We start from the raw sequence: 57671 nt of genomic DNA on the forward strand, positions 1-57671 counted from the left end.
CACTGGCAGAAAACTTTTTATTTTTTTCATTGTCTACTTGACGGGAAGCAGTTCAGTTTTCTTCTGACGGCCCGTTTTTTTGATGCCTTGTTTTTCAGTCATAATTTGTCCCCCCTCACATATATTGAGTTAAGAGGAGGGATGAAGGTGGAGAAAAAAGACGAGCTTATTAAAATATTTTCCAGGAACATAAGAGAGATACTTAACCAGGTGACTGTAGACTTTGACGAAGTTCAGGAGATCAGGCTCCGGGTAGCAGCCCCTCTTTTGATGATATACCGCAATGAGGAGTTTTACATGACGCCAAAGGGAACCTTGAGCAGGGAAGTAAAGGATGCGTATACAGTCTCTAAGAATGAACTGAAGGAGATGATGGAATACATGAGCAGCTATTCCCTGTATGCCTTTGAAGAGGAGATGAAGCAGGGGTTTCTCACATTGCAGGGGGGGCACAGGATCGGAATTGCAGGAAAGACTATTTTAGACGAATCGGGGATTAAAACTATGAAGTACATATCATTTATTAATGTGAGGCTGTCTCATCAGGTGAAGGGGTGTGCCACTTCGGTTCTTCCTTATCTTTATGAGAATGGAAATGAAGTCTGCCACACCTTGATCATTTCTCCGCCCAGGTGCGGGAAGACCACACTTTTGAGGGATATGATCCGCCAGGTTTCCAATGGAACGGAGGAGCATATGGGACAGACTGTGGGAGTGGTGGATGAAAGGTCTGAAATCGGAGCTTGTTACCAGGGAATTCCCCAGAACGAGCTGGGCATACGCACCGATATTTTAGACTGCTGTCCCAAGGCAAAGGGGATGATGATGCTCATACGGACCATGTCTCCCAGGGTCATTGCTGTAGATGAAATAGGAAGCCGTGAGGATTTGGAGGCAATGGAGTATGTAATGAACTGCGGATGCAAGCTGATTGCAACGGTTCATGGAAGCTCCATCGATGATTTGAAGCAGAAGCCGGTTTTGCGAAAGCTGGTGGAAGAGAGGATTTTTGAACGCTATATTATTTTAAATAACCTTGGGAAGATTGGAAATATTGACGAAATCTATGATTCCAGGGGAACCCAGCTTTATAAAGCCAAGGTTCACCAAATGGGCGTTCAGTGGGACAGGCAGGAGTATATTGCTTATGGATAACAGGTGGCTGAGAATTTTAGGGGCTGTTTTTGTCATTATTTCCTGTTCAGGGCTTGGATTTTTTATGGCAGGGCAGTGGAACGAGCATTTGAAGACAGTGGAAAAGCTGCGCAAAATGATATTTCTTTTAAAGGCTGAGATTGTTTACGGAAATTCTCCTCTGGCTGAGGCATTTGAGCGGACAGGAAAACGGGCGGGAGGGGAAATGGGAGCTTTGTTTGAACGGGTGGCGGAACGGCTTTTTAAGCAGCAGGGAGAGCTATTTTATGAGGTCTGGCAGGAAGAGATTGACCGGATGCCAAAGGAAGTCTGCCTGTCAAAAGAGGACAAACAGAATTTGAAGGGCCTGGGGGAACATCTGGGGTATCTGGATATGGACATGCAGGAACGGAATATTCTTTTGTATTTGGAGCAGCTTGATCTGACCATTGATTATTTGAGAGAACATAAGCAGGAAAAAAGCCGCCTTTATACCAGTCTGGGTATCATGGGCGGTTTGTTCCTAACCATAGTCATGTATTAAGGAGGATGGCATGGGGGTCAATTTGATATTTAAAATTGCAGCAGTTGGAATCCTGGTTTCCGTCATCTGCCAGGTATTAAAACACAGTGGGCGGGAAGAACAGGCATTTTTAACAAGCCTTGCGGGGCTGATCCTGGTGCTGTTCTGGATGGTGCCTTACATTTACCAGTTGTTTGAATCCATTAAAAATCTGTTTGCGTTGTAGGTGATAGTATGACGGTAATAACCATAGCGGCAGTAGGGATCGCGGCGGTGCTTCTGGCGGTTTCTCTAAAAGGAGTAAAAGGGGAATACGGGACGTATCTGATCATAGCGGCAGGATTTTTTATCTTTTTTTACGGTATGGGAAAGCTGACCGCTATTTTGGATACCATGAAGGAGATTCAGTCCTACATAAAGATTAACAGCGTTTATTTATCCACCTTGTTAAAGATGGTGGGAATTACTTATATTGCGGAATTTGCCTCAGGAATATGCAAGGACGCAGGATACGGAGCTGTGGGCACCCAGATCGAAATATTTGGAAAACTGTCTGTTTTGGCGGTCAGTATGCCCATTTTGCTGGCGCTTATTGAAACTCTGCAGAAATTTTCAGCGTGACAGGAGGCGGTACCATGAAGAATACCCTTCTTTTTCTCGTGTTCCTTCTGCCCATGCTTTTTTTTAGCCGGGATTGTTTTGGAGCAGAGGTGTCCTGGGGGCAGGAGGCGGTTGGAAGCCAAGGGGGCGAAAGCCAGGATGTTGATATGGCAATGGATCAGTATGATTTGACAGATATTCAGCAGTTTCTGGACAGCATGAAGGGGGAGAAGGTGACCAACCTCTCTTTTAAGCAGCTTATGACGGCTTTGATGGAAGGAAAACTAAATGAGGTTATGGGACAGGCTGGAGAGGCCATTAAGGATCTGCTCATAGGAGAGGTGAGAAGCAGCGGGCGGATGATGGGGCAGATTTTAGTCCTTGGAATCATTGGGGCGGTGTTTTCCAACTTTTCCAACATATTTACAGGGAGCCAGATTTCAGAGACAGGCTTTTTTGTCACCTACCTGCTTTTATTTACCCTGCTGGCTGCCAGCTTTTTTACCAGTGTCACCATTGCAGGGGAGGTGTCGGGGCAGATTCTGGATTTTATGAGGGCATTGATGCCGGCTTATTTTCTGGCGGCGGCATTTGCAGGAAGCAGCGCTTCGGCAGTGGCTTCTTATGAGTTTACCTTATTTGCCGTGTCCGCTGCCCAATGGCTTTTCGGTCAGGTGTTTTTGCCCCTTATCCGGTGCTATGCCCTTCTTGTGATGGCAGGTCACATTGCCAGGGAAGACATGCTGTCAAAGCTGAACGGACTTTTGGAGCAGGTGATTTCCTGGGGGCTTAAGACCCTGGTGGGAGTTGTGCTGGGGTTTCACATCATTCAGTCCATGGTGCTGCCTTATGTGGATTCCATGAAAACAGGGGCGGTCCAGAAGCTGATCGGGGCTATTCCAGGAATCGGACAAGGAGTCAGTTCCGTAGCCCAGATGGTGCTGGGGTCTGGGGTCGTGATAAAAAACACCATTGGTGCAGCTGGAATCATCGTACTTTTAGTCATTTCCCTCATTCCCCTGCTGAAGCTGGCGGTGCTTATGGTTTTGTACCAGTGTGTTGCAGCTCTTTTGCAGCCGGTATGTGATAAGAGGATTGTTTCCTGTATTTCTGATATGGCAAAAGGACACAAAATGCTGCTTTCAGTGGCAACCTCCGGAATCCTCCTGTTTATCATTACCATAGCGCTGGTATGTGCTTCTACTAATGTGACTTATTATACCGGGTGAGTGAAATGGAAAATTTATATGAATGGATACGGAATATCGCTTATTACCTGATTTTTATAACTGTAGCTTCCAACCTTCTTCCAAATAAAAAATATGAAAAGTATATCAGGTTCTTTGCCGGTATGGTTCTCATTCTTCTGGTATTAAAGCCTGTTACAGGAGGCTTAAGGCTTGAAAATACCATGGCCTATTATTTTGAATCCATCAGCATTAAGAAGGAAGCAGGGGAGCTGAAGGGGGAGATTTCCAAGATGGAGGATAAAAGGCTGAAAAGCCTGATTTCAGGCTATGAGGAAGCGGTGGAAACGGATTTGGCCGTCATGGCGGAGACGGCAGGCTTTGGTTGGAAGGAAATCAAGGCAGAAATAGACAGGGATCAGGAAAGCAGTACATTTTGCCACGTTTTAAGGGTCTCTATGGTCCTGACTGTGAAGGAGGAACAGGGGGAGACAGGGGGAGTGGTTCCTGTGGAGAAGATAGAAAATGTGGAAGAAGTAAAGATTACGGAAAAGGAAACAAAGAGGAGCGAAGAGAGAAGACAGGAAGAAAATTTACAGCTTTCTGGTCTTAGAAGGAGGATTGGGGAATATTATGATTTGGAGGAACAGGATATTGAAATTCAAGTGGAAGATGGGAAAGGATAAGTGGCTGATCCTGCTGGCGGTTGGAATGATAATCCTGATCCTTACATTTCCTGCAGGCCCGGTTATGATCGGAAAGCAGGAGACGGCAGCAGAAAACCACAATCCAACCATGGCCCATGGACTTGCAGGGGAACTGGAAGAGGGGGAAATGGCTGTGGCAGCGGCAGCAGGCCGGACTTATGAGGAGCAGTTGGAAGACAGGGTGAAAAAGATCTTAAAAACTGTGGAAGGGGTGGGTCAGGCAGAAGTGATGATCGTACTGAAATCCTCAGAGGAAAAGGTGCTTCGGGTTGATAGAAATAGTTCGGATTCTTCTACAGAAGAAAAAGACAGCTCGGGGGGGACCAGAAAGATCACCAGTTCAGAACAACAGGAAAGCACTATTTTGACCGGATCAGGAGAAAATACAGCTCCCATTGTGGAGAAGGAGATACGACCGGAAATAGAAGGAATCATCATCAGTGCCCAGGGCGGAGGCAGTCCTACGGTAAAAGCTGAAATTTCCAGTGCCATGGAAGCATTATTTAACCTGCCCCCACATAAAATAAAAGTATTAAAGAGGGTGGAATAAAAAGGAGTGTTGGTATGAGAAGTTGGAAAACAAGCAAGGAACCTAAAGTCCCAAAAATCCCAAAGAAGATGGATATGAAGAAACTGTTCCGAAGAAACCAGATTATCATCACTACGCTGGCCGTTATGATAGCTGCTGCCGGATATTTAAATTATGCCGGAAAGCAGGAACTGGCTTCCGCAACAGATGTTTATGAAGCAGGAATGACGGACATTTCTGAAGAAGATATTTTGGCGGAGAACCAGGCAATTACTGGAAGCGATGTGAGCCAGGATATTGCAAGTCTTGACCAGGATGCAGAGGATATTGACCAGCTTGCAGCAGCAGAATCTTCCGAAGCTCAGGAAGGAGAAGCAGGAGGCAATACACCTCAGGCAGGACTTGACAATCCGGGAGAGGCAGTTCTTACCAGTGGAATGAATGTATCGGATTACATATCCAGCGTCCAGTTGAGCCGGGAACAGGTAAGAGCCAGAAATAAGGAAGCCTTAATGAACATCATCAACAATCCTAACCTGGAGGAGGCTGCCAAGCAGCAGGCCATACAGGAAATGATTGACATGACGGCTGTTTCTGAAAAAGAGAATGCAGCAGAAACTCTTCTTCTCGCCAAAGGCTTTGCAGATCCAGTGGTCAGCATTTCAGGCGGAAAAGTGGATGTAGTCATCAATGCTACCAGCATTACTGATCCTCAAAGAGCCCAGATTGAGGACATCGTAAAGAGAAAAGCCGAAGTAGGGGCAGAAAATATCGTCATTACCCTGATGAAGCTGGAAGAGTAAAAATCCTTTGCAAACAACGGCTGATTTTGCTATAATGATTCCATGGTATACACAATATTAGTGCAGGAGGGAATCGCTGTGGCAGAAGTGGAAAGCAGAAATACTCACAAGGTATATGAAAAAGATAAAATCGGTGAAGTGCAGATTGCAGACGATGTGGTAGCTATTATCGCAGGTCTGGCTGCAACCGAAGTGGAAGGCGTAGATTCCATGGCAGGCAATATTACCAATGAGCTGGTTGCAAAGCTGGGTATGAAGAATTTATCCAAAGGTGTGAAAGTGGAATTGACAGAAGAGCATGTTTCTGTGGATTTATCCTTAAACATCAAATACGGTTACAGCATACCTACTGTCAGTGAAAAGGTACAGGAAAAGGTTCAGAATGCCATTGAGAACATGACAGGCTTAACGGTTCTGGATGTAAACATCAAGATTGCCGGAGTTGCCCTGGAAGAAAGCAGCAAGTAGATATGAAAATCCCGCAGCGGAGAGCAGACCTTAAAAGTCGCTCTCCGCTTTTCTTATGGGATTGCTCTTGTAATAAAATGGGACAGGACTTATAATGAAGGTTAAATGTTTAAAGAAGAAGGAGGCTGTCATGAGTAAGCTGAAACTGGGAATGATAGGAAACGGATATTTGGGAGAAATTGTTGTCAGGGCATGGAAGGAAGGCTTGCTGCCGGAATATGAACTGGTGGGAATTGTAGGAAGAAGCCGGGAGAAAACAGATGCATTGGAAGCCGGAGATGGCTGCAGAGCCTGTGAAAGCATTGAAGAACTGCTGGAATTAAAGCCGGATTATATTGCGGAGGCCGCATCTGTGGAAGCAGTGAAAACCATGGCAGAAAAGATCCTGTCAAATGGCTCCAATTTAATTGTGCTGTCCATCGGTGCATTTGCTGATGGAGCATTTTATGAAAAAGTAAAAGAAACAGCAGCAACCCATGGAACCAGGGTATATCTGGCTTCCGGAGCCATAGGCGGCTTTGACGTGCTCCGCACCGTCACCTTAATGGGCGCATCAACCAGATTCGATACCTGGAAAGGGCCTCAGGCTTTGAAATACACACCTCTTTTTGAAGAGCGCCTGATGACTGATAAGGAAACCACCACAGTGTTTGACGGAAACGCCAAAGGCGCCATTGAACTGCTTCCTACCAAGGTCAATGTGGCGGTAGCTGCCTCTTTGGCAACCAACGGCCCGGAGAATACAAAGGTTACGGTCAACAGCGTTCCCGGAATGATCGGCGATGACCACAGGATCACTGCGGAAATGGAAGGAATCAAAGCTGTTGTAGATATATACTCCAGCACCAGCGAAATCGCAGGCTGGAGCGTTGTGGCAGTATTACAGAATATTGTTTCTCCCATCGTATTTTAAGGAGGTTATGAAATGTTTAATAAATTAGTTGCAATTGAACCCGTTAGTCTGGTAAAAGAAGCAGAAAAAGAGCTGTTTCATTACGCCAGGGAAGTGGTGTTATATGAAGACATCCCTGCCGATGACGAAGAGATCATAAGAAGAATCGGAGATGCCGACGGAGTGCTTCTCAGCTACACCTCCAAAATCAGCAGCCATGTACTGGAGACATGCCCCAATATAAAATATGTAGGAATGTGCTGCAGTCTTTATTCAAAAGAAAGTGCCAATGTGGATATCGCCTATGCAGAAGAACATGGAATCACAGTATACGGAGTCAGGGACTACGGCGACGCAGGAGTTGTAGAATATGCAATCTGCGAACTGGTCCGCTTCCTCCATGGCTACGACAGACCCATGTGGAAAGATATCCCGGTGGAAATTACGGGTCTGAAAGTGGGAATCGTAGGAATGGGCGTTTCCGGAGGTATGATTGCAGATGCGTTAAAGTTCATGGGAGCCGATGTTTCATATTACAGCAGAAGCAGGAAAACGGAATATGAAGAAAAGGGGATGAAATACCGTCCTCTCCATGAGCTGCTGGAATATAACGAGGTAGTATTTACCTGTTTGAATAAAAATGTAATATTGCTTCATGAAGAAGAGTTTAAGAAGCTGGGGAATGGGAAGATTTTATTTAACACCTCTATCGGCCCGGCATTTGAGGCGGGAGAGCTGAAGAAGTGGCTGGATAGCGGGGATAACTGGTTTGCCTGTGATACAGAAGGTGCAATTGGAGATGCTACAGGAGAATTGGTAAAGCACTCAGGAGTGTTCTGTGTGAATGCGTCAGCGGGAAGGACAAAACAGGCATTTGAGATATTGAGTAAGAAGGTGATTGAGAATATAAGGAAGTTTTTAGGTGAATAAAATACACTTTCTATTGTATAAAGAAGGTGGGTAAGGTATAATATTCACGAAAGCGATGAGCAGTGCGAAACAGGACGTAAACAAATTTTCGTTGTGCTTGCACATAAGAAAATTTGTTTACGTCCTGTTTCATAGGGCGAACGCCCGTGAGCCATCGAATCCAACGGATTCGATGGCTTGCACTGCGGACTTAAAATCCGCACCATCAAACTTAATCTTTTAATCCCTTGCACCACCCGCCGCCAAAAAAAATGCGGCCTTACGATAAACCAGGAGGACATTACCAAATGACCAGAAGTAAACTACGCGAACACTGCTTCAAAATGCTTTTCTGCATAGATTTCCACCCAACAGAAGAAAAACCCGCCCAACTAACCCAATATTTCGAAGCCCCCGCCCAAGACGACACAACCCCAGAAGGCAAAGAAGAAATCATCCACGATGTGACCATGAGTGAAGAAAACATCACCTATTTAATAGAAAGAACCCAATCCATCAGCGAAAAGATCCCCGAACTCGACGCAAAAATCGACGAAGTAGCCGAAGGCTGGAAAACAAAGCGTATGGGAAAAGCCGAACTCACCATCATCCGCCTCGCCTTGTATGAGATATTATTCGACGAAACCGTCCCAGAAAAAGTAGCCATCAACGAAGCCGTAGAACTGGCAAAAAAATACGGCCGAGACGACGCTCCCGCATTCATCAACGGAGTTTTAGCAAAGCTGGTGTAACATGGCAGCCGGCGTATATTCCGTTTCCCAGGTCAATGCCTACATCAAAAACATGTTTGCCCAGGATTTTGCCCTGAACCGGATTTCCGTCAAAGGCGAGGTGTCCAACTGCAAATACCACACCTCCGGCCACATTTATTTCACCCTAAAAGACGGAACCTCTTCCATTGCGGCTGTCATGTTCGCCAGCCACCGAAAAGGTCTTTCATTCAAATTAGAAGAAGGCCAGCAAATCACCGCCAAAGGCAGCATAGAAGTCTACGAGCGGGACGGAAGATACCAGCTCTACGCTCAGGAAATCACACGGGAAGGCCTTGGAGACTTATTCGAGAAATTCCAAAAACTGCGAAACGAACTGGAAGAAATGGGTATGTTCTCCCCAGAATACAAAAAGCCCATCCCAAAGTACGCAAAAACCGTAGGAATCGTCACAGCCTCCACCGGAGCTGCGATCCGTGACATCATAAACATCTCAACCAGACGAAACCCTTACGTCCAGCTTTTCCTCTACCCAGCCTTAGTCCAAGGCGAACAGGCAAAGGAAAGCATCGTAAAAGGCATCGAAACCCTGGACCAGATGGGTCTTGATCTATTAATCATAGGCCGCGGCGGCGGTTCCATCGAAGACCTGTGGGCATTTAACGAAGAAACCGTAGCAAGAGCCATATTTCATTGTAATACCCCAGTCATATCTGCCGTAGGCCACGAAACAGACGTAACAATATCCGACTATGTAGCAGACATGCGGGCCCCCACGCCCTCTGCAGCCGCAGAGCTGGCAGTATTCGACTACAACCAATTCCAGGAACAGACAGCCCTCTGCCAAAACACCCTTTCAAAGATCATGGACAGAAAAATAGAGCGCTATCGTTTCCGCACAGAACAATACAACCTAAAACTAAAATTCTACAACCCAGGCCGCCAGCTCCGTGAAAAGCGCCAGCGCCTGGCCGATATAGAAGAAAAGCTTCGAAGTCTCATCCTATCCACAACGGCCTCAGACAGAACCAGAGCGGCAGAAATAAAACTCCGCCTGAAAACCCTCATAGAAAAACAAACTGTCCGGGACAGGCACCGACTGGAGCTTTTCATCAGCCGACTGGAAGCCAACTCCCCCCTAAAGCGGATTGGCGGAGGATACGGATTTGCAACCGATGAAACCCACCGCCCCATAGAATCCGTAAAACAAATAAAACCGGGAGAAGAAATCCAACTGAGAATCCGTGACGGAAGCATTGATGCCGTAGTTTCCCGCATCACCCCCGAAAACCCATCATCCCAAAAAACAGGCCAATGAGGAGAAATTGCACATGGCAGTAAAAAAAGAAAGAACCATTGAGGAAACATTCAGTGACCTGGAAGAAATCATACGCAAACTGGAGGGCGGAGAAAGCTCTTTAGAGGAAGCCTTTCAATATTATGAGGCCGGTATGAAGCTGGTGAAATCCTGCAATGAAAAAATAGATAAAGTAGAAAAAAAGATAATTGTCATAGAGGAAAATGGTGAAAATCATGAACTTTAAAGAAATACTGGATGCCAGAACAGAGGAAGTCTTTCAAGCAGTAGAAAAATACCTCCCCCCAGTAGAAGGCCATCAGGCCACTGTTCTGTCAGCCATGGATTACAGCGTCCGGGCAGGAGGGAAGAGACTCCGCCCCATGCTGATGGAAGAAACTTACCGGTTATTCGGAGGAAAGGGAAAAGAAATCGAACCGTTTATGGCGGCCATTGAGATGATTCACACCTCCTCCCTGATTCACGATGACCTTCCCTGTATGGATAATGACACCCTGCGCCGTGGACTTCCCACTGCCTGGGTAAAGTATGGTTATGACATGGCAGTGCTTGCCGGAGACGGTCTTTTAATGTATTCCATGGAAACCGCGGCCAAAGCTCTTTCCATGACAGACCGCCCGGACCTGATTGCCAGATGCATGGGAATCTTAGCAGAAAAAACAGGAATCTACGGCATGATAGGCGGACAGACTGCAGATGTGGAGCTGTCCGGAAAACCTGTCTCCAGAGAACAATTAGACTTCATTTACCGTCTGAAAACCGGAGCTCTTGTAGAAGCTTCCATGGTGATCGGAGCCATTCTTGGCAGGGCAGATGAAAAAGAAATAAAACTGGTGGAAAAGATGGCTTCCGCCATTGGACTGGCCTTTCAGATCCAGGATGACATCCTTGATGTGACCAGTAACGAAGGAGTTCTTGGAAAGCCTGTGCTCAGCGATGAAAAGAACCATAAAACCACCTATGTAACCCTTGAGGGCATGAATAAGGCAAAGCAGGATGTGGAGAGGATTTCAGAAGAGGCAGTTTCCTGCCTCCATGAGCTGACCGGAGAGAATCTATTTCTGGAAGAACTGATCCGTATGCTGGTGAACCGTGAAAAGTAAGGATCTGATTAAAATATGATACTGGAATTGATAAACGGGCCTGAGGATATTAAAAAGCTGACAAAACAGGAGCTTGATATCTTAGGCCAGGAAATCCGGGATTTCTTAGTAGAGAAAATAAGCGTGACCGGAGGCCATCTGGCTTCCAATTTAGGCGTTGTAGAGCTGACCATGGCCATTTATCTGGCCTTTGATCTTCCAAAAGATAAGGTAGTCTGGGATGTGGGCCATCAGTCCTACACCCATAAGATACTCAGCGGCCGGAGAGAAGATTTTGATGATTTGCGCCAGTACGGCGGTATGAGCGGTTTCCCAAAACGAAAGGAAAGTCCCTGCGACTCTTTTGATACGGGACACAGCTCTACTTCTGTTTCTGCAGGTCTGGGCCTTGCTCAGGCAAGGGATGTGCTGGGAGAGGATCATTTTGTCGTCTCTGTTATCGGAGACGGCGCACTGACCGGAGGAATGGCCTACGAGGCCCTTAACAATGCGGCCAGAATGAAAAAGAACTTCATCATCATCCTGAACGACAACAACATGTCCATTTCAGAAAACGTAGGGGGCATGTCCACCTACTTAAACAGCATCCGTACAGGAGAAGGCTATCTGGACTTAAAAAAGCATGTGACCAATATACTGTCCCGGATTCCGGCAGTAGGAGACCAGCTCATCGAAAAGATCAGCCGTACCAAAAACGGAATCAAACAGCTTTTAATTCCCGGGATGCTGTTTGAAAACATGGGAATCACCTATTTAGGCCCTGTGGACGGCCACAACATCAAGGCTCTTTCCAGAGCTTTAAGAGATGCCAGGAAGCTGGATCACACTGTCCTGGTTCATGTGATCACCCAAAAGGGAAGAGGATATGCTCCTGCGGAGAAAAATCCGTCTAAATTTCACGGAGTGGAACCATTTAATATCCTCACCGGAGAGTTTAAAAGAGAGAAGAAAAACCCCAGCTACACAGATGTGTTCTCAAAGACAATCTGCCGTCTGGCAAAAGAGGATGAAACCATTGTGGCAGTGACAGCGGCCATGCCCGATGGAACAGGATTAAAGCGGTTTGCCCGCACATATCCAAGCCGCTTTTTTGACGTGGGCATAGCAGAGGAACACGCAGTGACTTCTGCGGCAGGAATGGCAGCCGGAGGCTTAAAGCCGGTGGTGGCCGTTTATTCCTCATTTTTACAGAGAGGCTATGACCAGATTCTCCACGATGTCTGTATCCAGAACCTGCCTGTGGTTTTTGCCGTGGACAGGGCCGGACTTGTGGGCAGCGACGGGGAAACCCATCAGGGTATTTTCGACTTGTCTTATTTATCGGCAATTCCAAATATGAGCGTATTTGCGCCTAAAAACATGTGGGAACTTATGGATGGCCTTAAGTTCGCCCTGTCCTATAAAGGCCCCTTTGCCCTGCGTTACCCCAGAGGAGAGGCATACAAGGGCTTAAAAGAGTTCCGTTCCCCCATCGAATACGGCAAGGGGGAAATGCTTTATGAGGAAAGCGACATAGCACTGTTAGCCGTGGGAAGCATGGTGAGCACTGGAGAGCACGTTAGAGAGAAATTAAAGGCAGAGGGCTGGAACTGCACCCTGGCTAACGGCCGTTTTGTAAAGCCCTTTGACAAGGAGCTGGTGGACAGGCTGGTAAAAAAACACTGGCTCATTGTGACCATGGAGGAAAATGTGCTTCAGGGCGGATACGGCCTTGCCGTTACCGGATATATTCATGAACACTACCCCCACGTAAAAGTGATGAATATTGCTCTGCCGGACTCTTATGTGGAGCACGGCAATGTATCCCTCCTTAGAAAAGGCCTGGGAATTGACAGCGACTCCGTCATATGGAGGCTTAAAAAGGAATACCTGGATACGGAACGCCAGAATGCGGAATGGAAGGAAATGCAAAAGGGATGAAAGAACGATTGGATGTGCTTTTAGTAAAGAACGGACTGGCTGAATCCAGGGAAAAGGCGAAGGCAATTATTATGGCCGGAATCGTCTATGTGAATGGAGAAAAAGAGGATAAGGCAGGAACTTCCTTTGAAGAAACAGCAGCCGTTGAGGTGAGGGGAAGCACTCTGAAATACGTGAGCCGGGGAGGGCTAAAGCTTGAAAAGGCCATGACTCACTTTGATGTGACTCTGGAAGGAAAGGTGTGCATGGATGTGGGGTCTTCAACCGGAGGCTTTACGGACTGCATGCTTCAAAACGGCGCTGTCAAGGTTTATGCCGTAGATGTAGGACACGGCCAGCTTGCCTGGAAGCTTCGCAATGATCCCCGTGTGGTCTGTATGGAAAAGACCAATATCCGCTATGTGACATCAGAAGATATTAAAGACAAAATTGAATTTTCTTCTATTGACGTTTCTTTTATATCCTTGACAAAGGTACTGGGACCGGTGAAAAACCTTCTGACAGAAGACGGAGAAATTGTCTGTCTCATTAAGCCCCAGTTTGAAGCGGGGCGGGAAAAGGTGGGAAAAAAGGGAGTGGTAAGGGAAAGCTCTGTCCATCTGGAGGTCATTGAACATGTGATTTCCCATGCAGTGAGCATTGGACTTCTGCCCCTCCACCTGGAGTATTCGCCCATAAAGGGACCGGAAGGAAATATTGAATATTTGCTCCATTTAAAGAACCATCAGGAAGAAGTCTGCCCGGACCATGATCTGGATCCGGAAAAGACCGTAAAAGAGGCTCATACAGATTTAGGGCGTGTCTGATAAGCAGTTTTCAGACACACTCAGGATAACACTGAGGAAAGGCAGATAAAAACTTACTATGAAGCATTTTTTTGTGATCATGAATCCGGATAAAAAGGGAGCCAGAGAAACTGCCGGGGATATCTGCAGCTATCTGGAAAAACAGGGAGCTGTCTGCCGGATTGGAGAACGGGACAGAGGGAGAACAGGAAAGCATTATACCGACGCCTCCACAGTACCTGATGAGACGGAGTGCATCATTACTCTGGGAGGTGACGGCACTCTGATTCAGGCTGCCAGGGATCTGGCAGGGAAGAATATTCCCATGCTTGGAATCAACCGGGGAACCCTTGGATATCTGACACAGGTATCCCGTAATGAGGAGATCAAAGACGCTCTTTCCTCACTGCTGGCCAATGATTACAGGCTGGAGGAGCGGATGATGTTAAGCGGCTGCGCCTACCGGGACGGAAAGGTCATTGCCCAGGACATCGCTTTAAATGAGATCGTCATGACCAGAAGCGGGCTTGTAAAAATGCTGCAGCTGAAAGTTTTTGTCAACCAGGAATTTTTAAATGAATACAGGGCTGATGGGCTGATTGCCGCCACCCCCACCGGTTCTACGGCTTACAACCTTTCCGCAGGCGGGCCTATTATTGTCCCGGATTCCAAGATGGTGGTCTTGACCCCCATCTGTTCCCATGCCTTAAATGCCAGAAGCATTGTACTTTCTGCCGATGACTGGATACAGATTGAGCTGATGGGAGAAAAGGGCGTGTGCCAGGCGGCGGTATTTGACGGAGATACGGCTATGGAGCTTTATCCCGGTGATTGTATTGAGATACGACAGGCGGATATTAAGACCATTCTGGTGAAACTGAAAAACATATCTTTTTTAGATAACCTGCGCAATAAGATGGCTGGCATATAGAAGGAGGCGCTATGAAACTGGAACGACACAGCAAAATTGTGGAACTCATCGGAAAACACGAGGTTGAAACTCAGGAGGAACTGGCGGATTACTTAAATCAGGCTGGTTTTGCAGTGACCCAGGCCACTGTTTCCAGGGATATCAGGGAACTGAAACTGACCAAGGTCCAGTCTGAGTCAGGGAAACAGCGGTATGTGGTGCTTCAAAACCAGAGCTCTTTCAGCGATAAATATATCAGGATTTTAAAGGATGGCTATATGTCTATGGATATGGCCCAGAATATTTTGGTCATCAAGACCGTATCCGGCATGGCTATGGCTGTGGCGGCTGCTCTTGATGCCCTTCATTTCAGCGAGATGGTTGGCTGTATTGCAGGGGACGATACCATTATGTGCGCCATTAGAACCACTGATGATACCATACTTATGATGGAAAAATTGAAAAAACTCATTGCAGGATAAAGGAGCGATGTCATGCTTTCAGAATTACACGTAAAGAATCTGGCGTTGATTGAAAAGGCCGATGTGGAATTTCAAGATGGCTTTAACGTCCTGACCGGAGAAACCGGAGCAGGCAAATCCATTATCATCGGCTCGGTCACCATTGCCTTAGGAGGCAAGGTGCCCAAGGATATTATAAGAAAAGGGGCGGAATACGCTTATGTGGAGCTGATTTTTACGGTCAGAGAACCTGAAAAAATCCGTCTGCTTCAGGAGCTTGATGTCCAGCCCGACCAGGATGGCACGGTTATTATATCAAAAAAAATCATGCCCTCCAGAAGCTTAAGCAAAATCAATGATGAAACGGTGACCGCAGGAAAGCTGCGGGATATTACCGGCCTTCTGATCGATATTCATGGACAGCATGAACATCAGTCTTTACTCTACAAATCCAAGCATCTTGCCATCCTGGACCGCTACCAGGAGAAAAAATCCCATGAGCTAAAAAAGAATATCGGAGAAACTTATGGGGAATACCTTCGGTTAAAGGACCGTCTGGCCTCTTTCCGTCTGGATGAAGAGACCAGGCTGAGGGAAATGGACTTTATCCGCTTTGAGATCGAAGAAATCGAAAATGCCGGGCTGAGAGAGGGAGAGGAGGAGGAACTGTCCTCCAGATACCGCTTCTTTTCCCATGCAAAAAAAATTGGGGAAAGCCTTACTTTGGCTTATTCCGCTGTGAATTCAGACGTGATTGGAAGGGCATTAAAAGAAGTGGAATCTGTGGCTTCCTATGATAAGGGCTTGAGCACCATACTGGACCAGCTTTTTGATGCGGACTCTATTTTAAGGGATATCAGCCATGAAATCACCTCCTATATGGACAATATGTCCTTTGATGAGGAGGAATACAGGCAGACAGAGGAGCGGCTTGACGTCATCCGCAGCCTGCAGGCAAAGTACGGAGGAAGCCTGGATCAAATTTTTATCAATCTGGAAGAAAAACAAAGGCGTCTGGAAGAGCTGGAGGACTATGATGCGGTCAGAAACCGGACGGTAGAGGAACTGGAAAGGGTTTCTGACCGTCTGGAGCTTCTTTGCGCCCAATTGTCTGAGATGAGAAAGCAAACGGCCGGAGAACTGACGGAAAAGATCAAGGAAGGGCTTTTGGATTTAAATTTTATTGATGTGGAATTTTCCATGGAATTTTCACGGCTTGATCACTATACGGCCAATGGATATGACGAGGCTGAATTTGTGATTTCCACCAATCCGGGAGAGCCTTTAAAGCCCTTGGGAATGGTGGCTTCCGGCGGAGAGCTGTCCAGGATCATGCTGGCTATTAAGACGGTGCTGGCGGATACGGACGACATCCCCACTTTGATTTTTGATGAAATTGATACAGGAATCAGCGGGCGCACTGCTCAGAAGGTGTCGGAAAAGCTGGTTTATATCGCAGGGAATCATCAGGTGATCTGCATTACCCATCTGCCCCAGATTGCGGCTATGGCTGACTGCCATTATGAAATAGCAAAGGCAGTGGAAGAGGGACGCACCACCACTTCTATACGCCGTCTTGAGCAGGAAGAGATGGTAGAGGAGCTGGCAAGACTTTTAGGCGGTGTAGAAATCACAGAAGCGGTGAGAGCCAATGCAAGGGAAATGAAGAAAATGGCAAAAAAAGAGATAAAGACAGCCGGGAGTACGAAAAGATGATTGGAATTGGAACGTTGATCAATGTGGCGGGGATTGCAGCAGGCGGCCTGGGGGGCCTTCTTTTTGGAAGAAAAATGGAGGAGCGGTATCAGGCTACCTTAATGAGCGCAGCGGGGATCAGTGTCATGATTCTTGGAATCGGGGGCGTTATGGAGGAGATGCTGGCCATCTCCCAGGGAGAGCTTGTGTCCGGCGGGACTATTATGCTGATTCTCTCATTTTTTATAGGTGCTCTGGTGGGGGAATGGCTGAACATTGAGCTGGCTATGGAACATTTTGGGGAATGGCTTAAAATAAAAACAAACAGCAGCGGGGATACTAAGTTTGTAGACGGATTTGTGACAGCCTCCCTTACGGTCTGCATCGGAGCCATGGCAGTGGTAGGAGCCATTAAAGATGGGATTTCCGGGGATTATTCCGTTCTCGCAGTCAAAGGACTTCTGGATATGATTATCATTTTGGTTATGACTGTTTCTCTTGGAAAAGGTTGTATTTTTTCTGCTGTTCCTGTAGGGATATTCCAGGGACTGATCACTCTTTTGGCTGGATTGATTGAGCCCGTTATGACGGTTCAGGCTTTGTCCAATCTGTCTTTAACCGGTTCTGTTTTGATTTTTTGCGTAGGAGTCAACCTGGTCTGGGGAAAAATTATCAAGGTAGCGAATTTGCTTCCTGCTATATTTTTCGCTGTAATGTTTGCTTTTATTCTTTGATAAAAATTATTCTGTCATAATGCTGCCACCGAAAGAAAATAGTTACAACTAAAATATGACAGTGTGATTTAAATATTTTCTCACATACTAAGAGAGGAGTCAAAAAAATTGTCTCCTTTCATTCATCTAAGGAGGTATGTGAGATGGAAAAAAAGAGGATTCACAGACTTATCGTAAGGATGTTCTGGGTCAGTCTGATTTTTTGTATCGGTTTTACCTGGTTCTATATGAAGCGGGTGATTCCAGACAAATTGAATATCGTTGCAGAGGAAGAAGAACAGTTTCATTTCTCCATGCCTTTTGATGTGACGCTGTATTCCGACAGTGAAGAAGTGGTTTTAAACAATGGTTCCAATATTCCTTCCGACCAGATCCATTTACAGGTAAACCAGCCTTTTTCTGTATATTCAGAAAATCAGGGCAGTTATAAGCTGGGATTAAAGCTGTTTGGCTGGATTCAGTTAAAGGATATACAGGTCAATGTGGTGGATACTAAATATGCGGTTCCCTGCGGCACTCCTGTTGGAATCTATTTAAAATCGGACGGCATCCTGGTAATCGGTACAGGAGATATCACCCAAAAGGACGGCATGACCGCCACACCGGCATTTGGAATTCTCCAGTCCGGAGATTACATTGAAACCATTAACGGTACTCCTTTGACAGATAAGGAAACCCTGATGAGCGAATTGGGAAAGATCGGTACTTCTGAGGCAGTTCTTGGGGTCAGACGAAATGGCGAGGATATTGATGTAAAAATGACTCCCGTAGAGGCAGACGACGGAACCTACAAGCTGGGCGTCTGGGTCAGAGATGACACTCAGGGAATCGGAACCATGACCTACGTGGACATGAACGGCCAGTTCGGTGCCTTAGGCCATGGAATCAGCGACAGCGACACAGGAGATGTGGTCCAGATTACGGAAGGATCTCTTTATGAAACAGCTATTTTGGGAATTGAAAAAGGAACCTTTGGAAAACCGGGAGTTATGAGCGGAGTCATTTATTACGGACCGGGTTCCACTTTGGGAACGATTACAGCAAATACAGAAGAGGGAATTTTCGGAAAGGTAAATGACAGGTTTAAACAAAAGCTGGCTCAAGATGCCATTCCCATCGGATACCGCCAGGATATAAAAAAAGGAATCGCCCATATAAGAAGCAACGTATCCGGGAGTATCCGGGATTATGAGATTGAGATTCAGCGGGTGGATTATTCTACGTCCCATAAGAGTAAAGGGATGGTAATTAAGGTAACTGATCCGGATTTGCTGGCTCTTACCGGGGGGATTGTGCAAGGGATGAGTGGGTCGCCTATTATACAGGATGGGAAGCTGGTGGGGGCAGTGACCCATGTATTTATACAGGACTCAACGAGGGGATATGGGATATTTATTGAAAACATGCTATCCCATTGAGCCGGGCAGGACAGGAGTAGAAAAGCTGCGATGCAAGTTTACTTGCATGAGCAGCTTTTTTGCGAATGGCCTATGGGGCGAAAGCCCCGCAAGCGATGGTGCCCGCCGGGGCAAGCGATGGTGCCCGCCGGGCACCATCGCTTGCCCCGGCGGACCAGCCAATCAATTTTAACTCTTTTTAACTCTTCTCATCCCCTCTAAAATATGTTACTATAATCCTACAACCCCCTAAATTTTTCCATTGACAAGTAATATCAATTTTCAACACCCCTTAAAAAACCAGCCGTCCCACTCCCAAGCCACAATACCTCTTTCGACACCTTTTAAAAAAATAAATAACCACCAAAATTCGCCCCAAAATTGTCACCTTTTGTCGAAGAATGCGATAGAATTCCATTGCGGCATAAGCCGGGCCAAGTCTATAATGTCAATACACTCGTTAAAAAAGTTGCAAAGAAACTTGTTAAAAACTGTATTAAAAAACCGTGTTAAAAACACCAAAACCAGGGAGGAGAGTATCAATATGTCACAAATTAGTATTGCGATTGCCGATGATAACCTGCAGACCTTAAATCTGCTGAATGATATACTGGAGGGAGAATCTGATTTCCACGTAGTTGGAAAAGCAGATAATGGCGAAGATGCCTATAACATGATACTGAAAACAAATCCGGATGTTGTCTTATTGGACGTAATCATGCCGAGGATGGACGGAATCACAGTGATGGAACGTGTCAGAGGAAACGGCACTATTTCAAAAATCCCGTCGTTTATCATGGTAACTGCGGCAGGAAGTGAGAATATTACCGAGGATGCATTCCGTATGGGGGCAAATTACTACATAATGAAGCCTTTCAGCAAGGACATCATCGTCGATAAAGTGCGCAGGGTAGGCCAGAGAAAGACAAAAACTCCCAGCCTTCAGGGAATGAAAAAGGTAAAGCCTTATGTCAACAAAGTGGAATACATGGAGCAGAATTTAGAGAACGATGTCACCCAGATGCTACATGAAATCGGAATCCCCGCCCACATAAAAGGCTACCAGTATCTCCGTGATGCCATTGTGATCTCAGTACAGGACCAGGAAATGCTCACTTCTGTGACAAAAATCCTTTACCCCTCTATTGCAAAGAAGCACCAGACAACGCCCAGCCGTGTGGAACGGGCCATCCGCCACGCCATTGAAGTGGCCTGGAGCCGGGGAAAAATGGACACCATCAATGAATTGTTCGGTTACACCGTAAGCACCGGAAAAGGAAAACCGACCAATTCCGAGTTTATTGCACTGATAGCCGATAAAATCAGACTGGATTACAAAAAACTTTCTTAAATTTTAAGGTTTAATACTTCCTTATTTCCGAAAAATGCAGTATACTAGACAATAGCAGACAACACCCAAGGGTGAACCGGATAAGGGAGGTTATGTATGAAGAAAATATTGTTCGTTGCATCAGAAGCAGTACCCTTTATCAAGACAGGAGGACTTGCGGATGTGGTGGGGTCCCTTCCAAAGTGCTTTGATAAGGAATACTTTGATGTTAGAGTATTGATTCCCAAATATCTATGTGTAAAAGAAGAATGGAGAAACCAGATGACCTATGTGGATCACTTCTACATGGACTACCTGGGAAAAAACAGATATGTGGGAATTCTTCAGTATGTATATGAGGGCATTACTTGTTATTTTATTGATAATGAGGAATACTTCAGCGGAGCAAAACCTTATGGAGACTGGTACCAGGATTTGGAAAAGTTCTGCTTCTTTTCCAGGGCAGCCTTATCTGCTCTTCCTGTAATTGGATTCCAGCCGGATGTGGTTCATTGCCATGACTGGCAGACTGCTCTTATCCCAGTTCTTTTAAAGGACCGGTTCCACGACGGCGAATTTTTCCAGAATATGAAATCAGTAATCACCATTCACAACTTAAAGTTTCAAGGTGTATGGGATGTTAAAACAATACAGAAGTTTACCTGCCTGCCGGATTATTACTTCACACCTGATAAGCTGGAGGCATATAAGGACGGAAATTTATTAAAGGGCGGCATCGTCTATGCAGATGCCATCACCACGGTCAGCGATACCTATGCGGAAGAGATCAAGATGCCGTTTTACGGAGAGGGCCTAGACGGCTTGATGCGTGCACGGGCAGGCAGTTTGAGAGGCATTGTCAACGGCATTGACTACGAGGAGTTTGATCCCGAAACCGACACCTATATTGAACAGACCTACAATGCAAAGAACTTCCGCAAGGAGAAGATCAAGAATAAACGTGCCTTGCAGAAGGAACTGGGATTGAACCAGGATGATAAGAAGTTCATGATCGGAATTGTTTCCAGACTGACAGACCAGAAGGGTCTTGACTTAATCCAGTGCGTCATTGACGAGCTTTGTCAGGACGATATCCAGCTTGTGGTTCTTGGTACAGGCGAGGAACGGTATGAAAATATGTTCCGCCACTATGCCTGGAAGTATCCGGATAAGGTTTCTGCAAATATCTATTATTCGGAAGCCATGTCTCATAAGATTTATGCGTCCTGCGATGCATTTCTTATGCCTTCCCTGTTTGAGCCCTGCGGCTTAAGCCAGCTTATGTCACTGCGCTACGGAACAGTGCCCATTGTACGGGAAACAGGCGGTTTAAAGGATACGGTAGAGCCATATAATGAGTTTGAAAATAAAGGAACAGGTTTTTCCTTTTCCAACTATAATGCTCATGAGATGCTCAGTTCTATCCGGTATGCCCAAGGGGTATACTATGATAAGAAACGGGAGTGGAATAAGATCATAGACCGGGCCATGGCAAAGGATTACTCATGGAAAACATCGGCTACGAAATACCAGGAACTCTATGACTGGCTGGTCGGCTATTAAGCTGAGCCCTTTAGGAAAGAAGCGATTGAAATAAGAATGGAACACATGCATATAACCCAGGAGGAAAAAGAGGAAGTAATGAGATGGGCAGAAGATTCCTCCTGGGTGGAAGAGGAATATTACAATGAGGATTTGGAATACATGGACTGTGTCAGGGATATTCTGGACAGTCCGGTATTTCAATCCATGGATCGCTTTATGCAGCACGGGGATACTACGTGTAAGGCCCACTGCATCAAAGTATCCTATATGAGTTACTGCATCTGCAAAAGGCTGGGCTGGGATCATAAAGAGGTTGCCAGAGCCGGTCTTCTTCACGATTTCTTTTTATACGACTGGCATACCCATGCCAGGGAGACGGGAGAACATTTTCACGGGTTTACCCACCCGAGGGTTGCACTGAACAATGCGGTCAAACATTTTGAATTAACGGAAAAAGAAAAAGATATGATCCTGCGCCACATGTGGCCTTTAACCCCTATTCCGCCTAAAAGCAGGGAAGGGTTTGCGATCATTTATTCGGATAAATTCTGCGGTCTGGCTGAAACAGCCGCAAGGATAAAGCGTTGGGTTCTGTACGGTTTTGGGAGGAAGAGCGCTGCATAAATATGGAGGAAACCATGACATTTTGGGAAGATATACTTAAGAATCAAGTTCTGGTGACTTCAGTTGCCGGCTGGCTGGTGGCACAGGTCTTAAAGACGATCATCGACTTAGCCCTTAACAAAAATTTTAATCCGGAGAGGCTGGTAGGTTCCGGGGGAATGCCCAGTTCCCACTCCTCAACGGTATGTGCCTTGACAACCGCCGCTAGTTACCGCTATGGTGTCGGTTCTTTTGAATTTGCGGTCAGCTTTGTTCTGTCTATGATAGTGATGTATGATGCCATGGGAGTCCGCAGAGAGACAGGAAAGCAGGCGAAGCTGCTCAACAGCCTTTTGCTGGAAAATCCCTTAAAGCTCAATGCAGAAATACTCCAGGAGAAATTAAAGGAATATGTGGGGCACACCCCTCTCCAGGTAGCTGCCGGAGCAATTTTGGGAATTTTTCTGGCGCTTTTTATTTCTCAGTATTATTAAAGAGAATTGTAAGAAAGTACCCCTTGATTTCTTAAGATATCTATATTATACTTTAACGAGTTAAAGAAAGGATATCAAAATCGGAGGTAACATGAATACGTCAATTTATCACAGCATAAACTGTTTCTTCCTGTTCAGCTTTCTGGGATATATTCTTGAGTGTATTGTACTCACCTATGAAAATAGAAAGCCGGTGCTGAACCGGGGATTTGGGCATGGCCCATTTTGTATCATATACGGATTCGGAGCCATGGGAGCCATGATCCTTTTACAGCCCCTTGCGGATAATCCGATCCAGCTCTATTTTGCAGCTATGGCTATGGCAACCGTTATGGAGATTGTGACGGCCCGCATGATGATAAGGCTCTTTGGTTCTTTCTGGTGGGATTACAGCCGGAAGTTTATGAATTACAAAGGAATTATCTGTCTGGAGAGCAGCATTGCATGGGGATTTTTAGGTATTTTTTACTTCCGCTTCCTCAATGGTTTTGTCAATGGAGTGGCAGGAAGGATACCTGATGATTTTGAACGGATGGTGGCTTTGAGCCTGTTGGCTTTCTATGTAGCCGACTTCATATACACCATGAGAATGCGTCTTCGCGATGACGAAGATGAGGATGCGTCCATGATCGGACGTCTGAAAGTATATTGATGAAAGGCGGGATTCCATAAGGGTCCCGCTTATTTAATGTTATGGCTTATTGAAAACGGAGGTTTTTATGGATCAGACAGAGAAAGTTGTGCTGGCTTCGGCATCTCCAAGGAGAAAAGAGCTTTTGGCTCAGATCGGAATCACACCGGAGATTGTACCCAGCACCATAGAAGAGAAGATAAGTACAGATGTGCCGGAAGAAGCTGTTATGGAGCTGTCCTGCCAGAAGGCAGAAGATGTGGCCTGTTCCCAGAAGCGGGGAACCTGGGTGATTGGTGCGGATACTGTAGTTGCGGCAGGCGGAGAAATTTTAGGGAAACCGTCCGGTCATGAAGATGCATTTCGCATGATTTCTCTGCTAGAAGGGAAAACCCATCAGGTATACACAGGGGTAACCCTGGTATATTGTGGAGAAAGAGGGCGAAAGACAAGGACATTTGTGGAAAAGACTGATGTTCATTTATATCCTATGTCTTATGAGGAGATCAGAGCCTATGCAGACAGCAAAGAGCCTTTGGACAAGGCCGGAGCTTACGGGATACAGGGAAAATTCGCGGCTTTTATCAAAGGGATTGACGGGGATTACAATAATGTAGTAGGATTACCTGTAGGACGGGTATATCAGGAGCTTAAGAAAATGGCCGAGGAGGAGAGAGAATGATAAAACTGATTGCATCGGATATTGACGGAACTCTGGTAAAGGACGGATGTCATGACATCAATCCGGAGCTTTACGATGTGATTTTAAAATTGAGGGAAAAAGGCATTCAGTTCGCGGCAGCCAGCGGACGCCAGTGGGGCAGTATAGAGTCTATATTTGATCCTATTAAGGAAAAGATATTTTATTTGTCGGATAACGGTGCTTATGTGGGTCTTCACGGCAGAAGCCTTTACACCAATCCCATTGACCGCCAGACTGTTATGGACCTGATCCATGATGTGCGCGGGAAAGAGGGGCTGGAGATCATGCTGAGCGGCCCGGATATCATTTATATGGAAACGAAAAATCAGGATGTTCTGGACTGGATGGTAAACGGCTATAAATTCCGGATTCAGCAGGTAGAGGATTTGACCGCAGTGGATTCGGAATTCATCAAGGTATCCGTATACCGTGAAAATGATGTGGAGTCTCATACCAGGGATTTGCAGGAAAAGTATGGAGACCTTCTGAAGATCACCACAGCAGGCGATATGTGGCTGGACTGCATGAAAAAGGGAATTAACAAGGGGCAGGCCGTGAAGTTGCTTCAGGACAGCCTGGGCATCAAGTCGGAGGAAACTATGGCGTTTGGTGACCAGCTCAATGACGTGGAAATGCTGCAGCAGGCTTATTACAGCTTTGCAGTGGGAAATGCCAGAGAGGAAGTAAAGGCTGCAGCCAAGTTCCAGACTGATACTAATATAAATAATGGAGTTTTAAAAATATTGAAACTGCTGCTGTAGGCAGTGAGGAGAGAGGTATTTATGAGAGGTCAATGCAGACGGGGGGTAAAAGTATTTCTGGCTTCATTGGCAGCAGCGGTTTTCCTGTCCGGATGCAAGTCTGAAATTCCCATTGTTTCTGAAATCCGGGAAACCAAGGCTTATACCATGCCTCAGTCCATGATCGTGGTGGCTACGGAAAGGAACCGGTATCAGCAGCTTTATACCAGCCAGATATGGGGCGTGGAGCTGCCGGTGGGTCAGACCTTTGAAGCCTATTTGGTGGAGCAGGTGAGGGAATTTCTTCATGAGATGAAGAGGCTGAATCTTCTTGCCGGGAGCCGGGGAATTACGTTAAACGGCGGGGAAAAGGAGGAAGCCAGGAAGGCTGCCGAGGAATATTTTGCTTCTTTGACGGAAGAGGATATTTCCTATATGGGAGTGACGGAAGAAGACGTGCGGGTCATGTACGAGGAATACTGTCTGTCCAATAAGGTGGTGGAGGAGCTGACAAAGGATTTGAATCTGGAAATCAGCGACAGCGAAGCCAAGGTAATTGAGGTGGATCAGATTGTTTTATCGGATAGAGCCGTTGCGGAAGAGGTGCTTTTAAAGGCCCAGGCCGAAGGAGCTGACTTCCAGGCCCTTGCCAGGGAATATTCGGAGGAAGGGGTCACCCAGCGGAAGATGGGAAGGGGAGAAGCCCCCGGACCCGGTGAAGAAGCCGCCTTTTCCCTTTCTGTAGGCGCGACCAGCTCTGTGGTGGAGGAAAACGGAAAGTATTATATTTTCCGGTGTGTCAATGATTATGACGAGGAAGCCACCCAGGAGAGAAAAGCCGGCTTGTACCGGGAGCGGAAGAAAGAGGCTTTTGACCAGATATATTCCCGGTTCAAGGAAGAAAAGCCGGTGGTTTTTAACAATGAGATGTGGAAGGATGTAAAGTTTTCCAAGGACGATAAAACTACGACTACAAACTTTTTTGAAATTTATAAGAAGTATTTTTCTGATTGATGAGAACTGAAAAGAAGGACAGTAAAAAGGGGCGTAGTTTACCCCTTTTTTATTGTTCTGTTTTTTATTTCCCCAAGTATGAGCATAAATGCTGATGTACAAATTGACATGGTGATACATATAGAAATAGCAGATTGCCCTGTTCTGTTTGCAAGAAGAACAAGAATTGTCAGGATAAAGAAAATAGATTTTGTTCGTTTTTTAAAGACAGAGCGTTCTGTTTCATCCAGTTTTTTGTTTTCATCCTCCACCGGTGACAGCGCTAATATGATTGTGCCTGACAGAAGAAGGCTGATCATGATGCCGATATTATTCCATGGAGCAAATTTTATAAGGCTGAGTGCCCCAGACAGGAGGACAATAGAAAAAAAGTAGCATTTTGTTGCAGTCCGGGAGTGATATCCTCCTGCATGCGTGCGCAGGAATGCATATGTGACAGTAAAAACAACTCCTTGCCAAAGCATTCCAAACAGACAACTGATTACCATGGCGGTTAAGATGTTAAATAATAAAAGTATTCCCTGCCAGATTCCGTAAGAATATAATTCTTTATCCTCATATTTTATAATCTGATGTAAAACTAATTTTTCAGTTAGTTTATCTGCAAAGCGTTCCATTTGTTCCTCCTTTTTATTCACAAAAGCGGTTATCAGGGGTGTTCATATACGAGTAGTTTCACTGTAAAAACATGGTCAATGGTGCTTATTTGCATGATTCCATGGTATTTTTGTATGACAGCTTCAATGCTTTTTAATCCAAGACCGTGATTCTCCTGATCACCTTTGCGTGTTATAAAAGTTTCATTAGATTTTTTGAAAACGCCATCGAAAGAATTGCTGATTTCAAAGATTAAAACTCCTTTTTTATATTTTATATCGATTTTAATCCATCGGTTCGTCTTCAGCATTGAAACTGCTTCTATGGAATTGTCAAGCAGATTTCCCAGTATTACAGCCAGATCAAAGGAAGAGGTAGAAAGCTTTTCAGGTACTATGATTTTTGTGGTTACTTTGATATTTTCCCTTTCAGCCTGCTGTAATTTAAAGTTGATTATGTTGTCTATATCGCTGTTTCCAGATGCGGACTGTCCATAGTTCCCACAGTATGTTTCGGTCAGCTCTGAAATTCGCATGATTAATTCTTCGCTTTTTCCTGATATTGCAAGATGCTGGATTGGTGAAAGTTTATTTTTTAAATCATGTCTGAAAATTTTGATGTTTTCAAGAGAGGAACTCATCAACTCCATTTGATGCTGGTAATACCTGTTCTGTGCTTCAAGCAATTGTTTATCCATTTGTGCGGACATGAAGCTGGAAATACAATCATACAGATAGAATGTCACAATGTTAATGATAAAAATGATTGCGATACATATGATAACATATGCAGATGGCATTGAACTTCCGGACAAAGTGATGAGAAATAAAATAATTGTCCCAAATGGAACGAAAAATAGGCTCAGCCAGTAAATGAAGGGGAGTGGTTTTCGGCTTTTTACATGATTAAAACCATATGCCAGAAGTACAAAGGCGTAGGAAATAATTCTGATGCTGATGATACCAAATTCTGATTTGTGCTGAAACGATATAAAAAGATTTCTTCCGGGAATATCAGTTAAAAATACGATAATTGTTTCTATACAAGCTAAAGAAATGAACATGATAGAAACTGATAAAATCGATTTCTTTAAGTTGCCATAATAAAAACTGACAAGGACGAAAAACAGTGTGACTGTGGAAATTATTGTAATCAGAGGTATTCTAATATATATATAAATACTGGAGGTAATGAGAAAATAGGCTATATAAAGAAGAGGCTCTATTTTCTTGCTGAATTTAAATTCAGAATAGAAAATGTGGATATATTTATAGATTACGTAGGCCATAAACATTTCTGCAAGGATATAAACCGTTGTGTATTCAATATTCATCTGGATTTTCCACCCTTTCACTCATTTGCAAAGCTCTTATTTCCTGCCTTCTGCCTCTGCTGATTGGAAGTATTGTTCCGTTAGACATAACAATTTCTGAATACCCCAGTATGGAAATATAAGTGCGGTTGATCAGATAGGAACGGTGTATTCTTAAAAATGAATAGTTGGAGACAATGATTAAGATTTCCTCCAGATTTCCATAAAATAAATCCTCTTGATTGGTCATCACAATTCTTATTTTACGGTTCATGCTTTCAAAATATAGAATATTGTTTATTTCTGTTTTATAGGTTTCATTACCCTTTTGATATTCAAAAAATCCGATGGATTTCTTTTTCTTTTCTAATGACAATTATGACAATTCCAGAGAATTGATTACGAATTGAGGATCAATGGGTTTTTCAATAAAATTTAAAGGCTGCACATCGAAGAGTTGTTTGTAGTAGCTGTCTTTCCCTGAAATATATACGATATCGGTTACGTAATCTTTTTTGATTTTCCGGATGTACTGGCCAACTTCGACCCCATTTATTTTCCCTAATTCTATATCAAGATAGATTAAATCGAAAAAGTTCCCTTGATTAAGAAAATGTAAAATACGTTCTCCTGAATAAAAGCAATCTATGCTTACCTTCATGAAATTTTGGTTCGCATAGTTTGTTAAAATATCTTCTACTTGCGTACAGATGAATAAATCATCATCGCATATTGCGATTTTTGTCATATCTCATTTCCCCTTTGTGTTGCGTAGTATTAATAAAATTCTGTATTATTCTTTTATGTTATGAATTTTAACACATTTTTTAAAGTTTGCAATCTATTATGCAATAAATTATTGCTGAATTGCAGCGTAATGGGATATGAATGTGGGAGATTTTGCAATTCACTACATTAAACCATACCATTCATTACATGAGACAAAATATTTTGTAGAATTATGTTATAATCCTGTCAAAAGAGAGAAGGAGGATAATCAGTATGAAAAATATTTTTATTAAATTTGGGGGTATACTGGCAAGCTTGGCATTAATGATTACAACCTTGAATATCAATACGGCTTGTATGGTATTCTCGCATCAGCCTAAACTTCCTGAGAGTGCTAAAAGTTTACGGCGTTTTTAATTATTTCAAGAGAGAAACGTAACTATGTATTCTGATAACGTGAGCAAAGCGCGTTGGTTGGGAAAGAAGTGTAAAAAGTTAATTTAAAGCAAAAGATGTTGAGAGCAGATTTGATTATTGAGACAACCAAGGAAGAAGTTTTTATGTTGAAAAGAGTTTTAGGGATTTTTTGCAGTTATGATGCTATTAGGTTTAAATATGGTTTCTTACGCGTCCAATGATAACGGAAAGATTGAACTAGACAAGTTGGATAAACTGGGAAGTCTTGAAGATATGGCAAATAGTCCAGAGGCTAAGCAGGGCATTGTAACACCTATGTTATGGGCAGGAGAAAAGATACCTCAAGTAACAAGTATTGATTTATATGATTATGGGACTCTTGATAATGGTAATTTTGCTGGCATAATCAGAGTTATGGGATATGGAAAGGAGGATACACGTTTTGATGGAAATAAGATAAGCTATATTGAAAGCACACCGATCGTTCTTTGGGGTACAGGAGCAGATGGTTTTCTTTATTTATATGATTGTGGAAAAATTACATAGTCCAGGACTTATTGGTTTGACACAACATTTACGTCAAGGGAGTATCCATACAAAAAAATGTATTTTTCATATCCATTTAGACTTTAAGAAGAAGTCAATAGGGAGGACTGTTAATGATTATTTCACCTGATTATTTTGCATTAATGCAGAATCCTCATAGGTCAAAGAAAACTTCAGATCATGAAAGTTTTTCAGGTTCTGTTGTGAAAACTTCTGGTAGTGTAGAAAATACGAAAATACCAACTTCCGCAGGCTCTATCCTATATCGTAAAGAAGGAGCAATCTATTCCGGTGGGAATGGAACAGGATTATCCTTTTATCTTGAATATGCAGTGGAATCAACAGAAGAAAATCCAGTAATCATTGCAAGGGGAGTAGATGAAAATCGAAATGAGTTTAAACAAGTGATTTCTGTAAATGATATAAATCCCAGGAATGCCACTCTTGTTGAATTGCAGGCTTTTGCTTCGCACTATAAGCTTGGTAAAAAAATAATGGGACTTAGTTCCTTACCTACAGAAATAAGAAATATAGGGCTTACAGACCGTGTCGATCTTTATAGGGCTTTTGAAAAAGGAATTAAGAATTTTCAAACAGTCGGAAGGTATGATTTAGAAGCACTTTATAAACGAAATTACAACGTTTATTTGGAGGCATTTAAAAGCCTGGAATAATAGAGAGAAGTAAAGAGAAATATTATTTGAAAAGCAAATTAACAAAGGAAGAATATGAGAATCTCTAATAATTTATTACCCGTCTCTTTTTCAATCAATAAAAAGACAGAAACAAAGAAAAACTTTTCTGATATACTTTTAATAAACAGGGACGTGATTGAAAAAAAGGCAGACAACGTTTGGGTTGCTCCGATGAATCAAGGAGAGCCGAAAAAAAAGGAATTGGAAACAGAGTTTGATGATGAACGACTGGCTTATCATTTTGAATATCATACCGGTGAAAAGATATCTACAGAAAAACATATTAATTGGAATAGCCAGGGACTTGGAACATTGACCTCGCAGCAACTGGCTTATCTAAAATCCACTTATGATGTGAAAAATATGGATGGGCAATCCTGCTATAATCTTTTGGCTGACTTAAGCAATATGGGAGTACTGTCAGGTTATGATATTGTCAGACAATATAGGAGTTTTCCAGTTCCAGGAGGCAGAAACCCTGTGGGAAAAGAGGACATCTTAGGGCACAAGGAGGATTTTGAGAAGCTGATAGCCATGGGAAGGGCAGTTCGGCAGCCCGATGGCTCATATGCAGTGAGCAATTCCTTTTTCCTTGGCGGAGATATATTGGAAAACCGACAAATGGCGTATGATTCTATGTCGAGGCGTTTAAGAGCAACGTTGAATACGCCAGAGGGGTTTGACAGCCCATCAGAATATCAAAGAGCAATAGTAGAAGAAAAGGCGGCGTTAGGTGTTTATGAAAAATTTTTGGATATACTCGAACTGATTAAATAAGTTAAACAAAAGCATAAGAAAGTGGGAAAGGAATATGAAAAAAGTTATAGCTATAATCCTGTCAAAAGAGGAAAGGAGGATATCAGTATGAAAAGCATGTTTATTAAATTAGGGGGTATACTGGCAAGTCTGGCATTAATGATAACAACCTTGAATATCAATACAGCTTGTATGGTATTCTCACATCAGCCTAAACTTCCTGAGAATTCTAAACGATTACGGCATTTTTAGAAATTTCAGGCTTTGATTATGGAAGAATTACAGTTGTTAGGGGTGTTTCATTGAGTATTGATATATACAAGGTGAAGGAAATATATTGTTGACACAGAGCATTTTAATAGCGAAGAAGAAGCCGGTTTATTACTGAATATCAATATTGTAAAAAGAGGAGAGAAGACACATGAATGAAAAAACAAGAAAATTGAATATAATGATAATGATTGTAATGATTATATCGATGTTAATAAGTATTACCGCAATGGCGTCTAATGATGGAAAGTACGAAAAAGCATTAAATTACCCAAATGATTTTCAGGTTTCACCTTATTCCAATGGTTATCCCAGTGAGGTTACGATTGATAAGTTAAAACTATATCCTGCCAACGTTGATATACAAAAAGCCTATACAGACGGATATTACACAGTCAATGGACCAACAGCTAACCAGTGGCTGCCTACATATATAGGTACAAAGACAACACAGAATTATAAAGAGAATAATTGTAATGGGTTTTATGTAGTATTGTACACTTCTAACTATCGTGTAGCCAGTCGATATGAAGCCTTAGATGGGTACAATGTTGTAAAAAAAGGGTTTCCAACATGGGAGATTGATTTCTTCATAAGGACTCAATATAAGACTGCAGATGGCAAATATGACTATGCCCGTTGGGAAGTGGATTTTTATGGCAGTACGAATCAGGGATTTCCGCTTTATGGACCTGTTTATATAAAAGCTGATTAAAGGAGAATGAATATGAGAATCTCTAACAATTTATTACCCGTCTCTTCCTCAATCAATAAAAAGACAGAAACAAAGAAAAACTTTTCTGATATACTTTTAATGAACAGGGATATGATTGAAAGAAAGGCAGATAGTGTTCAGACAGCTCTGATGAATCAAGAAGATCCGCAAAAAAAAGAATTAGAAATAGAGTTTGATGATGAACAATTAGCTTCTTACTTCGAATATTATACCGGCGAAAAAATATCTACAGAAAAACATATCAATTGGGAAAGCCAGGGACTTGGAACATTGACTTTGCAGCAGCTGACTTATTTAAAATCCACCTATGATGTGAAAAATATGGATGGACAATCTTGTTATAATCTCCTGTCTGATTTAAGCAATATGGGAGTATTATCAGGTTATGATATTGCCAGGCAATATAAGAGCTTTCCAGTTCCGGGAGACAGAAACCCTGTGGGGGACGATTTTATAAAAGACCAGAAAGACTTTGAAAAACTGGTAGCCATGGGACGGGCAGTTCCTTTACCCCAGGGAGGATATGAAGTATGCAATTCCTTTTTACTTGGTGGAAATATATTGGAAAACCGGCAAATGACTTATGATGCTGCTTCGAGGCGTTTGAGAGCAACGTTGAATACGCCAGATGGTTTTGGCAGTCCATCAGAATATCAAAGGGCAATAGCAGAAGAAAAGAAGGCGTTAGGTGCTTATGAAAAATTTTTGGATATACTCAAACTGATTCAATAGGTTAAACAAAAGTATAACAAAGTGGGAAAAGAATATGAAAAAAGTTATAACTATAATGATGGCAACTTTTTTGCTAATGGCTTTCTTTATTACATCTTTTGCAGCAGAAGATACTCCTGATTTACGAGGTGTATTTACAGATGAAACAGTAGATTTTAATATTAGTGTATCTAAAATTACAAATCCAGTTGAACCTCAGGCATGGCCGGGTTCTGGCGCAGCGGCACAAGTATCTAGTGTTATTATTGAACAGATTGGATTTTTAAATATAGCTGGACATGAAGGAAATGTAGGAATTCTGGTTAAAGTTACAGGACATGGTCGTGATTACGCTAAATATGATAATGTTTCTGTAGATTATTTTCAGCGTGATGGTTTTATATTATCAGGTACATTAGTAGATGGCTGGTATTATCTGTACGATTGTGGAGCACCAACTCTTGGAGGGCATAGATTTGATATCAGATGCGTATCTCACAATTCTCCATATACAGAAAAATCAGCATGGGCAACTTTTAATATTACACCATAACAGTAGATCGGAGGTTAATAGATGAGTATTTTGGGTATAAATTCTCCGGTTTCAAGAATGCAAAATTATGTCTTAAAAGGGAAAGAGGATAGAAATTCATTCGCCTCAAATGATTTTGCGAAAAACGAACAGTTTCAAAAAGTTAATGGAAATCAACATATCACTTTAAGGTTGGGGTATCTGCATAGTGAAGGCAGTCCTTCTTCGGGACAAGAATTGCATATGAAGTATGATGAAAGCTCTACAGAGGATGACCCTATAATGCTTGCAGTCGGAAAAGATAACCAGGGAAAAGAGTTTACTAAAAAAATCCATTTAAATGAATTAGATGTAGAAAATGCCAGCTATGTAGAGATGATTGCTTTAAAAGTGCATTTAAAGCAACAAGGCGACAAAGATGTACGGAATAGTTGTAGTATTCCATTAACAGCTCTTCTCGGCCAACAGGATGTCAATACAAAGTTTAATTTTCAGCAGTATTATAATGATTGGATTTCAGCATTAAAGGATGCTGGGGTAGGACATAATGTGGATATGTATATGAGTGAGTTGGAACGTTATGTTTTTTATTGCCGTATGGAGGATAAATCTGCAATATAAATAATGTAATTCTAAATGTGTTATATGCGATATTTGGTCTTTAATACCATAGTCTACAATTTTAAATTCAATATTTATTTTTACTAAGTAAATAATATGATTTAATAGTTCCTCTGTTGCAGGATATTTTGCAACAGTGGGATTTTTAATAGAAAAATTCAATATCTTGAAAAGTATACTATGTTTCTTTGCTGTAAGGAATAAAAATTAAATAAATAACACCTCTGAAAAAATTCAGTCGCAAAGATAGCGGTGCAAGATTGATGTGAGCAGAATAATGGAAGATATGATTCAGAAGCACCTTATAAATGGAGTTACAGCATTTATTTAGAACTAAATGAATGTTTGATATAATAGCGATTCAAAAAGCAGACCAACAATTTTTGTCGATCTGCTTTGGGGGGATTATATTTGGAAAAAGGCCTCTGCCAGCCTCACAAGGGCTTCCTGATCCCTTGTTCCCATAATCTCCCTTGCAGAGTGCATAGCGAGAATAGGAACGCCTGCATCCACTGTCCGCATGGTCAGAAGGGCGGAAGAAATGCTTCCCAAAGTGGAACCACCTCTCATATCGGAGCGATTGGAGAATTTTTTATAAGGAATATTCTCTTTTCGGCAGATGCTTTCAATGACTCCCGTGCTGGATGCATCCGTAGCGTAGGACTGGCTGGCTGACAGTTTAATGGCTACCCCGTCGCCCATGACAATCTGGTTCTTAATATCACATTTTTCCCCATGATTCGGATGAATGGCGTGGGCCACGTCAAGAGACAGCAAAAATCCGCTCATCAAAACATTTAAAAAGGTTTCTCTGGAATAGCCCAGAGATAAGCAGAGCTTTTCCAGAATACGCTCCATAAGAGCAGAAGAGGCACCCTGCTTGGTATGGCTTCCGATTTCTTCATTATCGTATAGGGCAATGACATTGATGCTGTTTTTGCATGGTTTAGCCATGATGCCCTTTAAGCAGGCCTGTACGGAAGTTAAGTTATCCAGACGGGGAGAGGAGTAAAATTCATTTTGCAGTCCTAAGAGAGTTCCTTCTTCCCGGTTATAGATGTAAATTTCGTAATCTAGAATCTCTTCTTTTTTAACTCCCGCCTCTTTAGCCAGAGCCTCTAAGAAAAAGTGTTCCTTGCTTAACTCTTCCGTAATCCGGGCAATGAGGGGAAGCATGTCGACTTGGGCATTGATGGCAACTCCGTTGTTAGCCTCCCGGTTCATGTGGATGGCCAGGCTGGGAACTGTGAGAAGAGGCCGTGAAAAGTCCACAAACACGGTTTCAGGCTTCATGGGAGATTCCCCTGCCACGCAGACCTTGCCAGCCATGGATAAAGGCCGGTCAAACCAGGTTCCCAGAAGAGGGCCTCCATATACCTCTACATTAAGCTTTCCGTATTCTAGGGAAGTGATCTCAGGGGAGGGCTTTACCTTCAGGCAGGGCCAGTCTGTATGGGAGGCTGCCAGCTTAAGGGCGGGCACTTCTCCCAGCTCTTCCCCTATGGAAAATGCCACCAGGGTGGAATCAAATGCATTTATGTAATAAGATCCGCCCTTTGCCAATCCCCATGGTTCAGCCAGAGGCAGCTCTTTAAAACCTGCAGACGCAAGCTGGTCCGCTGCCGCCATGATGCAGTGATAGGGAGAAACAGATGCGGCAATCAGTGTTTCCAACTCTTTGATATGATTCATAAGGTTCCTCTTTTCCGCCCGAATATCCGGGCTCATTGCTTTTGCTAATATCATATCACAGTATACCACAGAAAAAAACGGTTTGGAATACCGGAGAACAGGGGAAATCCTGCGTTGACAGTCTGGGATGATCCGGTGTATAGTAAACGGGCAGAGATTATAAGAAGGGGAGAATTTGTCATGATCGCATTGAAAATTGAGGACTTAAAGCTCTTTACCTCCAGCTTGTTCGTAGGGGACGTGTTTGACCAGTTTCTTGTTAAAGAAGCTGTTATTACTACATTCAATACCTTTACCATAGATGGGGCCATACGCCCCGGTTACTATTCCGGTGAGGAACTGGAGGAAATGAAAAACGGACAGCTTTCCTCCTGGGCCATGGTAAAGCCCTTTTGTTTTTCCTTGATTAAAGGGAAACGTCTTCCTGTCAGCTTCCAGATCATCCTCCAGATGTCACAGGAAGGAACAGAAGGTTTCCTGGCCTCCCGCCAGCTTCCCTTTGCCCCTGATCAGGTAAAAGGGTTGTATATGAATATCCGTTATGAAGAAGATAAACTTACCTGCGTGACAGGAACCTCTGTTTCCGTCTTTACTCTGGACAAGGCCCTTGATGAGGAATGGGACCAGGCGGCGAAAGGATTTTTAAAGCATCATAGCATTCCATTTATGGAAGAATAGAATTATTAGCACTCGATTCAAATGAGTGCTGATTTTCTATTGACATTTCATTCACAGCGTATTAAAATACTTTTTACAGATATAATTTTCCCAATGAAGCCGGGCGAACCGGGCTTCATTTATGAATCACATGAATAATAGAAAACGTAAGGAGTGTTTTGGTATGGCAAAGACAGGAAGCTTGACAATTAACAGCGAAAATATTTTCCCGATTATTAAGAAATGGCTGTATTCTGATCATGATATTTTTTATCGGGAGCTGGTTTCCAATGGCTGTGATGCCATTACAAAGCTGAAAAAGCTGGAAATCATGGGAGAGTGGCAGAAGCCTGATGATCTGGAGTTTAAGATCGAGATTATTACAGACTCCAATGAAAAATCAATTACATTTAAGGACAACGGCCTTGGTATGACCGCAGAGGAAGTGGAAGAGTACATCAACCAGATCGCTTTTTCCGGTGCCCAGGATTTCCTTGAAAAATATAAGGACAAGGCCAATGAAGACCAGATCATCGGTCATTTTGGACTTGGCTTCTATTCTGCATTCATGGTGGCTGACCGGGTTACCATTGATACTCTTTCCTATAAAGAAGGCGCTGCTCCGGTGCACTGGGAGTCCGACGGCGGAACAGAGTACCAGATGGAGGATGGAGATAAAAAGGAATTTGGTACTTCCATCAAGCTGTATCTCAATGAAGAAAGCCTGGAATTCTGCAACGAATACAGAGCCAAAGAGGTTCTTGAGAAATACTGCTCCTTTATGCCGGTGGCAATTCACTTATCCAGTTCCTCTTCTGAACCTCAGTATGAGACCATTGAAAAGGATGAACTGACCGATAAGGACACTGTGGTGGAAACCATTGTGGAGGAAGCAAAGACCGAGGAAAAAGAGAACGAGAACGGGGAGAAGGAAGTTGTAGAGATATCTCCTGCTAAGGAAAAATATAAGATTAAAAAGCGTCCGGTGCCTGTCAATGACATCAATCCTTTGTGGAATAAGCACCCCAATGAATGTACGGAGGAAGATTATAAAGCTTTCTACCGCAAGGTGTTCCACGATTACAAGGAGCCCCTGTTCTGGATTCACTTAAATATGGATTATCCATTTAATCTGAAGGGAATCCTTTACTTCCCTAAGCTGAACATGAATTACGACAGTCTGGAAGGGACTATTAAGCTGTATAACAGCCAGGTGTTTATTGCAGATAACATCAAGGAAGTAATTCCTGAATTCCTGATGCTGTTAAAGGGTGTGATTGACTGTCCGGACCTGCCTCTTAACGTATCCAGAAGTGCCCTTCAGAACGACGGCTTTGTGAAAAAGATTTCCGATTATATTACAAAGAAGGTGGCTGACAAGCTGACCGGCATGTTTAAGACAGACCGTGAAAATTATGAAAAGTATTGGGATGACATCAATCCATTTATTAAGTTCGGCTGCTTAAAGGATGAGAAGTTTGCTGAGAAGATCAATGATTCTCTCATTTTTAAGAATCTGGAAGGAAAATATTTAACCATTTCCGACTGCCTGGAGGCAAATAAGGAAAAGCACGAAAATCAAATCTTCTACATTACCGATGAAAAAGAGCAGAGCCAGTACATCAATATGTTTAAAGAGGCCGGACTTGATGCGGTTTATTTAACCCATAATATTGACAATCCTTTTGTGGGATATTTGGAGCAGAAAAATGAGAATGTGAAGTTCTTATGCATTAACTCTGACTTATCCGATACCTTCAAGGAAGAGGTGAGCCAGGAAGACCAGGAGGCTATGAAGGGCGATGTGGAAGCTCTGACTGAGTTATTCCGTAAGGTTCTGGGCAAGGAGCACCTTGAGGTGAAGGTGGAGAAGCTGAAAAATGAGAGCCTTTCCTCTATGATCACTGTGTCAGAGGAATCCCGCCGTATGCAGGAAATGATGAAGATGTACACCATGCCTGGAATGGACCCGTCTATGTTCGGGGCAGGAGGAGAAACCCTTGTGCTCAACTACAACAACAAGCTGGTTCAGTATGTGCTGGCAAACAGAGAGGGAACTCATACCAATTCCATCTGCGAGCAGCTTTATGATCTGGCAGCCTTAAGCCATGGTTCCCTGACTCCTGAGCGGATGACAAAATTCATTGCAAGAAGCAATGAACTGATGTTAGTCATGGCAGAAGCATAAATGCTATAATCTTTTCATTTCAGGATATCTTTTTTGTAACTTTTGTGTTATATTAGGTACAAGATTTTGAAATAATGTGATCCCGGACTGGGATCATGCCTACAGGAGGAAACTGGAATGAAAGAAAAAGGGTTGAGAATAAAAAAGATGGTGGCAAAGCTGCTGCTGGTCTTGATGGTGACCCTGTTTGCAGGTGCGGCTCCGGGAACGGCTCTGGTATCCCATGCAGAGGTGGCTGCGGCTGCAGAATCTGCTGCTCCGGCAGCGCAAGGAGTTTTGGAGCAAAATACCGTACTCTTTTTAACTGCCTTTTTCGTTGGCCTGATTCTGCTGATCATATTTGTGGTCGTTGCAGTGGTGTCTTCGATTATGGTCACTGATGATGTATTTTATTCTCAGGAAAACTAATCCCGTCAGAGTGATAAGGACCTGTACCTTGGAAAACTGGTACAGGTTCTTTTTTTGAGGTCAGCCAATTATTCTATTGACATCTGAGTATGGTTTCTCTATAATATATGGTAATGAATACTACATGATAAGTTTCGTGTCAGGAGGAAGAGCGGAGATATGAGCTATAAGATTATTGGGGACAGTTGTCTGGACCTTACGGCAGATTTAAGGAAAGATCCCCACTTTCAGATAATCCCCCTTACTTTACAGGTGGGAAACACTCAGATTATCGATGATGAGACATTTGACCAGAAAAGCTTTCTGGAACTGGTGAAAAGCAGCAGCGAGGCTCCTAAGACAGCATGTCCTTCCCCGGAGCTGTTTAAGGAAGCTTATGAATGCGATGAAGATCAGGTATTTGTCATCACCTTGTCCGAACATTTAAGCGGAACCTATAACAGCGCTGTTCTGGGAAAAAAGCTTTATGAGGAAGAGCATGGAAATGACGGGAAAAAGATTGCAGTGCTGGGCTCTGATTCCGCCTCATCCGGTGAGTTAAACATTGCCCTTTACGTTCAGTCTCTTTGTCAGGCTTCCCTGCCCTTTGAAGAAATCGAGAAAAAGGCCAGGACCTTCATTAAGAATATGAAGACCTATTTTGTGCTGGAGAGCCTGGATACCTTGAGAAAGAACGGGCGCCTGACAGGACTTCAGGCCTTCTTTGCCACTGCCTTAAATATTAAACCTGTTATGGGGGCTGAAGCCGGCGTGATCGTAAAGCTGGATCAGGCCAGAGGAATTAACAAGGCTTTGGGCCGGATGGTGGAGCTGGCTATGAAAGATACGAAAGACACCAGGGATAGGGTTTTAGTGATTGCCCATTGCAATAATCCGGAACGGGCGGAATACGTAAAACAGGAAATGATCAAGCAGGCTGTGTTTAAAGATGTGATCATTACAGAAACCGCAGGAGTGGCTACGGTCTATGCCAATGAAGGCGGAATTATCATGACGCTTTAAAGAAATTGATTATATTTATGCTCTGTTCAGGCAGGGGATGAATATAATCAATTTTGCATAATAAATGCTTTACAAACATGGATAAATATGTTAAAATGTATAAAAATAAGAGTTTGACTGGGTGCAACTGTAATTTAACGTGCAGGCATAACTGGTCGTATTTATACGCTTGCTCAGGCAAGGTATAAGTATGACCAGTTTTTTTATTACAGAAAACGGGGAAGTCTATGGTAGTGAAACAGGTATTGGGAAATAACATAGTCAGTTCATGGGATTCAAATGGACAGGAAGTCCTGCTCATGGGAAAAGGGATCGGTTTTTCCGTAAAGCCAGGAAGCCCGGTGGATGAATCGAAGATATCAAAAACCTTCTTTTTAAGGACCCAGGAAATGAACCGGTTTGCAGAGCTGGTAGCAAAGCTTCCGGAATCACATATCCGCTGTGCCGGAAGGATTATTTCCTATGCAAAGGAAACCTTGGGTAAAAAACTGAATGATAACATTTATATTACTTTGACGGATCACTTAAACTTTGCCATTGAAAGAAAAAAACAGGGAATTGAATTTAAAAATGCGCTGCTGTGGGAAATTAAGAAATTTTATCATCAGGAGTATGAGATTGGGCTGGAAGCCTTAAGGATCATAAAGGACAGGCTTGGCGTGGAACTGTCAGAGGATGAAGCCGGATATATTGCCCTGCATATGGTGAATGCAGAACTGGATACCAATATGAAGGAATCTACAGAGATTCCCCAGATGATCCAGGATATCTTAAACATCGTCCGTTACCACTTTGGAATTTCCCTGGATGAAGAGACTTTGTCCTATGAACGGTTTGTGACACATTTGAAATTTTTCGTTCACCGGGCAGTGAGAAAACGGTATTATGGGACAGAGGATATGGAGTTCTGCTATATGATCTACCGGCAGTATTCGGAAGCATACCAATGCGCCTTAAAGGTGAATACATATATGGAAAAAAAGATGGATTACCGGCTTACAGATGAGGAGATTATGTACCTGACGGTCCATATCAAGAGAATTATTCAGGAAAATACAAGTGAGCAGGAATAAAAGGTGAGAAATCATTCGGGAGAAGGCCAATCCAGGAATGTATTTATAAAAACAGCGGGCTTTATTGTATCCGGATAACAAGGTCTGCAGTAAAAGATCATAAGGAGGATGAGATATGGCAAGTAAATATGATGGATTAGCAAGAATTATTATCCAGAATGTAGGGGGAAAGTCCAACGTTATCAGTCTGACCCACTGCATCACCAGACTGCGTTTTAAATTAAAGGATGAGTCTAAAGCCAATACAGAGGTCTTAAAAAACACCAGCGGAATTGTGACGGTTATGCAGAGCGGCGGCCAGTATCAGGTAGTCATAGGCAACCACGTTCCGGATGTATATGCGGTAGTATGTGAAATCGGAGGATTCGGAGGGGATCAGCCGGATTCGGAAGCAGCAAAATCGGACGAGCCTCAAAAGCTGTTTACCATGCTTCTGGATACTCTTTCGGGCGTTTTTCAGCCTATTTTAAGTGTATTCTGTGCCACCGGATTGATAAAAGGAATTCTGGCGATTCTGACCTTTACGGGGGTTCTTTCTCCAACAGACGGAACTTATCAGCTTCTGTTTGCAGTGGGAGACGGATTCTTCTATTACCTGCCTGTAATCCTTGGCTATACCTCAGCAAGGAAATTTGGGTTAAATCCCTTTACCGGAATTGCTTTGGGGTGTGCTCTTATATATCCCAAGGTTACCGGCCTCACATCAAACGAGGTGATGCAGGTCTTATTTGAAGGCAGCATGTTCGAGTCCAACGTCTATGCAACGTTTCTCAAGATACCTGTTATTATGCCGAAAGCGGGCTACCCGTCTTCAGTCGTGCCCATCGTGCTGTCAGTTTACGTTGCATCAAAGATAGAAAACATGTGGAAAAAGGTGGTTCCTGATGTAGTAAAGAACTTTTTGGTTCCCACTCTCACCCTTTTGGTGGCAGCACCCGTCACCTTTGTGGCAGTGGGCCCCATAGCCAACTCCATAGCAGCTCTCATTGGTTTTGCAACTCAGGCAGCTTATGACGCCAGTCCTGTATTGGAGGGTCTGATCGTAGGTGCGTTCTGGCAGGTACTGGTTATCTTCGGCCTGCACTGGGGATTGATTCCCGTTTATATTATGAACTTAAGTACCCAGGGTTATGACAGCTTTATGCAGCCCTACTTTGCAGCTTCCTTTGCCCAGACTGCCGCAGTCATTGCAGTTCTTATGAAGACAAAGGATAAGAATTTCAAAGCCCTTTGTATTCCCGCAGCTATTTCCGGCCTTTTCGGAGTGACGGAGCCTGCTATTTACGGTATTACCCTTCCAAAGAAAAAACCCTTTATCATTTCCTGTATCGGAGCAGCCATAGGCGGAGCTATTATTGGACTTGGAAATGTAAAGAAATATTCCTCAGGTGCTTTGGGCATCTTCGGATTTGTGACCTTTATTAATCCCGAGAACAATGACACCTCCAGCATTCCCTGGGTGGCAGCAGGCGTTGTGGTTGCTTCCATTATTGCATTTGTTCTCTGCTTTATGCTGTATCATGAGGAGGTCAAGGAGGAGGTCAAGGCAGGGGAGCTTGTACCATCCAACCCAGGCGTGAAAAAAATAACCCTTGTAAGCCCGTTGAAAGGAAAGATTGTGCCTTTGGATCAGGTGGAGGATGCGGCATTTTCCTCCGGCGTACTGGGTCAGGGAGTGGCGATTCTGCCGGAAGAAGGTGTGCTGTATGCACCGGCAGACGGAGAGATCACAGCTCTTTTCCCCACAGGACATGCCATTGGAATGATGAGCGCAAACGGCGCAGAGGTGCTGATCCATGTGGGTATGGATACGGTACAGTTGGAAGGAAAAGGATTTACCGTACTGACTGCAGTGGGAGATCATGTGAAAAAGGGACAGGAGCTGCTGAGGTTTGACTTAGATGTGATCCGGGAGGCCGGATATTCAGCCGTAACACCGATTCTGGTTTCCAATTCTGCTGTATTTACCGATGTAATTGCGACAGACGACGGACAGGTGGGTGTGGGAGATACCCTGATTACCATTTTATAGGAGCCTAAAGGAAAGGATGAGGAATATGAGAAAAGACTTTTTGTGGGGAGGAGCCACTGCAGCAAATCAGTGTGAAGGCGGCTGGAAAGAAGGAAACCGCGGAATGGCAATTGTGGATATGATTCCGTGGGGAGAAAACCGTTTCCCGGTTATGCGGGGAGAGATGGATTACAAAGCTCTGCCGGAGGATTCCTATTTTCCTGGCAGAGAAGCCATTGACATGTACAGCCATTATAAAGAAGATATTGCTTTATTTGCGGAAATGGGATTTAAATGCTACCGTTTTTCCTTTTCCTGGTCCCGTATTTTCCCTTCGGGAGAAGAAGAGACTCCTAATGAAGAAGGTCTGAAGTTTTACGGGGATTTTATTGATGAGCTTTTAAAATATGGGATCGAACCGGTTGTAACCATCTGCCATTTTGATATTCCCCTGGCTTTGGTGGAGAAATACGGTTCCTGGAAGAGCCGTAAGGTCATTGACTGCTATGTGAAATACTGTGATGCCATTTTTAACCGTTTTAAGGATAAGGTGACTTACTGGATTACATTTAATGAGATCAACATGCTTCTTCATCTGCCCTTTATGGGGGCCGGAATCCAGTTTGCAGAGGGAGAGGACCCAAGGCTGGTGAAATATCAGGCGGCCCATAACGAGCTGGTGGCCTCTGCCATGGCAACCCGGCTGGGGCACCAGATCAACCCGGCTTTCAAGTTCGGCTGCATGCTGGCCGCAGGAAACTTTTATCCCTATAGCTGCAACCCAGAGGATGTTTGGGAAAGTCTGGGAAAAGACAGGGAAAATTATTTCTTTATTGACGTACAGGCCAGGGGAGAATATCCCGCTTATGCCAAGAAGCTGTTTGAAAGGGAGGGCATAGCCCTTGAGACAGGACCTGATGATCATAAGATTCTGAAGGAAAATACGGTGGATTTCATATCCTTCAGCTATTATTCTTCCCGGTGTGCCAGCACATCTGAGGAAGTCATTGCAAAATCCACATCAGGCAATGTGATGAAAAGCATCCGCAATCCTCATTTAAAGGTATCTGAATGGGGCTGGCAGATCGACCCTCTCGGGCTGAGAATTACACTGAATACCTTATACGACCGGTATCAGAAGCCGTTGTTTATCGTGGAAAACGGCCTCGGTGCAGTGGATCAGGTGGAAGAGGACGGAAGCATTTCCGATGATTACCGGATCGAATATCTGGAGGCTCATATAAAGGAAATGATGAAAGCCGTGGATGAGGATGGGGCGGATTTGCTGGGATATACCCCCTGGGGCTGTATTGATTTAGTCAGCGCTTCTACTGGAGAGATGAAGAAACGGTACGGCTTTATATACGTGGATAAGGACAACCAGGGAAAGGGAACCTTAACACGAAGCAGGAAAAAATCTTTTGAGTGGTACAAACATGTTATTGCGACCAATGGCGGAATTTTAAAATAAAAGAAATCCAATGGAAAGAATTCTGATTTCTGTAAAAGAGTTGATGACAATTTGACAAATAATGGGAACCATTGTAAGATAAAGAACGAAAATATATTTTCCAGTATGTGGAAAAGGTAATGAAAAATGTAGAACCATGTCAAAGTTATCAACAATCAGGAGAGATTCATGAAGAAAACCAGTGGATTAATGAAGATTCTGGTTGTCCTTCCCCTGCTGCTGCTTATTTTTCTCGTCGGATGGGTGGGGAGCAGCGAGTGGAAGGGAAACCAGGGGGGAAAAGAAACGACAGGCCAGGAAAGTCCTGGGGAAACCCTGGCAGTGAGCAGGGAAGAGACTCAAAGAGAAACAGAGGTTCTCACACTTGAAACAGAGACATCTGAGGCGGAAACAGAACCGGCTTTGCCCGTCCAACTGCTTTTTGCAGGAGATATATTACTTTCTAATCATGTAATAAATGCCTATGATAAGGCAGGGGGCATAAATGGAGTTCTGGATGACGGATTTCGGGGAGAAATCAGCCAGTCAGACATCTTTATGGTTAATCAGGAATTCCCTTTCAGCGACAGAGGGGCGGCGGCGCCGGATAAACAGTTCACCTTCCGGCTGCCTCCTTCCAGAGTTTCCATGATGAATGAGCTGGAAATTGATATTGTAACTCTGGCTAATAATCATTCTCTGGACTTTGGAACAGATGCACTTGTGGATACCTGCAATGTTTTAGAGGCAGAAGGAATCCGGTATGCAGGTGCAGGTCCCAATATGGACCGGGCCAGACAGCTTCAGACCATGGAAGTGAAAGGAAAAACCATAGGATTTCTGGCAGCCTCCAGAGTGTATCCAGACCCGGCGTGGGTGGCGGGCAGCAAAAAGCCCGGCATGGTGAGCGGATATGATCCCACCATATTGCTGGAGGAAATTGAGAAAGCAGAGGGGAGCTGCGATTATCTGGTTGTTTACCTTCATTGGGGAATTGAGAGGGATGAAAAGCCTCAGGAATACCAGAGAGCCTTGGGAAAGAAGATCATTGATGCAGGTGCAGATCTGGTAATAGGAAGCCATCCTCACGTACTGCAGGGGATTGAGTATTATAACGGAAAGCCTATTTGCTACAGCCTTGGAAACTTCATATTTGGAAGCAGCATTCCAAAGACAGCTCTTTTGCGGGCTGAAGTGGACTTTGAGCAGGGAACCACAGTGTTATCCCTGGTTCCCGGAACTTCCCAAAAGGGTTATACCAGAAAGCTGGAAGATCCGGAAGAAATCCGGAAGTTCTACCAGTACTTCCAGGGAATATCCTTTGGCATTGAAGTGGATGAAAACGGTATGATATACTATAGAGAGTAAAATCAGACGAGGTATCTGTCACCCTGGCAGATGCCTCGTTCTTTTAACCGCTTTGACAAGGTATTTAAGACCAGTTTTTTGTTGCTGCTCCATAAGGGAGCCAAAAGCATTTGCTTAGGACCGTCTCCGCTGATCCGGTGAATGACTGTTTCAGGCGGAAGCAGGGCAATGCAGTCAATGACCAGATCTGTGTATTCCTCCAGGGAATAGACAGGAACCAGCCCTTTACGGTATTCTTCTGCCAGATCTGTGTGTTCCAGAATATGGAGAAGCTGCAGCTTGATTCCGTCGATGCCGTGTTTTCCTAAATGAGCCAGATATTCTACGGTTTCCAGGATCATGTCCCTGGTTTCTCCGGGAAGTCCCAGGATGACATGGGCAATGACTGTGAGTCCGGCCTCCTTTAAGCGTTCATAAGCATCCTGAAAAAGTCCCAGGGGATAGCCCCTGCGAATATAATCAGCGGTGGACTGGTGGATGGTCTGCAGGCCCAGCTCCACCCAGACCGGCTTGATCCGGTTTAAGTCTTTTAATAGAAGGAGGACATCAGGTGGAAGGCAGTCCGGGCGGGTGGCAATGGAAAGAATTGCCACGTCAGGCTGGCGGATTACGCTGGTGAACAATTCCTCCAAATAGGAAACCGGCGCATAGGTGTTGGTATAGGATTGGAAGTAAGCGATAAAACGGCAGTTCTCATCCTTTATCTTGCTTTGGACACGCATTCTTGCGGACTGGAGCTGTTCTGCCACAGAGCGGTCCGGTGACAGGGCTTCGGCAAATTCTCCCGACCCGCCGCTGCTACAGAATATACAGCCGCCCCGGCCTAAGGTTCCATCCCGGTTGGGGCAGGTCATGCCTCCGTCAAGAGCCAGCTTGTAAACCTTATGCCCGTATTGTTTTTTCATCTCATAGTCAAGAGAATGGTAAGGCTTCTCGTTCCAGAACATGATTTTCTCCCTGTTTTTTATGATTGTTTCATTATACGAAAGCCTTGTCCTGACTGTCAAATGAAAAATTATATTACGTATTGTGGAATCTTCAGAATTTGTGATATACTTCCTATAGCAGTAATGAAAGAAAGAGAAAAGGAGCATGTATCATGAAAGAAAATGACATCATCCGTTTACTGGAATCTGAAAAATCCCTGAGCCTTCTGGCTGCTTTATATGGGGAGGAAGCTGTTAAGGAAAATGTAGAACGTTATCAGAACCTTGTTATAAATTTTCATAAGGAATTTCCTGAGGAAGAGGTGGTATTGTTTTCCTCTCCCGGACGTACGGAAATCAGCGGAAACCATACGGACCACAATCACGGAAAGGTGCTGGCAGGCAGCATCAATCTGGACTGTGTGGGTGCGGCGGCAAAAAATAACAGCAGAAAGGTGAACATTATCAGCGAAACCTTTCATCAGAGCTTTCTCGTGGATCTGGATGATCTGACTCCAAGTGATAAGAAGTCAGGAACCGTTGATCTGGTAAAAGGACTTTTAAAGGGCTTTTTGGAAGCTGGATATGAGATCGGAGGCTTTAATGCATATGTGACCAGCAGCGTGATCAGCGCCGCAGGAGTCAGCTCCTCCGCTTCCTTTGAGATGCTTTTATGCTCTATCTTAAATACATTTTTTAATGGCGGGCGCATGGATACGGTGGCCTATGCTCATGTGGGAAAATATGCTGAAAATATGTACTGGGACAAGGCTTCTGGCCTTTTGGACCAGATGGCCTGTGCGGTAGGCGGCCTGATCACCATTGACTTTAAGGACCCGGCATCTCCGGTGGTGGAACAAATTGATTTTGATTTCGCTTCCCAGAAACACAGCCTGATCATCGTCAATACGGGAAAAGGACATGCGGATTTAAGTGCAGATTATTCTTCTGTCCCGGAAGAGATGAAAAAGGTTGCGGAATTTTTCGGAAAAGAGGTCTGCGCCCAGATTACCGAGCAGGAGGTTATTGACAATTTAAGCCAGGTCAGAGAATTTGCAGGAGACCGTTCTGTTCTTCGTGCCCTTCATTTCTTTGAAGAAAATAAAAGGGTGGAGGCAGAAGTGGCTGCTTTAAAGGAAAACCGGTTTGAGGACTTTTTAAGGAACATTACAGCTTCCGGAAATTCCTCCTGGAAATGGCTGCAAAACTGCTTTACCAATACAAATTATCAGGAACAGGGAGTTTCCATTGCCCTGGCTCTAACTGAATTATTTTTAGAAGAAAAAGGAAAAGGTGTATGCAGAATCCATGGCGGTGGATTTGCAGGCGTTATTATGACACTGCTGCCGGATGAGCTTGCGGGGGAATATATTTCTTACATAGAAAAGGCACTGGGAAAAGGCAATGCTTACCGTATGAGCATCAGGCCTTACGGAGCCATCTGTTTTAGTGAACTGGTGAATCAATAATAATTGTAAAACTGTTCCAAATGGGGTAGAATAAAGATAAGAAATGATGAGCAGAAAAATGCATAAAAAGGAGAGAGGTATCATGAGCGAGAAGAAAAATCTGGTCATTGCAATTGGACGTCAGTACGGCAGCGGAGGCCGCATGGTGGGAAAGGCACTTGCCGAAGAATTGGGGATTCATTTTTATGACGAAGAGATTCTGACTATTACCTCAGAGCAGAGCGCAGTGGGCGAGGTATTCTTCCGTCTTGCCGATGAAAAGGCGGGAGGCAATTTACTTTATAAGATCGTAAGCGGTTTAAAACCACAGCTTGGAAAGCCTTCCATGGATGGGGACATTGTAAAGCCGGAGAATTTATTCCGGTTCCAGTCCCAGGTCATCCGGGAGCTGGCGGCCCAGGAATCCTGCATCATAGCAGGCAGATGCGCGGATTATATTTTAAGCCGTGAGGATGTGGATTGTCCGGGGCTGATCAAGATATTTGTCTATGCAGACAATGAAACTTTAATCAGACGGGTCATGGAAGTGGACAAATTGGATGAAAAAGAAGCTTCCAGGCGGGTAAAGAAGATTAACCGGGAGCGGAAGGAGTACTACCGTTATTATACAGGAAATGATTGGGAGGATTGGGATAATTATGACCTGATCATCAATACCGGAAGCATTGATCTGGACCAGACGGCAAGGCTTATTAAGGATTATGTTAAATTGAGAGGAATTGAGTTTTAGAGGTTAATGAAATCATACCGCCTGCCTTTGGAGCTATTAACCTTGAGAATGGAGATCAATAGATGAGGCAAGGAAAAAAATCCAGGCTGGCATATGTGATTTTGAGCTTGATTGGACTGTTTGTTTTGATTGCCGGTTCCTTTACCATATTAAGGGAACAGTATAAACGCTTGAATCAGGAGCTCAGCCGGTTTATTTACGAAAGCCTGTCTTCCTATACGGAGGCCAGGCAGCACGGAATCGGCGAGCTGGCAGACGATATTGACAGGATACTGTCCGGGCTGGCGGAAGCGGCAGAGTCCGCCGGCTTGTCTGGACTGAACGGAAAAGTTCAGGTTTATCTGGATCAGTTCAACAAAAGAAATGAGGATTATCAGATCTATTACCAGGATATTTCCCAGTTCCTGGAAGGGGGATCCATGGAAGAGGCCCCCCAATTGAAGGAACAGCTTTTAACGGGAAAGGGAGGCTTTTCTGATATACTGGCTTCAGACGGTTCAGGAGAAAAGAAGTTCTTCTTTGCTGCGGAGCCGGTCAGGGAAGGGGAAGAAATAACAGGAGTCTTTTTTTTGAAGGTGGATGCCGACGCTCTTGTGAATAGCGGAACAGTGAGCACCCCCTTTAAACGGGTGCATTCTCTCATTGTAAAATCAGACGGAAGCATTTTGTATGGGAACAGCAGCTTTTTTGAAAACTGCGGGAATCTGTTTTCTTCTATAGAAAACAACGGGATTGAGGCGCAGTATGCCGGGGAAATAAAAAAACGGTTTGAGGAACGTGAGTCCTTTACTTTTTCCTTTTCCGGAAAGGAGAGTGTATATTATATATCCTCCTACCCTTTGGGAATCAATCAATGGAATCTTGTGAACTTTGTCCGCTCCCCGGACGTGCTTATCCAGTCAGAATTGATCTTTGATTCTCTCTTCAGAACCGGGGGATTGCTGGTTATCCTGACACTCACCATATGTACTGTCATTGGCCTGGGATTTATCCGGCAGAAGCAAAGGCTTCAGATGGGAGAACAGCGGTATGCGGTTCTTTCCCAGTTCACTGATACAGTGTTGTTTGAATACGATTATCTTTCCGATACTATCGAATTTACTTCCAACGCCAGGAATAAGCTGAAGCTGGACAGCCTGACCATAACCGGAGTCTTAAATCCGGGCCGCGGCAGCCAGCTTATCCATCCCGATGACTGGAAGGGCCGGGGAAGCATTCAGATGGCCCTGAAGGCCTGGAAAAAGGACGAGATGATGCGCCGCCGCATCCGGCTGAAGACTGTATCCGGAGAATACCGGTGGTTTAACTGCCAGTTTAAGATTTTAAAGGATTCCTCAGGCCGCTTGTTCCGGGTGGTGGGAAAGCTGGAGGATATTATGGAACAGCTTGGAAGAGAGGAACGCCTGAAAAATGAAGCCCGGAGAGATCTGCTGACAGGCATGTATAACCGGTTTGGGAAGCGCATTATTGAGAAAGAGCTGGCTTCCCGGAAAAGGGGCCTGTTCATCATGATTGATCTGGACAACTTTAAGGAGATCAATGACACATACGGCCATGTGGCAGGAGATACGGCTCTGACCTTTGTGGCAGGAGATTTGAAAAGGCTTTTCGGTGAAACCGGAGTGGTTGCCAGAATGGGAGGAGACGAGTTTGTGGTGTTCGTCCCAGAGGAATGGGATACGCAGCGGATTGAAAACGCTGCAAAGGCCATTATAGAGGCTTTCCGAAATATAGAGTCTGAGGAATTTCCTGAAATCACGATTTCCGCCAGCATTGGAATTGCAGTTGCACCAAAAGATGGAGTCACCTATGGAGAACTGTACCATGCTGCCGATAAAGCCATGTACTGGGTAAAGAATAATTCCAAAAAGGGATATGCCTTTTACCAGGATTCCAAGTGACATGGCCTATAAAAAAGGTAACTTTTATTACACATAAAGGAGGTACTGAATATGTCTGTTTATGATTTTAAGGTAAAAACAATGGAGGGCAGTGAAAAGAATCTGTCCGATTATTCCGGAAAGGTGCTGCTGATTGTAAATACTGCCACAGAATGCGGTTTTACACCTCAGTATGCAGATCTTCAAGCCATATATGAGGCACATGGAGAGAAGGGGCTTGAAATACTTGATTTCCCCTGCAACCAGTTCGGAGAGCAGGCGCCGGGAGCTGATGAGGAGATTCATACTTTCTGCACCGGACGCTTTGGGGTGACCTTCCCTCAGTTTTCAAAGATTGAGGTAAACGGAAGCCAGGCCATTCCACTGTATCAGTATCTGGTTAAGCAGAAGGGCTTTGCCGGTTTTGATCCGGCCCATAGGATCACTTCCATTCTGGAAGGAATTTTAGAAAAGTCTCATCCGGATTATAAAAATGAACCTGATATCAAATGGAATTTCACTAAATTCCTGGTGGACCGTCAGGGAAATGTGGTTGAGCGGTTTGAGCCCACTGCGGATATGAAGCTTGTGGAAGAAAAAATAAAAGAACTGCTGTAAAACAAAACAGGAGACAGCCAAAGCAACCGGCTGTCTCCTGTTTTTCTATTTCTTTTCATGAATTCCTTAAGGGAGGGTAAATGCGCTTAAAGCTTCTTTAAAAGGCAAGTATTTTAACCGGTATCTGGCCCCTCCAAGAGTAATAAGAGGGGAAATGATACCCAAAGCTTCTTCGGGAAGTCCTTGGAAAATCCCCCGGACCAGGATGAAAGGCTCTTCCTCCTGGGAACAGCAAAGTTCTGTGGTCAGGCAGATTCTTTCATCAGTCTCCTGTAACCAGTCCTGCCAGACAAGGAGAAAACAGGTCTGTTTTTCCCGGTCTGCCCGGGGGTATTTAATTTCAATGAGAGTGACCTTATCTGCTTTCATGGCATGCCTCCTTTTTTGCAGGAATGTGTATTGATGTCCTACTACATGGTATTAAAAAGGAAGCTGTAAGGTGAATTTGCCTATAGGGCAAGGAGTTCCCCTGGGGTTTGATTGGGTTTTAAAAGCTGGGGTAGTCCAGTTCCAGGAAGATTTCGGATATATGAGGATCAAATTGTTTTCCTGCCAGGCTCCTGATTTCTTCTTTTGCAGCCTGGGGTTCGATCGCCTTCCTGTAAGGCCGGTCATTTGTCATGGCATCGTATGCGTCAGCGACTGCCATAATGCGGCATAAGAGAGGGATATCGGTCCCTTTTAAGCCTCTGGGATAGCCGCTTCCATCCCACCTTTCATGGTGGGATAGTATATATTCGGATACAACAGAAAGCTCAGGCGTATTCTGGGCAATACGGTAGCCCAATTCCGGATGGCGCTTGATTTCTTTCCATTCTTCCGCATCTAAAGGGCCGGCCTTTGTCAGAAGCTCTGTGCGGACCCCTACATTTCCAATATCGTGGAGCATGGCGAAAAGTGACAGCTCATCCCTTTCCTCAAGGGTGAGGTTCATTTTTTCCGCAATGGGGAGGCAGATGGCCTCCATCCTTAAGGAATGCTCGATAGTCTCTGTGCTTCTTTCATACAGGGTGGATAAAAGGGAATTCATAATGTTGTTGCGGTAACTCTTTCCCTCCATAAGCTTTTTGTGGTACATCCGTTCCTCAGCTTTTTGGAGAACCTGATGAAGCGAAACCTTTTCATCATATTTTATATCAAAGCCAAGGGCAACGCTGATTTTAAAGGGAAGGCTGTCGTTCTTTTTTAAGGTTTCTTCCATCTGCCTCACCAGCTTTTGTGCTTTTACGGCATCTATTTGGGGAAGCAGGACTAAAAATTCATCGCCGCCCCATCTGGCTGAGACTCCCATTTCTCCTATTGTGTGCTTAAATGCTTCTGCAACTGATTTTAAAAGGAGGTCTCCGGTCTTGTGACCGAAAACGTCGTTGCTCACCTTTAATCCGTTTACATCTCCCATGATGACGGCAATAGGCAGATTGCCGGGCTGATCGATCCGCAGCATTTCTTCTTCCATATATCTTCGGTTGAACATTCCCGTCAATGCATCGTGATAGCTTAAATATAGAATTCGTTCCTGCTGTGTCTTTTCCTGGCTCACATCCCGAAAAACCATGACAACGCCGTATACCAGACCGTTTTCATCCCGGATGGGAGCGGCGCTGTCCGCAATGGGAACCAAATTTCCCTGCTTGTCTAAGAGCACAGTGTGATTGGCAAGGCCTACGATCTTTCCCGTCCTCAGCACCTCACTGATGGGATTTGACGCAGCTTCCCCGGTGGCTTCATTTCTTAGGTCAAAAATTTCATGAAAAGGCTTTTTATATGCTTCCTCAATCTGCCAGCCGGTGATCTCACTGGCCGCTTTATTTAAGGAAGTAACAAGTCCCTCGTTATCAGTGGTAACGACTCCGTCTCCAATGGAGTTAAATGTGACGCTTAACAATTCCTTTTCTTTCGATAAGTCCTCCCTGAACTTTTCCCGGTCTGACACGTCAAATATAATGGAAAACAGCTGTTTTTCCCCTTCATAGGTGATGAGGCTGGTGTATACATCCACCATTTTGATCTCCCCACTTTTTAAACGGTGGGGGAACAGGAAGTAACGGTCTGTTTCAGTGAGAGAATGGATCTGGCTGTGGTGTATGGTTCCGTTGATATTTTCCATGTTCATAGCCAGCAGCTCTTCCCTGGTATAGCCGTAAAAGGAGCAGGCTTTTGGGTTGGCATCCAGGATACGTCCTGTTTCCCTTTCAACGATTAACATGACGGCTGAATGGGAGGTAAACATGGAATTTAAGTTTTCTAAAAGCTGTTCTTTTTCCATTTCCAGACGCTTTAAGTCTGTAATGTCAATGCGGGAACCTATGATGTAGGAAACCTGCCCCTTATCCTTCACGGGGGTGAGGCGCACCAGCCACCTTCTGTTTTTTCCATTGAAGGTGGCTGTCTCTTCGTACATTACGCTTTCACCGGAATCCACGCATTTCTGGTATCCGTTTTGGAGGGCGGCTCCTGTTTCTCCAAGGGCCTGGGTTGGAGTTTTACCTCCAAGCTGCTGTATGGTCAGACCTGTTAAATTCTGATGGGCCGTGTTGTTGCGGAGATAGCGGAACTCTCCGTCCTCATAGTTGACGATAAATAAGCCATCCTGGGTGCTGTTGAAAAAGATATCAATATCCTGGGCCAGTTTCTCGTTTTTATCCTGTTCTGTCTGCAGCTGCCGGTAAATGTCGGTGATATCAGTGAAAAAGGATGTGAGCTCCTCTGACTGGCTGTCATAATGGAGGGTCATCCGAAAGCTATGTTCACCAATATTTATGATAAAAGGTTTTTCCTTTTTGGCATAAGCCAGATTTTCATAAAAGTTTTTCCAGGCAGAAGTATCGGAGACATCGTCAAGGAGCTGGGATATACGTTTATTTAAGGACTTTTCTTTGTCCAGACCCCAGCAGTGAAAAAATGTATCATTGGCTTCCATGAGAATGTATTGCTGCCCATGTGCGGTCTTTTCAGAAACAGCCGCTAAGCGGGCATATCCTATGGGCATTTGCATGAAAATTCTTTCCATTCCTTCATTTTTCATAGTGAGTCCCCCTTTAAGCAAATAAGTGTGTGAAATGTAGAAATAAAAAGTTATTAATACTGAAATAATATCAAAAAAACTTTCATTATGCAATTGATCATTTTTGTTTTCTGTAAATAATTTTTGGGTTCCTGTAAAGTATATAGGAAAATTATATTTTGTTTGCGGCTGACAGGTACTTTCCTGCTTATGAAGTCATAAAATAATGCAAATTGTTTAATTGAAAGGCAGTAAAATTATGACTCCTTGTTCCGAGGGAATGTATTCTTATACTGTTCAATCCGGTGATACCCTATGGTTTATATCAAGGCGTTTCAATGTTTCTCCAGAGAGCATTGTGGCTGCCAATCCAAGTTTGAATTTAAATAGTATGTACAGTGGACAAATGATTTGTGTTCCGAGAGAGAATGGGATTCAGGCTACGCCTTCGAGTGAAATGCCGGCTGTGCCGCAACCACTGGTACCTCCACAGCCGCAGGCACAGCCACAACCACAGATGCCGTCACAGCCGCAAGCCCAGCCGCAGACTCCGTCATCGGCGCAGCCGCAAGCCCAGCCACAAGTACAACCATGGCTGCAGCCTCAGATACAGCCCCAGCCACCGGCTCAGACTCAGCCGCAGTCGCCTACATCTCCCCAGTCTCAATCCCAGCGTTCCCAAATCCAGCAGCATACACCGTCTATGGTTCGCACAGAGTCAAACAGTACCGAAATGGCAAATACCTGCCCTGCCGGAACGTATTCTTATGTAATTCAATCAGGAGATACATTGTGGCTGTTATCACAGCGATTTAGTACAACTGTTGATGAAATTATGTCTGTAAACCCGGGAATCAATCCGATGAACTTATTTATCGGCCAGGTAATCTGCATTCCTTATGGAGGCATATATCCCTTGGCTCCCCAGCCCCAGCCTCAGCCCAGACTAGAGCCTGCTCCCAGATGGGTCAGCAGTGCGGAGCAGACTTTGAATCATTACTTAAGGATTTTATGGATGGAGCATGTTTACTGGAGAAGGATGCTTATTCAAAGCATAGCTTTCTCCTCTCCTAATGAAGATGCCGTTACAAACCGTATGTTGCAGAATTTAAGAGATTTTAAAACAGCACTGCGTCCGTTTTATGGAGAAGAGAACGGGGAATGGTTTGAAGACCTGATGACAGAACGCTTTACAATTGGCAAAGAGCTTTTCAGAAATATAAAGGCAGGCAACATAAGTGCAGCGGATGATGCGGAAAGGCGCTGGTATCAGAATGCAGACCGGATTGCAGAATTCCTTGGAAATTTAAATCCTAACTGGTCAGTCCAGGATTGGAAGAAGATGCTTTACGATGATCTTGCAATGCTGAAAGTGGAAGCTTCTGATATGATATCCGGTGATTATGATGACAGCATCTATATTTTTGGAAATATCGAGCAGGAAGCTATGAAAATGGCAGATACAATGGCCTGGGGAATTGTAAGACAGTTCCACCAGTATTTTGGATTATAATTTCATATAAGGCGGCCCGTGTCTTAATGACTGGGCCGCCTGTTTTTATAAATTGCCCAATGTCATTGCAGTGGAGAAAATATCTGCTTTATGATAAGATAGAGGAAAGGATGGAGGGGAAGATGTGGAAATAAGGGAGTACAGAGAAGCTGATATACAGGAAATAGTGGAGTTGTTTTTCAATACGGTTCATGGGGTCTGCAACCGGGATTATACCCAGGAACAGCTTGATGCATGGGCCGGTCCGGTGAATGCAGACCAGTGGAACCGGGTGTTTTTAGAGCATGATACCCTGGTCGCCGCAGAAGACGGCAATATTGTAGGATTCGGTGATATTGACTCAACCGGATATCTGGACCATCTTTTCGTTCACAAGGATTATCAGGGGCAGGGGATTGCGACAGCTCTATGTGACAGGCTGGAATCCCGCTTTTTGGTAAATAATATTACAACCCATGCCTCCATTACAGCAAAGCCGTTTTTTGAAGCCCGCGGATACGGCGTGGTCAGAGAGCAGCAGGTGATGAGAAGAGGTGTTGTACTCACCAATTATGTCATGGAGAAACCGGTAAAAAGATAGGGAAACGGTGTGCCTATGCAGGAAATCTTAATTTTATGAATAATATTTTTAATTTACCTTCCCTGAAAAAGAATTTTATATTATAATGTAAATGAAAAATCGTAAAGTTTGGAGATGATACAATGGAACGTAAAGTTGGTACTGTAGTAAGAGGCATTCGCTGCCCTATTGTCAGGGAAGGTGACGATTTGTCTCAAATTGTTGTAGATAGTGTATTAGAGGCGGCCAAGCAGGAAGGCTTTTCCCTGCGTGACCGGGATATTGTTTCAGTGACAGAATCAGTAGTTGCCCGCGCCCAGGGAAATTATGCTTCGATTGATGCAATTGCGGCAGATGTAAAGCAAAAGCTTGGCGGTGAGACAATCGGGGTTATTTTCCCAATCCTTTCCCGCAACCGTTTTTCTGTATGTTTAAAGGGTATTGCCCGCGGTGCAAAAAAGGTGATTCTTATGCTCAGCTATCCCAGCGATGAGGTGGGAAATGAACTGGTTTCTCTGGATCAGATTGATGCTGCCGGAATAAACCCTTACAGTGATGTGCTTACCCTGGAAAAATACCGGGAATTGTTCGGTGAGAACAAGCACACCTTTACAGGCGTGGATTATGTGCAGTATTACGGAGATCTTGTCCGGGCGGAAGGCGCAGAATGTGAGATTATTTTTGCCAATGATTCCAGGGTAATTCTGGATTACACCAAAAATGTACTCTGCTGCGATATCCATACCCGTGCCCGCACAAAACGGATTCTCCAGGCAGGCGGCGCAGAGAGAGTATGCGGACTTGACGACATCCTCAACGCTTCCGTAGACGGCAGCGGATATAATGAGCGCTTCGGCCTTCTTGGCTCCAACAAATCCACCGAAGATAAGGTCAAGCTTTTCCCGCGTGAATGCACACCTCTTGTGGAAGACATCCAGAAGAAATTGCTGGAGGCAACAGGAAAGCATGTGGAAGCCATGGTTTACGGCGACGGCGCATTTAAAGATCCGGTAGGAAAGATCTGGGAGCTGGCTGATCCTTGCGTTTCAGTGGCCAATACTCCGGGACTCAATGGAACTCCTAATGAGATTAAGCTGAAATACCTTGCGGATAATGATTTTGCAGAACTTTCTGGTGAAGCACTGCAAAAAGCTATTGAAGGACGTATCAAAGATAAGAAAGAAAATCTTGTGGGAGATATGGCATCTCAAGGGACAACCCCCCGCCGCTTAACTGACTTGATCGGCTCTTTATGCGACTTGACCAGCGGCTCCGGCGATAAGGGAACCCCAATCATTCACATCCAGGGTTATTTTGACAACTTTACAAACTAGA

General features: G+C 44.2%; 62 protein-coding genes. 54 read left to right on the top strand and 8 right to left on the bottom strand.

Features of this window, described 5'->3' with window-relative positions; genetic code table 11:
* Positions 1–147: 147 nt before the first annotated feature.
* From spoIIIAA to V7M78_RS10245, 30 genes are all read left to right on the top strand, one after another.
* Positions 148–1155, top strand: coding sequence for a stage III sporulation protein AA (gene spoIIIAA, locus V7M78_RS10100; RefSeq protein WP_333649049.1), 1008 nt, complete (start codon positions 148–150; stop codon positions 1153–1155).
* A complete protein-coding gene (locus V7M78_RS10105) occupies positions 1148–1678 on the top strand; it encodes a stage III sporulation protein AB (RefSeq protein ID WP_333649051.1) in 531 nt (176 codons plus the stop codon). Before spoIIIAA ends, V7M78_RS10105 begins: the two co-directional genes overlap by 8 nt.
* A gap of 10 nt (positions 1679–1688) precedes the next feature.
* Positions 1689–1883, top strand: a complete 195-nt coding sequence (gene spoIIIAC / locus V7M78_RS10110) for a stage III sporulation protein AC (RefSeq protein WP_158375393.1) — start codon at positions 1689–1691, stop codon at positions 1881–1883.
* Positions 1884–1891: 8 nt separating this feature from the next.
* Complete coding sequence (spoIIIAD, locus tag V7M78_RS10115) at positions 1892–2278, top strand: stage III sporulation protein AD (protein WP_333649056.1); 387 nt, start codon at positions 1892–1894, stop codon at positions 2276–2278.
* A gap of 14 nt (positions 2279–2292) precedes the next feature.
* The gene (locus V7M78_RS10120; protein WP_333649058.1) at positions 2293–3486 is read left to right on the top strand and encodes a stage III sporulation protein AE; all 1194 of its coding nucleotides are present in this window, start codon (positions 2293–2295) and stop codon (positions 3484–3486) included.
* Positions 3487–3491: 5 nt separating this feature from the next.
* Entirely contained in the window at positions 3492–4130 is a 639-nt protein-coding gene (locus V7M78_RS10125; protein ID WP_333649060.1) for a stage III sporulation protein AF, read from the top strand.
* Positions 4078–4701 carry a stage III sporulation protein AG gene (locus tag V7M78_RS10130; RefSeq protein WP_333649062.1) on the top strand — a complete coding sequence of 208 codons (624 nt, stop codon included), beginning with the start codon at positions 4078–4080 and terminating at the stop codon, positions 4699–4701. Before V7M78_RS10125 ends, V7M78_RS10130 begins: the two co-directional genes overlap by 53 nt.
* Positions 4702–4715: 14 nt before the next feature.
* A complete protein-coding gene (locus V7M78_RS10135; RefSeq protein ID WP_333649064.1) occupies positions 4716–5483 on the top strand; it encodes a SpoIIIAH-like family protein in 768 nt (255 codons plus the stop codon).
* 78 nt (positions 5484–5561) lie between these two features.
* Positions 5562–5951 carry an Asp23/Gls24 family envelope stress response protein gene (locus V7M78_RS10140; RefSeq protein WP_442914640.1) on the top strand — a complete coding sequence of 130 codons (390 nt, stop codon included), beginning with the start codon at positions 5562–5564 and terminating at the stop codon, positions 5949–5951.
* A gap of 130 nt (positions 5952–6081) precedes the next feature.
* Positions 6082–6864, top strand: coding sequence for an aspartate dehydrogenase domain-containing protein (locus tag V7M78_RS10145; protein ID WP_333649068.1), 783 nt, complete (start codon positions 6082–6084; stop codon positions 6862–6864).
* Positions 6865–6876: 12 nt separating this feature from the next.
* Complete coding sequence (locus V7M78_RS10150; RefSeq protein ID WP_333649070.1) at positions 6877–7773, top strand: D-isomer specific 2-hydroxyacid dehydrogenase family protein; 897 nt, start codon at positions 6877–6879, stop codon at positions 7771–7773.
* A 287-nt stretch (positions 7774–8060) separates the two neighbouring features.
* On the top strand, positions 8061–8504 hold the full coding sequence (gene nusB, locus V7M78_RS10155) for a transcription antitermination factor NusB (protein WP_333649072.1): 444 nt from the start codon (positions 8061–8063) through the stop codon (positions 8502–8504).
* A gap of 1 nt (position 8505) precedes the next feature.
* A complete protein-coding gene (xseA, locus tag V7M78_RS10160) occupies positions 8506–9801 on the top strand; it encodes an exodeoxyribonuclease VII large subunit (protein WP_333649074.1) in 1296 nt (431 codons plus the stop codon).
* Between the two features lie 13 nt (positions 9802–9814).
* Positions 9815–10027, top strand: a complete 213-nt coding sequence (xseB, locus tag V7M78_RS10165; RefSeq protein ID WP_333649076.1) for an exodeoxyribonuclease VII small subunit — start codon at positions 9815–9817, stop codon at positions 10025–10027.
* Positions 10017–10904: a polyprenyl synthetase family protein gene (locus V7M78_RS10170; protein ID WP_333649078.1), complete on the top strand. Its 888-nt coding sequence runs from the start codon at positions 10017–10019 to the stop codon at positions 10902–10904. Before xseB ends, V7M78_RS10170 begins: the two co-directional genes overlap by 11 nt.
* 15 nt (positions 10905–10919) lie before the next feature.
* Positions 10920–12824 (top strand): 1-deoxy-D-xylulose-5-phosphate synthase, encoded by a 1905-nt coding sequence (dxs, locus tag V7M78_RS10175; protein WP_333649080.1) that lies wholly within the window; start codon positions 10920–10922, stop codon positions 12822–12824.
* Positions 12821–13630 carry a TlyA family RNA methyltransferase gene (locus V7M78_RS10180; protein ID WP_333649082.1) on the top strand — a complete coding sequence of 270 codons (810 nt, stop codon included), beginning with the start codon at positions 12821–12823 and terminating at the stop codon, positions 13628–13630. The genes dxs and V7M78_RS10180 overlap by 4 nt, the downstream gene beginning before the upstream one ends.
* Positions 13631–13688: 58 nt before the next feature.
* Entirely contained in the window at positions 13689–14540 is an 852-nt protein-coding gene (locus V7M78_RS10185) for an NAD(+)/NADH kinase (protein WP_333649084.1), read from the top strand.
* Between the two features lie 11 nt (positions 14541–14551).
* A complete protein-coding gene (gene argR / locus V7M78_RS10190; protein ID WP_333649086.1) occupies positions 14552–15001 on the top strand; it encodes an arginine repressor in 450 nt (149 codons plus the stop codon).
* A 12-nt stretch (positions 15002–15013) separates the two neighbouring features.
* Positions 15014–16696: a DNA repair protein RecN gene (recN, locus tag V7M78_RS10195; RefSeq protein WP_333649088.1), complete on the top strand. Its 1683-nt coding sequence runs from the start codon at positions 15014–15016 to the stop codon at positions 16694–16696.
* Positions 16693–17409: a DUF554 domain-containing protein gene (locus V7M78_RS10200; protein WP_333649090.1), complete on the top strand. Its 717-nt coding sequence runs from the start codon at positions 16693–16695 to the stop codon at positions 17407–17409. The genes recN and V7M78_RS10200 overlap by 4 nt, the downstream gene beginning before the upstream one ends.
* Positions 17410–17552: 143 nt before the next feature.
* Positions 17553–18827, top strand: coding sequence for a SpoIVB peptidase (gene spoIVB, locus V7M78_RS10205; protein WP_333649092.1), 1275 nt, complete (start codon positions 17553–17555; stop codon positions 18825–18827).
* Between the two features lie 523 nt (positions 18828–19350).
* Positions 19351–20157, top strand: a complete 807-nt coding sequence (spo0A, locus tag V7M78_RS10210) for a sporulation transcription factor Spo0A (protein WP_333649094.1) — start codon at positions 19351–19353, stop codon at positions 20155–20157.
* 96 nt (positions 20158–20253) lie between these two features.
* Positions 20254–21699, top strand: coding sequence for a glycogen synthase GlgA (glgA, locus tag V7M78_RS10215; protein WP_333649096.1), 1446 nt, complete (start codon positions 20254–20256; stop codon positions 21697–21699).
* A gap of 78 nt (positions 21700–21777) precedes the next feature.
* On the top strand, positions 21778–22305 hold the full coding sequence (locus tag V7M78_RS10220) for an HD family phosphohydrolase (protein ID WP_333649098.1): 528 nt from the start codon (positions 21778–21780) through the stop codon (positions 22303–22305).
* A 14-nt stretch (positions 22306–22319) separates the two neighbouring features.
* The gene (locus V7M78_RS10225; RefSeq protein WP_333649100.1) at positions 22320–22778 is read left to right on the top strand and encodes a divergent PAP2 family protein; all 459 of its coding nucleotides are present in this window, start codon (positions 22320–22322) and stop codon (positions 22776–22778) included.
* 91 nt (positions 22779–22869) lie between these two features.
* Positions 22870–23430: a putative ABC transporter permease gene (locus V7M78_RS10230; RefSeq protein WP_333649102.1), complete on the top strand. Its 561-nt coding sequence runs from the start codon at positions 22870–22872 to the stop codon at positions 23428–23430.
* Between the two features lie 67 nt (positions 23431–23497).
* Positions 23498–24091, top strand: a complete 594-nt coding sequence (locus V7M78_RS10235; protein ID WP_333649104.1) for a Maf family protein — start codon at positions 23498–23500, stop codon at positions 24089–24091.
* Positions 24088–24873 (top strand): HAD family hydrolase, encoded by a 786-nt coding sequence (locus tag V7M78_RS10240; protein ID WP_333649106.1) that lies wholly within the window; start codon positions 24088–24090, stop codon positions 24871–24873. The genes V7M78_RS10235 and V7M78_RS10240 overlap by 4 nt, the downstream gene beginning before the upstream one ends.
* Before the next feature lie 21 nt (positions 24874–24894).
* Positions 24895–25866, top strand: a complete 972-nt coding sequence (locus tag V7M78_RS10245) for a peptidylprolyl isomerase (protein WP_333649108.1) — start codon at positions 24895–24897, stop codon at positions 25864–25866.
* Positions 25867–25904: 38 nt separating this feature from the next.
* Here the strand turns inward: V7M78_RS10245 and V7M78_RS10250 are convergent, their stop codons facing one another.
* From V7M78_RS10250 to V7M78_RS10265, 4 genes are read right to left on the bottom strand one after another with little or no spacing between them, the layout of a single operon-like run.
* A complete protein-coding gene (locus tag V7M78_RS10250) occupies positions 25905–26483 on the bottom strand; it encodes an accessory gene regulator ArgB-like protein (RefSeq protein WP_333649110.1) in 579 nt (192 codons plus the stop codon).
* Between the two features lie 32 nt (positions 26484–26515).
* On the bottom strand, positions 26516–27796 hold the full coding sequence (locus V7M78_RS10255; protein WP_333649112.1) for a GHKL domain-containing protein: 1281 nt from the start codon (positions 27794–27796) through the stop codon (positions 26516–26518).
* A complete protein-coding gene (locus tag V7M78_RS10260) occupies positions 27786–28151 on the bottom strand; it encodes a LytR/AlgR family response regulator transcription factor (protein ID WP_333649114.1) in 366 nt (121 codons plus the stop codon). Before V7M78_RS10260 ends, V7M78_RS10255 begins: the two co-directional genes overlap by 11 nt.
* Complete coding sequence (locus tag V7M78_RS10265) at positions 28152–28523, bottom strand: LytR/AlgR family response regulator transcription factor (protein WP_333649116.1); 372 nt, start codon at positions 28521–28523, stop codon at positions 28152–28154.
* Between the two features lie 254 nt (positions 28524–28777).
* Here V7M78_RS10265 and V7M78_RS10270 point away from each other — a divergent pair, with 254 nt between their 5' ends.
* The 9 genes from V7M78_RS10270 (at position 28778) to V7M78_RS10310 (ending at position 33788) form a co-directional block, all read left to right on the top strand.
* Positions 28778–28921, top strand: a complete 144-nt coding sequence (locus tag V7M78_RS10270) for a cyclic lactone autoinducer peptide (protein WP_333649118.1) — start codon at positions 28778–28780, stop codon at positions 28919–28921.
* A 177-nt stretch (positions 28922–29098) separates the two neighbouring features.
* A complete protein-coding gene (locus V7M78_RS10275) occupies positions 29099–29467 on the top strand; it encodes a hypothetical protein (RefSeq protein ID WP_333649120.1) in 369 nt (122 codons plus the stop codon).
* Between the two features lie 113 nt (positions 29468–29580).
* Positions 29581–30141 (top strand): hypothetical protein, encoded by a 561-nt coding sequence (locus V7M78_RS10280; protein ID WP_333649122.1) that lies wholly within the window; start codon positions 29581–29583, stop codon positions 30139–30141.
* Positions 30142–30195: 54 nt separating this feature from the next.
* Positions 30196–30939: a hypothetical protein gene (locus tag V7M78_RS10285; RefSeq protein ID WP_333649124.1), complete on the top strand. Its 744-nt coding sequence runs from the start codon at positions 30196–30198 to the stop codon at positions 30937–30939.
* A 96-nt stretch (positions 30940–31035) separates the two neighbouring features.
* Entirely contained in the window at positions 31036–31170 is a 135-nt protein-coding gene (locus tag V7M78_RS10290) for a cyclic lactone autoinducer peptide (protein ID WP_333649320.1), read from the top strand.
* Positions 31171–31339: 169 nt separating this feature from the next.
* A complete protein-coding gene (locus tag V7M78_RS10295; protein WP_333649126.1) occupies positions 31340–31903 on the top strand; it encodes a hypothetical protein in 564 nt (187 codons plus the stop codon).
* Between the two features lie 12 nt (positions 31904–31915).
* Entirely contained in the window at positions 31916–32656 is a 741-nt protein-coding gene (locus V7M78_RS10300; RefSeq protein WP_333649128.1) for a hypothetical protein, read from the top strand.
* 34 nt (positions 32657–32690) lie between these two features.
* The gene (locus V7M78_RS10305) at positions 32691–33188 is read left to right on the top strand and encodes a hypothetical protein (protein WP_333649130.1); all 498 of its coding nucleotides are present in this window, start codon (positions 32691–32693) and stop codon (positions 33186–33188) included.
* A gap of 21 nt (positions 33189–33209) precedes the next feature.
* Complete coding sequence (locus V7M78_RS10310) at positions 33210–33788, top strand: hypothetical protein (RefSeq protein ID WP_333649132.1); 579 nt, start codon at positions 33210–33212, stop codon at positions 33786–33788.
* A 405-nt stretch (positions 33789–34193) separates the two neighbouring features.
* On the opposite strand, the gene V7M78_RS10315 is transcribed toward V7M78_RS10310, so the two are convergent.
* The gene (locus tag V7M78_RS10315) at positions 34194–35480 is read right to left on the bottom strand and encodes a M18 family aminopeptidase (RefSeq protein WP_333649134.1); all 1287 of its coding nucleotides are present in this window, start codon (positions 35478–35480) and stop codon (positions 34194–34196) included.
* Between the two features lie 180 nt (positions 35481–35660).
* Here V7M78_RS10315 and V7M78_RS10320 point away from each other — a divergent pair, with 180 nt between their 5' ends.
* The 8 genes from V7M78_RS10320 to V7M78_RS10355 all read left to right on the top strand — a co-directional run bounded on the left by V7M78_RS10320 (position 35661) and on the right by V7M78_RS10355 (position 45637).
* Positions 35661–36158: a DUF5721 family protein gene (locus V7M78_RS10320; RefSeq protein ID WP_333649136.1), complete on the top strand. Its 498-nt coding sequence runs from the start codon at positions 35661–35663 to the stop codon at positions 36156–36158.
* A gap of 163 nt (positions 36159–36321) precedes the next feature.
* Positions 36322–38325: a molecular chaperone HtpG gene (gene htpG, locus V7M78_RS10325; protein WP_333649138.1), complete on the top strand. Its 2004-nt coding sequence runs from the start codon at positions 36322–36324 to the stop codon at positions 38323–38325.
* 117 nt (positions 38326–38442) lie between these two features.
* Positions 38443–38733 (top strand): sulfate transporter, encoded by a 291-nt coding sequence (locus V7M78_RS10330; RefSeq protein ID WP_333649140.1) that lies wholly within the window; start codon positions 38443–38445, stop codon positions 38731–38733.
* A gap of 159 nt (positions 38734–38892) precedes the next feature.
* The gene (locus V7M78_RS10335; RefSeq protein WP_333649142.1) at positions 38893–39735 is read left to right on the top strand and encodes a DegV family protein; all 843 of its coding nucleotides are present in this window, start codon (positions 38893–38895) and stop codon (positions 39733–39735) included.
* Between the two features lie 227 nt (positions 39736–39962).
* Entirely contained in the window at positions 39963–40808 is an 846-nt protein-coding gene (gene licT / locus V7M78_RS10340; RefSeq protein ID WP_333649144.1) for a BglG family transcription antiterminator LicT, read from the top strand.
* A gap of 115 nt (positions 40809–40923) precedes the next feature.
* Complete coding sequence (locus V7M78_RS10345; RefSeq protein ID WP_333649146.1) at positions 40924–42840, top strand: beta-glucoside-specific PTS transporter subunit IIABC; 1917 nt, start codon at positions 40924–40926, stop codon at positions 42838–42840.
* A 16-nt stretch (positions 42841–42856) separates the two neighbouring features.
* Positions 42857–44290 carry a 6-phospho-beta-glucosidase gene (locus tag V7M78_RS10350; protein ID WP_333649148.1) on the top strand — a complete coding sequence of 478 codons (1434 nt, stop codon included), beginning with the start codon at positions 42857–42859 and terminating at the stop codon, positions 44288–44290.
* A gap of 168 nt (positions 44291–44458) precedes the next feature.
* Positions 44459–45637, top strand: a complete 1179-nt coding sequence (locus V7M78_RS10355; protein ID WP_333649150.1) for a CapA family protein — start codon at positions 44459–44461, stop codon at positions 45635–45637.
* A 2-nt stretch (positions 45638–45639) separates the two neighbouring features.
* Here V7M78_RS10355 and V7M78_RS10360 read toward each other — a convergent pair whose 3' ends face one another.
* Positions 45640–46584 carry a TIGR01212 family radical SAM protein gene (locus V7M78_RS10360; RefSeq protein WP_333649152.1) on the bottom strand — a complete coding sequence of 315 codons (945 nt, stop codon included), beginning with the start codon at positions 46582–46584 and terminating at the stop codon, positions 45640–45642.
* 152 nt (positions 46585–46736) lie between these two features.
* Between V7M78_RS10360 and V7M78_RS10365 the strand changes: the two genes are divergently transcribed.
* From V7M78_RS10365 to V7M78_RS10380, 4 genes are all read left to right on the top strand, one after another.
* Positions 46737–48032, top strand: coding sequence for a galactokinase (locus V7M78_RS10365; RefSeq protein ID WP_333649154.1), 1296 nt, complete (start codon positions 46737–46739; stop codon positions 48030–48032).
* An 82-nt stretch (positions 48033–48114) separates the two neighbouring features.
* Entirely contained in the window at positions 48115–48762 is a 648-nt protein-coding gene (locus V7M78_RS10370) for a cytidylate kinase-like family protein (RefSeq protein WP_333649157.1), read from the top strand.
* A gap of 62 nt (positions 48763–48824) precedes the next feature.
* Entirely contained in the window at positions 48825–50663 is a 1839-nt protein-coding gene (locus V7M78_RS10375) for a sensor domain-containing diguanylate cyclase (RefSeq protein WP_333649159.1), read from the top strand.
* Between the two features lie 51 nt (positions 50664–50714).
* Complete coding sequence (locus tag V7M78_RS10380; RefSeq protein ID WP_333649161.1) at positions 50715–51260, top strand: glutathione peroxidase; 546 nt, start codon at positions 50715–50717, stop codon at positions 51258–51260.
* A gap of 66 nt (positions 51261–51326) precedes the next feature.
* On the opposite strand, the gene V7M78_RS10385 is transcribed toward V7M78_RS10380, so the two are convergent.
* Positions 51327–51629 carry a hypothetical protein gene (locus V7M78_RS10385; protein ID WP_333649163.1) on the bottom strand — a complete coding sequence of 101 codons (303 nt, stop codon included), beginning with the start codon at positions 51627–51629 and terminating at the stop codon, positions 51327–51329.
* A gap of 118 nt (positions 51630–51747) precedes the next feature.
* Positions 51748–54285, bottom strand: coding sequence for a PAS domain S-box protein (locus V7M78_RS10390; RefSeq protein WP_333649165.1), 2538 nt, complete (start codon positions 54283–54285; stop codon positions 51748–51750).
* A gap of 769 nt (positions 54286–55054) precedes the next feature.
* Here V7M78_RS10390 and V7M78_RS10395 point away from each other — a divergent pair.
* The 3 genes from V7M78_RS10395 to V7M78_RS10405 all read left to right on the top strand — a co-directional run bounded on the left by V7M78_RS10395 (position 55055) and on the right by V7M78_RS10405 (position 57670).
* Entirely contained in the window at positions 55055–55777 is a 723-nt protein-coding gene (locus V7M78_RS10395; protein ID WP_442914641.1) for a LysM peptidoglycan-binding domain-containing protein, read from the top strand.
* A gap of 124 nt (positions 55778–55901) precedes the next feature.
* Positions 55902–56357, top strand: coding sequence for a GNAT family N-acetyltransferase (locus V7M78_RS10400; RefSeq protein ID WP_333649167.1), 456 nt, complete (start codon positions 55902–55904; stop codon positions 56355–56357).
* Between the two features lie 122 nt (positions 56358–56479).
* Positions 56480–57670 (top strand): coenzyme F420-0:L-glutamate ligase, encoded by a 1191-nt coding sequence (locus V7M78_RS10405; protein ID WP_333649169.1) that lies wholly within the window; start codon positions 56480–56482, stop codon positions 57668–57670.
* The last annotated feature ends 1 nt before the right edge of the window (position 57671 follow it).

Origin of the sequence: Lacrimispora sp. (assembly GCF_036758025.1) — a bacterium.
In the GTDB taxonomy this organism is placed as follows: Bacteria; Bacillota; Clostridia; order Lachnospirales; family Lachnospiraceae; genus Lacrimispora.

What these genes read in the sequence shown, in the direction of transcription:
- V7M78_RS10315 (WP_333649134.1), bottom strand. Translation starts at nt 35,480, where the DNA reads ATGAATCATATCAAAGAGTTGGAAACACTGATTGCCGCATCTGTTTCT.
- V7M78_RS10350 (WP_333649148.1), top strand. Translation starts at nt 42,857, where the DNA reads ATGAGGAATATGAGAAAAGACTTTTTGTGGGGAGGAGCCACTGCAGCA.
- xseB (WP_333649076.1), top strand. Translation starts at nt 9,815, where the DNA reads ATGGCAGTAAAAAAAGAAAGAACCATTGAGGAAACATTCAGTGACCTG.
- V7M78_RS10305 (WP_333649130.1), top strand. Translation starts at nt 32,691, where the DNA reads ATGAAAAAAGTTATAACTATAATGATGGCAACTTTTTTGCTAATGGCT.
- V7M78_RS10300 (WP_333649128.1), top strand. Translation starts at nt 31,916, where the DNA reads ATGAGAATCTCTAACAATTTATTACCCGTCTCTTCCTCAATCAATAAA.
- V7M78_RS10375 (WP_333649159.1), top strand. Translation starts at nt 48,825, where the DNA reads ATGAGGCAAGGAAAAAAATCCAGGCTGGCATATGTGATTTTGAGCTTG.
- licT (WP_333649144.1), top strand. Translation starts at nt 39,963, where the DNA reads ATGGTAGTGAAACAGGTATTGGGAAATAACATAGTCAGTTCATGGGAT.
- glgA (WP_333649096.1), top strand. Translation starts at nt 20,254, where the DNA reads ATGAAGAAAATATTGTTCGTTGCATCAGAAGCAGTACCCTTTATCAAG.
- V7M78_RS10105 (WP_333649051.1), top strand. Translation starts at nt 1,148, where the DNA reads ATGGATAACAGGTGGCTGAGAATTTTAGGGGCTGTTTTTGTCATTATT.
- xseA (WP_333649074.1), top strand. Translation starts at nt 8,506, where the DNA reads ATGGCAGCCGGCGTATATTCCGTTTCCCAGGTCAATGCCTACATCAAA.
- V7M78_RS10220 (WP_333649098.1), top strand. Translation starts at nt 21,778, where the DNA reads ATGAGATGGGCAGAAGATTCCTCCTGGGTGGAAGAGGAATATTACAAT.
- V7M78_RS10370 (WP_333649157.1), top strand. Translation starts at nt 48,115, where the DNA reads ATGAGCGAGAAGAAAAATCTGGTCATTGCAATTGGACGTCAGTACGGC.
- V7M78_RS10310 (WP_333649132.1), top strand. Translation starts at nt 33,210, where the DNA reads ATGAGTATTTTGGGTATAAATTCTCCGGTTTCAAGAATGCAAAATTAT.
- V7M78_RS10290 (WP_333649320.1), top strand. Translation starts at nt 31,036, where the DNA reads ATGTTTATTAAATTAGGGGGTATACTGGCAAGTCTGGCATTAATGATA.
- V7M78_RS10145 (WP_333649068.1), top strand. Translation starts at nt 6,082, where the DNA reads ATGAGTAAGCTGAAACTGGGAATGATAGGAAACGGATATTTGGGAGAA.
- V7M78_RS10365 (WP_333649154.1), top strand. Translation starts at nt 46,737, where the DNA reads ATGAAAGAAAATGACATCATCCGTTTACTGGAATCTGAAAAATCCCTG.
- spo0A (WP_333649094.1), top strand. Translation starts at nt 19,351, where the DNA reads ATGTCACAAATTAGTATTGCGATTGCCGATGATAACCTGCAGACCTTA.
- V7M78_RS10125 (WP_333649060.1), top strand. Translation starts at nt 3,492, where the DNA reads ATGGAAAATTTATATGAATGGATACGGAATATCGCTTATTACCTGATT.
- V7M78_RS10320 (WP_333649136.1), top strand. Translation starts at nt 35,661, where the DNA reads ATGATCGCATTGAAAATTGAGGACTTAAAGCTCTTTACCTCCAGCTTG.
- V7M78_RS10130 (WP_333649062.1), top strand. Translation starts at nt 4,078, where the DNA reads ATGATTTGGAGGAACAGGATATTGAAATTCAAGTGGAAGATGGGAAAG.
- V7M78_RS10135 (WP_333649064.1), top strand. Translation starts at nt 4,716, where the DNA reads ATGAGAAGTTGGAAAACAAGCAAGGAACCTAAAGTCCCAAAAATCCCA.
- V7M78_RS10295 (WP_333649126.1), top strand. Translation starts at nt 31,340, where the DNA reads ATGAATGAAAAAACAAGAAAATTGAATATAATGATAATGATTGTAATG.
- V7M78_RS10180 (WP_333649082.1), top strand. Translation starts at nt 12,821, where the DNA reads ATGAAAGAACGATTGGATGTGCTTTTAGTAAAGAACGGACTGGCTGAA.
- spoIVB (WP_333649092.1), top strand. Translation starts at nt 17,553, where the DNA reads ATGGAAAAAAAGAGGATTCACAGACTTATCGTAAGGATGTTCTGGGTC.
- spoIIIAC (WP_158375393.1), top strand. Translation starts at nt 1,689, where the DNA reads ATGGGGGTCAATTTGATATTTAAAATTGCAGCAGTTGGAATCCTGGTT.
- V7M78_RS10240 (WP_333649106.1), top strand. Translation starts at nt 24,088, where the DNA reads ATGATAAAACTGATTGCATCGGATATTGACGGAACTCTGGTAAAGGAC.
- htpG (WP_333649138.1), top strand. Translation starts at nt 36,322, where the DNA reads ATGGCAAAGACAGGAAGCTTGACAATTAACAGCGAAAATATTTTCCCG.
- V7M78_RS10225 (WP_333649100.1), top strand. Translation starts at nt 22,320, where the DNA reads ATGACATTTTGGGAAGATATACTTAAGAATCAAGTTCTGGTGACTTCA.
- recN (WP_333649088.1), top strand. Translation starts at nt 15,014, where the DNA reads ATGCTTTCAGAATTACACGTAAAGAATCTGGCGTTGATTGAAAAGGCC.
- V7M78_RS10285 (WP_333649124.1), top strand. Translation starts at nt 30,196, where the DNA reads ATGAGAATCTCTAATAATTTATTACCCGTCTCTTTTTCAATCAATAAA.
- V7M78_RS10250 (WP_333649110.1), bottom strand. Translation starts at nt 26,483, where the DNA reads ATGGAACGCTTTGCAGATAAACTAACTGAAAAATTAGTTTTACATCAG.
- V7M78_RS10360 (WP_333649152.1), bottom strand. Translation starts at nt 46,584, where the DNA reads ATGTTCTGGAACGAGAAGCCTTACCATTCTCTTGACTATGAGATGAAA.
- V7M78_RS10405 (WP_333649169.1), top strand. Translation starts at nt 56,480, where the DNA reads ATGGAACGTAAAGTTGGTACTGTAGTAAGAGGCATTCGCTGCCCTATT.
- spoIIIAD (WP_333649056.1), top strand. Translation starts at nt 1,892, where the DNA reads ATGACGGTAATAACCATAGCGGCAGTAGGGATCGCGGCGGTGCTTCTG.
- V7M78_RS10390 (WP_333649165.1), bottom strand. Translation starts at nt 54,285, where the DNA reads ATGAAAAATGAAGGAATGGAAAGAATTTTCATGCAAATGCCCATAGGA.
- V7M78_RS10265 (WP_333649116.1), bottom strand. Translation starts at nt 28,523, where the DNA reads ATGACAAAAATCGCAATATGCGATGATGATTTATTCATCTGTACGCAA.
- V7M78_RS10185 (WP_333649084.1), top strand. Translation starts at nt 13,689, where the DNA reads ATGAAGCATTTTTTTGTGATCATGAATCCGGATAAAAAGGGAGCCAGA.
- argR (WP_333649086.1), top strand. Translation starts at nt 14,552, where the DNA reads ATGAAACTGGAACGACACAGCAAAATTGTGGAACTCATCGGAAAACAC.
- V7M78_RS10170 (WP_333649078.1), top strand. Translation starts at nt 10,017, where the DNA reads ATGAACTTTAAAGAAATACTGGATGCCAGAACAGAGGAAGTCTTTCAA.
- V7M78_RS10345 (WP_333649146.1), top strand. Translation starts at nt 40,924, where the DNA reads ATGGCAAGTAAATATGATGGATTAGCAAGAATTATTATCCAGAATGTA.
- V7M78_RS10150 (WP_333649070.1), top strand. Translation starts at nt 6,877, where the DNA reads ATGTTTAATAAATTAGTTGCAATTGAACCCGTTAGTCTGGTAAAAGAA.
- dxs (WP_333649080.1), top strand. Translation starts at nt 10,920, where the DNA reads ATGATACTGGAATTGATAAACGGGCCTGAGGATATTAAAAAGCTGACA.
- V7M78_RS10230 (WP_333649102.1), top strand. Translation starts at nt 22,870, where the DNA reads ATGAATACGTCAATTTATCACAGCATAAACTGTTTCTTCCTGTTCAGC.
- V7M78_RS10385 (WP_333649163.1), bottom strand. Translation starts at nt 51,629, where the DNA reads ATGAAAGCAGATAAGGTCACTCTCATTGAAATTAAATACCCCCGGGCA.
- V7M78_RS10275 (WP_333649120.1), top strand. Translation starts at nt 29,099, where the DNA reads ATGATGCTATTAGGTTTAAATATGGTTTCTTACGCGTCCAATGATAAC.
- V7M78_RS10200 (WP_333649090.1), top strand. Translation starts at nt 16,693, where the DNA reads ATGATTGGAATTGGAACGTTGATCAATGTGGCGGGGATTGCAGCAGGC.
- nusB (WP_333649072.1), top strand. Translation starts at nt 8,061, where the DNA reads ATGACCAGAAGTAAACTACGCGAACACTGCTTCAAAATGCTTTTCTGC.
- V7M78_RS10330 (WP_333649140.1), top strand. Translation starts at nt 38,443, where the DNA reads ATGAAAGAAAAAGGGTTGAGAATAAAAAAGATGGTGGCAAAGCTGCTG.
- V7M78_RS10355 (WP_333649150.1), top strand. Translation starts at nt 44,459, where the DNA reads ATGAAGAAAACCAGTGGATTAATGAAGATTCTGGTTGTCCTTCCCCTG.
- V7M78_RS10380 (WP_333649161.1), top strand. Translation starts at nt 50,715, where the DNA reads ATGTCTGTTTATGATTTTAAGGTAAAAACAATGGAGGGCAGTGAAAAG.
- V7M78_RS10280 (WP_333649122.1), top strand. Translation starts at nt 29,581, where the DNA reads ATGATTATTTCACCTGATTATTTTGCATTAATGCAGAATCCTCATAGG.
- V7M78_RS10255 (WP_333649112.1), bottom strand. Translation starts at nt 27,796, where the DNA reads ATGAATATTGAATACACAACGGTTTATATCCTTGCAGAAATGTTTATG.
- V7M78_RS10335 (WP_333649142.1), top strand. Translation starts at nt 38,893, where the DNA reads ATGAGCTATAAGATTATTGGGGACAGTTGTCTGGACCTTACGGCAGAT.
- V7M78_RS10245 (WP_333649108.1), top strand. Translation starts at nt 24,895, where the DNA reads ATGAGAGGTCAATGCAGACGGGGGGTAAAAGTATTTCTGGCTTCATTG.
- V7M78_RS10120 (WP_333649058.1), top strand. Translation starts at nt 2,293, where the DNA reads ATGAAGAATACCCTTCTTTTTCTCGTGTTCCTTCTGCCCATGCTTTTT.
- V7M78_RS10270 (WP_333649118.1), top strand. Translation starts at nt 28,778, where the DNA reads ATGAAAAATATTTTTATTAAATTTGGGGGTATACTGGCAAGCTTGGCA.
- V7M78_RS10235 (WP_333649104.1), top strand. Translation starts at nt 23,498, where the DNA reads ATGGATCAGACAGAGAAAGTTGTGCTGGCTTCGGCATCTCCAAGGAGA.